This is a genomic window from Hyphomicrobium sp. D-2 (assembly GCF_029872155.1).
In the GTDB taxonomy this organism is placed as follows: Bacteria; Pseudomonadota; Alphaproteobacteria; order Rhizobiales; family Hyphomicrobiaceae; genus Hyphomicrobium_A.
In genome coordinates, this window is the sequence record NZ_JARXLA010000004.1 from 287247 (window position 1) to 344246 (window position 57000).

General features: G+C 60.4%; 52 protein-coding genes and 2 pseudogenes (2 of these 54 running past the window's edge). 33 read left to right on the forward strand and 21 right to left on the reverse strand.

The window, feature by feature from the left end; genetic code table 11:
- Nucleotides 1–85: the 5' portion of a sensor histidine kinase gene (locus tag QEZ49_RS09815; protein WP_280386433.1), read on the reverse strand. It extends 1976 nt beyond the left edge of the window; only the first 85 of its 2061 coding nucleotides appear in the window; its start codon is at nt 83–85; its stop codon lies beyond the left edge, outside the window.
- A 14-nt stretch (nt 86–99) separates the two neighbouring features.
- Nucleotides 100–810 carry a response regulator transcription factor gene (locus QEZ49_RS09820; RefSeq protein WP_280386560.1) on the reverse strand — a complete coding sequence of 237 codons (711 nt, stop codon included), beginning with the start codon at nt 808–810 and terminating at the stop codon, nt 100–102.
- 139 nt (nt 811–949) lie between these two features.
- On the opposite strand from QEZ49_RS09820, the gene QEZ49_RS09825 reads away from it, so the two are divergent.
- Nucleotides 950–1708: a DUF2470 domain-containing protein gene (locus tag QEZ49_RS09825; RefSeq protein ID WP_280386435.1), complete on the forward strand. Its 759-nt coding sequence runs from the start codon at nt 950–952 to the stop codon at nt 1706–1708.
- A gap of 102 nt (nt 1709–1810) precedes the next feature.
- Here the strand turns inward: QEZ49_RS09825 and pyrE are convergent, their stop codons facing one another.
- Nucleotides 1811–2386, reverse strand: coding sequence for an orotate phosphoribosyltransferase (gene pyrE / locus QEZ49_RS09830; RefSeq protein WP_280386437.1), 576 nt, complete (start codon nt 2384–2386; stop codon nt 1811–1813).
- Nucleotides 2387–2545: 159 nt separating this feature from the next.
- On the opposite strand from pyrE, the gene QEZ49_RS09835 reads away from it, so the two are divergent.
- The 7 genes from QEZ49_RS09835 (at nt 2546) to QEZ49_RS09865 (ending at nt 8863) form a co-directional block, all read left to right on the forward strand.
- Nucleotides 2546–4357: a glycosyltransferase family 39 protein gene (locus QEZ49_RS09835; protein ID WP_280386439.1), complete on the forward strand. Its 1812-nt coding sequence runs from the start codon at nt 2546–2548 to the stop codon at nt 4355–4357.
- Nucleotides 4358–4512: 155 nt separating this feature from the next.
- The gene (locus QEZ49_RS09840; RefSeq protein WP_280386442.1) at nt 4513–5229 is read left to right on the forward strand and encodes a TlpA disulfide reductase family protein; all 717 of its coding nucleotides are present in this window, start codon (nt 4513–4515) and stop codon (nt 5227–5229) included.
- A 198-nt stretch (nt 5230–5427) separates the two neighbouring features.
- Entirely contained in the window at nt 5428–6357 is a 930-nt protein-coding gene (locus tag QEZ49_RS09845; protein ID WP_083509473.1) for an HAD family hydrolase, read from the forward strand.
- A gap of 256 nt (nt 6358–6613) precedes the next feature.
- Nucleotides 6614–7153 carry a hypothetical protein gene (locus QEZ49_RS09850; protein WP_280386444.1) on the forward strand — a complete coding sequence of 180 codons (540 nt, stop codon included), beginning with the start codon at nt 6614–6616 and terminating at the stop codon, nt 7151–7153.
- A gap of 159 nt (nt 7154–7312) precedes the next feature.
- On the forward strand, nt 7313–8344 hold the full coding sequence (locus tag QEZ49_RS09855; RefSeq protein WP_280386446.1) for a tetratricopeptide repeat protein: 1032 nt from the start codon (nt 7313–7315) through the stop codon (nt 8342–8344).
- Between the two features lie 80 nt (nt 8345–8424).
- Nucleotides 8425–8637: a PspC domain-containing protein gene (locus QEZ49_RS09860; protein WP_280386448.1), complete on the forward strand. Its 213-nt coding sequence runs from the start codon at nt 8425–8427 to the stop codon at nt 8635–8637.
- 58 nt (nt 8638–8695) lie between these two features.
- A complete protein-coding gene (locus QEZ49_RS09865) occupies nt 8696–8863 on the forward strand; it encodes a hypothetical protein (RefSeq protein WP_280386449.1) in 168 nt (55 codons plus the stop codon).
- A gap of 62 nt (nt 8864–8925) precedes the next feature.
- On the opposite strand, the gene QEZ49_RS09870 is transcribed toward QEZ49_RS09865, so the two are convergent.
- Nucleotides 8926–9132, reverse strand: coding sequence for a TOBE domain-containing protein (locus QEZ49_RS09870; RefSeq protein WP_280386451.1), 207 nt, complete (start codon nt 9130–9132; stop codon nt 8926–8928).
- Between the two features lie 249 nt (nt 9133–9381).
- On the opposite strand from QEZ49_RS09870, the gene QEZ49_RS17265 reads away from it, so the two are divergent.
- Nucleotides 9382–9855, forward strand: a complete 474-nt coding sequence (locus tag QEZ49_RS17265; protein ID WP_348534808.1) for a winged helix-turn-helix domain-containing protein — start codon at nt 9382–9384, stop codon at nt 9853–9855.
- Nucleotides 9856–10052: 197 nt separating this feature from the next.
- Here the strand turns inward: QEZ49_RS17265 and QEZ49_RS09880 are convergent, their stop codons facing one another.
- Entirely contained in the window at nt 10053–13592 is a 3540-nt protein-coding gene (locus QEZ49_RS09880) for a mechanosensitive ion channel domain-containing protein (RefSeq protein WP_280386453.1), read from the reverse strand.
- Between the two features lie 274 nt (nt 13593–13866).
- Between QEZ49_RS09880 and murA the strand changes: the two genes are divergently transcribed.
- Nucleotides 13867–15159: a UDP-N-acetylglucosamine 1-carboxyvinyltransferase gene (gene murA, locus QEZ49_RS09885; RefSeq protein WP_280386455.1), complete on the forward strand. Its 1293-nt coding sequence runs from the start codon at nt 13867–13869 to the stop codon at nt 15157–15159.
- Nucleotides 15160–15226: 67 nt separating this feature from the next.
- On the opposite strand, the gene aat is transcribed toward murA, so the two are convergent.
- The 4 genes from aat to aroQ all read right to left on the reverse strand — a co-directional run bounded on the left by aat (nt 15227) and on the right by aroQ (nt 18440).
- A complete protein-coding gene (gene aat / locus QEZ49_RS09890; RefSeq protein ID WP_280386562.1) occupies nt 15227–15913 on the reverse strand; it encodes a leucyl/phenylalanyl-tRNA--protein transferase in 687 nt (228 codons plus the stop codon).
- Nucleotides 15914–16026: 113 nt separating this feature from the next.
- Nucleotides 16027–17370, reverse strand: a complete 1344-nt coding sequence (accC, locus tag QEZ49_RS09895) for an acetyl-CoA carboxylase biotin carboxylase subunit (protein WP_280386457.1) — start codon at nt 17368–17370, stop codon at nt 16027–16029.
- Between the two features lie 97 nt (nt 17371–17467).
- A complete protein-coding gene (gene accB / locus QEZ49_RS09900; protein WP_280386459.1) occupies nt 17468–17941 on the reverse strand; it encodes an acetyl-CoA carboxylase biotin carboxyl carrier protein in 474 nt (157 codons plus the stop codon).
- A gap of 46 nt (nt 17942–17987) precedes the next feature.
- Complete coding sequence (gene aroQ, locus QEZ49_RS09905) at nt 17988–18440, reverse strand: type II 3-dehydroquinate dehydratase (protein ID WP_280386461.1); 453 nt, start codon at nt 18438–18440, stop codon at nt 17988–17990.
- 507 nt (nt 18441–18947) lie between these two features.
- Between aroQ and QEZ49_RS09910 the strand changes: the two genes are divergently transcribed.
- Nucleotides 18948–20141, forward strand: coding sequence for an aminotransferase class V-fold PLP-dependent enzyme (locus QEZ49_RS09910; protein ID WP_280386463.1), 1194 nt, complete (start codon nt 18948–18950; stop codon nt 20139–20141).
- Between the two features lie 742 nt (nt 20142–20883).
- On the opposite strand, the gene QEZ49_RS09915 is transcribed toward QEZ49_RS09910, so the two are convergent.
- Both QEZ49_RS09915 and QEZ49_RS09920 read right to left on the reverse strand, forming a co-directional pair.
- Nucleotides 20884–21951 carry a twin-arginine translocation signal domain-containing protein gene (locus QEZ49_RS09915; RefSeq protein WP_280386465.1) on the reverse strand — a complete coding sequence of 356 codons (1068 nt, stop codon included), beginning with the start codon at nt 21949–21951 and terminating at the stop codon, nt 20884–20886.
- 117 nt (nt 21952–22068) lie between these two features.
- Complete coding sequence (locus QEZ49_RS09920; RefSeq protein WP_280386467.1) at nt 22069–22749, reverse strand: DUF1007 family protein; 681 nt, start codon at nt 22747–22749, stop codon at nt 22069–22071.
- Between the two features lie 154 nt (nt 22750–22903).
- Here QEZ49_RS09920 and QEZ49_RS09925 point away from each other — a divergent pair, with 154 nt between their 5' ends.
- Nucleotides 22904–24019: a zinc ABC transporter substrate-binding protein gene (locus QEZ49_RS09925; protein ID WP_280386469.1), complete on the forward strand. Its 1116-nt coding sequence runs from the start codon at nt 22904–22906 to the stop codon at nt 24017–24019.
- A gap of 291 nt (nt 24020–24310) precedes the next feature.
- On the opposite strand, the gene QEZ49_RS09930 is transcribed toward QEZ49_RS09925, so the two are convergent.
- Together QEZ49_RS09930 and QEZ49_RS09935 are read right to left on the reverse strand one after the other, a co-directional pair.
- Entirely contained in the window at nt 24311–25243 is a 933-nt protein-coding gene (locus tag QEZ49_RS09930; protein ID WP_280386471.1) for a L,D-transpeptidase, read from the reverse strand.
- Between the two features lie 640 nt (nt 25244–25883).
- Nucleotides 25884–26405, reverse strand: coding sequence for a cupin domain-containing protein (locus QEZ49_RS09935; protein ID WP_280386473.1), 522 nt, complete (start codon nt 26403–26405; stop codon nt 25884–25886).
- A gap of 140 nt (nt 26406–26545) precedes the next feature.
- Here QEZ49_RS09935 and ggt point away from each other — a divergent pair, with 140 nt between their 5' ends.
- From ggt to QEZ49_RS09985, 10 genes and pseudogenes are all read left to right on the forward strand, one after another.
- Nucleotides 26546–28345, forward strand: coding sequence for a gamma-glutamyltransferase (gene ggt, locus QEZ49_RS09940; protein WP_280386474.1), 1800 nt, complete (start codon nt 26546–26548; stop codon nt 28343–28345).
- Nucleotides 28346–28347: 2 nt separating this feature from the next.
- Nucleotides 28348–29352, forward strand: coding sequence for an FAD-dependent oxidoreductase (locus QEZ49_RS09945; protein ID WP_280386476.1), 1005 nt, complete (start codon nt 28348–28350; stop codon nt 29350–29352).
- Nucleotides 29353–29459: 107 nt separating this feature from the next.
- A complete protein-coding gene (gene thiS / locus QEZ49_RS09950) occupies nt 29460–29699 on the forward strand; it encodes a sulfur carrier protein ThiS (RefSeq protein WP_280386477.1) in 240 nt (79 codons plus the stop codon).
- Between the two features lie 33 nt (nt 29700–29732).
- Nucleotides 29733–30554, forward strand: a complete 822-nt coding sequence (locus QEZ49_RS09955) for a thiazole synthase (protein ID WP_280386564.1) — start codon at nt 29733–29735, stop codon at nt 30552–30554.
- A gap of 3 nt (nt 30555–30557) precedes the next feature.
- Nucleotides 30558–31199 carry a thiamine phosphate synthase gene (locus QEZ49_RS09960; RefSeq protein WP_280386479.1) on the forward strand — a complete coding sequence of 214 codons (642 nt, stop codon included), beginning with the start codon at nt 30558–30560 and terminating at the stop codon, nt 31197–31199.
- A 106-nt stretch (nt 31200–31305) separates the two neighbouring features.
- Nucleotides 31306–32310 (forward strand): CHAD domain-containing protein, encoded by a 1005-nt coding sequence (locus tag QEZ49_RS09965; protein WP_280386481.1) that lies wholly within the window; start codon nt 31306–31308, stop codon nt 32308–32310.
- A 219-nt stretch (nt 32311–32529) separates the two neighbouring features.
- Nucleotides 32530–33591: pseudogene (gene hemH / locus QEZ49_RS09970) on the forward strand (ferrochelatase).
- A gap of 277 nt (nt 33592–33868) precedes the next feature.
- On the forward strand, nt 33869–34861 hold the full coding sequence (locus tag QEZ49_RS09975) for an SPFH domain-containing protein (protein ID WP_280386483.1): 993 nt from the start codon (nt 33869–33871) through the stop codon (nt 34859–34861).
- A 104-nt stretch (nt 34862–34965) separates the two neighbouring features.
- Entirely contained in the window at nt 34966–35421 is a 456-nt protein-coding gene (locus QEZ49_RS09980) for an NfeD family protein (protein WP_280386485.1), read from the forward strand.
- A complete protein-coding gene (locus tag QEZ49_RS09985; protein WP_280386487.1) occupies nt 35408–35827 on the forward strand; it encodes an NfeD family protein in 420 nt (139 codons plus the stop codon). The genes QEZ49_RS09980 and QEZ49_RS09985 overlap by 14 nt, the downstream gene beginning before the upstream one ends.
- A 46-nt stretch (nt 35828–35873) precedes the next feature.
- On the opposite strand, the gene QEZ49_RS09990 is transcribed toward QEZ49_RS09985, so the two are convergent.
- Both QEZ49_RS09990 and QEZ49_RS09995 read right to left on the reverse strand, forming a co-directional pair.
- A complete protein-coding gene (locus QEZ49_RS09990; protein WP_280386489.1) occupies nt 35874–36473 on the reverse strand; it encodes an NAD(P)H-dependent oxidoreductase in 600 nt (199 codons plus the stop codon).
- 136 nt (nt 36474–36609) lie between these two features.
- Nucleotides 36610–37635, reverse strand: a complete 1026-nt coding sequence (locus QEZ49_RS09995) for a KpsF/GutQ family sugar-phosphate isomerase (RefSeq protein WP_280386491.1) — start codon at nt 37633–37635, stop codon at nt 36610–36612.
- 185 nt (nt 37636–37820) lie between these two features.
- On the opposite strand from QEZ49_RS09995, the gene QEZ49_RS10000 reads away from it, so the two are divergent.
- Nucleotides 37821–39611 (forward strand): outer membrane beta-barrel protein, encoded by a 1791-nt coding sequence (locus tag QEZ49_RS10000; protein WP_280386492.1) that lies wholly within the window; start codon nt 37821–37823, stop codon nt 39609–39611.
- 61 nt (nt 39612–39672) lie between these two features.
- On the opposite strand, the gene galU is transcribed toward QEZ49_RS10000, so the two are convergent.
- Nucleotides 39673–40554: a UTP--glucose-1-phosphate uridylyltransferase GalU gene (galU, locus tag QEZ49_RS10005; protein WP_280386494.1), complete on the reverse strand. Its 882-nt coding sequence runs from the start codon at nt 40552–40554 to the stop codon at nt 39673–39675.
- A gap of 223 nt (nt 40555–40777) precedes the next feature.
- On the opposite strand from galU, the pseudogene galE reads away from it, so the two are divergent.
- Nucleotides 40778–41669, forward strand: a pseudogene (galE, locus tag QEZ49_RS10010) (UDP-glucose 4-epimerase GalE); the annotation flags it as partial.
- Nucleotides 41670–41996: 327 nt separating this feature from the next.
- The gene (locus QEZ49_RS10015; RefSeq protein ID WP_280386496.1) at nt 41997–43265 is read left to right on the forward strand and encodes a lytic murein transglycosylase; all 1269 of its coding nucleotides are present in this window, start codon (nt 41997–41999) and stop codon (nt 43263–43265) included.
- Between the two features lie 972 nt (nt 43266–44237).
- On the opposite strand, the gene QEZ49_RS10020 is transcribed toward QEZ49_RS10015, so the two are convergent.
- Nucleotides 44238–45443 (reverse strand): glycosyltransferase family 4 protein, encoded by a 1206-nt coding sequence (locus tag QEZ49_RS10020; RefSeq protein ID WP_280386498.1) that lies wholly within the window; start codon nt 45441–45443, stop codon nt 44238–44240.
- Nucleotides 45444–45508: 65 nt separating this feature from the next.
- Here QEZ49_RS10020 and QEZ49_RS10025 point away from each other — a divergent pair, with 65 nt between their 5' ends.
- The 7 genes from QEZ49_RS10025 to QEZ49_RS10055 all read left to right on the forward strand — a co-directional run bounded on the left by QEZ49_RS10025 (nt 45509) and on the right by QEZ49_RS10055 (nt 51598).
- Nucleotides 45509–46294: an alpha/beta hydrolase gene (locus tag QEZ49_RS10025; RefSeq protein ID WP_280386500.1), complete on the forward strand. Its 786-nt coding sequence runs from the start codon at nt 45509–45511 to the stop codon at nt 46292–46294.
- A gap of 630 nt (nt 46295–46924) precedes the next feature.
- The gene (locus QEZ49_RS10030; protein ID WP_173953276.1) at nt 46925–47506 is read left to right on the forward strand and encodes an HPF/RaiA family ribosome-associated protein; all 582 of its coding nucleotides are present in this window, start codon (nt 46925–46927) and stop codon (nt 47504–47506) included.
- Nucleotides 47507–47579: 73 nt separating this feature from the next.
- A complete protein-coding gene (locus tag QEZ49_RS10035; RefSeq protein ID WP_280386502.1) occupies nt 47580–48968 on the forward strand; it encodes a YiiX/YebB-like N1pC/P60 family cysteine hydrolase in 1389 nt (462 codons plus the stop codon).
- Between the two features lie 102 nt (nt 48969–49070).
- The gene (locus tag QEZ49_RS10040; RefSeq protein WP_280386504.1) at nt 49071–49646 is read left to right on the forward strand and encodes a hypothetical protein; all 576 of its coding nucleotides are present in this window, start codon (nt 49071–49073) and stop codon (nt 49644–49646) included.
- A 396-nt stretch (nt 49647–50042) separates the two neighbouring features.
- Nucleotides 50043–50477: a DUF4279 domain-containing protein gene (locus tag QEZ49_RS10045; RefSeq protein WP_280386506.1), complete on the forward strand. Its 435-nt coding sequence runs from the start codon at nt 50043–50045 to the stop codon at nt 50475–50477.
- A gap of 471 nt (nt 50478–50948) precedes the next feature.
- A complete protein-coding gene (locus tag QEZ49_RS10050; RefSeq protein WP_280386507.1) occupies nt 50949–51116 on the forward strand; it encodes a hypothetical protein in 168 nt (55 codons plus the stop codon).
- A 41-nt stretch (nt 51117–51157) separates the two neighbouring features.
- A complete protein-coding gene (locus QEZ49_RS10055; RefSeq protein WP_280386509.1) occupies nt 51158–51598 on the forward strand; it encodes a hypothetical protein in 441 nt (146 codons plus the stop codon).
- 86 nt (nt 51599–51684) lie between these two features.
- On the opposite strand, the gene QEZ49_RS10060 is transcribed toward QEZ49_RS10055, so the two are convergent.
- The 4 genes from QEZ49_RS10060 to QEZ49_RS10075 all read right to left on the reverse strand — a co-directional run bounded on the left by QEZ49_RS10060 (nt 51685) and on the right by QEZ49_RS10075 (nt 56264).
- On the reverse strand, nt 51685–53298 hold the full coding sequence (locus tag QEZ49_RS10060) for a hypothetical protein (protein WP_280386511.1): 1614 nt from the start codon (nt 53296–53298) through the stop codon (nt 51685–51687).
- Between the two features lie 169 nt (nt 53299–53467).
- Complete coding sequence (locus tag QEZ49_RS10065) at nt 53468–54349, reverse strand: SDR family oxidoreductase (RefSeq protein ID WP_280386513.1); 882 nt, start codon at nt 54347–54349, stop codon at nt 53468–53470.
- Nucleotides 54346–55485, reverse strand: coding sequence for a tRNA epoxyqueuosine(34) reductase QueG (gene queG / locus QEZ49_RS10070; RefSeq protein ID WP_280386515.1), 1140 nt, complete (start codon nt 55483–55485; stop codon nt 54346–54348). The genes QEZ49_RS10065 and queG overlap by 4 nt, the downstream gene beginning before the upstream one ends.
- Before the next feature lie 23 nt (nt 55486–55508).
- Nucleotides 55509–56264, reverse strand: coding sequence for a glutathione S-transferase family protein (locus tag QEZ49_RS10075; protein WP_280386517.1), 756 nt, complete (start codon nt 56262–56264; stop codon nt 55509–55511).
- A 175-nt stretch (nt 56265–56439) separates the two neighbouring features.
- On the opposite strand from QEZ49_RS10075, the gene QEZ49_RS10080 reads away from it, so the two are divergent.
- Nucleotides 56440–57000, forward strand: the 5' portion of a protein-coding gene (locus tag QEZ49_RS10080; protein WP_280386519.1) for an undecaprenyl-diphosphate phosphatase. 264 nt of this gene lie beyond the right edge of the window; the window shows 561 of its 825 coding nt (coding positions 1–561); its start codon is at nt 56440–56442; its stop codon lies off the right edge, out of view.

The window sequence follows — 57000 nt, forward strand, 5'->3', positions numbered from 1 at the left end:
GGACGTCGCCCGCCAGCCCTTGCGGGTTGGCGAACTGATCCGGTGGCAGCGGCTGTTCCTCAGATCGCCCGGTTTCGAGCGTCATCTCACCTCCGCGCCTCAAGATTCCTTGAAGCGGTAGCCAACGCCATACAGGGTTTCAATGACATCGAAGTTGTCATCGACCTGTTTGAACTTTTTGCGCAGGCGCTTGATGTGGCTGTCGATCGTGCGATCGTCAACGTAGACCTGATCGTCATACGCGGCATCCATCAGCGCGTCACGTGTCTTGACGACGCCGGGGCGTGCGGCAAGTGCCTGCAGGATCAGAAATTCCGTCACGGTGAGTGTAACGGGCTTGTTGTCCCAGTGGCAGTTGTGACGCTCGGGATCAAGCTTCAGCTTGCCGCGTTCGAGAATACGTGCCGCTTCCGTTTCAGTTACAGCCGCTGGATCTTTCGGCTGGAAGCGACGGAGAACCGCTTTCACCCGTTCAACAACGAGACGCTGCGAGAAAGGCTTGGCAACGTAATCGTCGGCACCCATCTTCAAGCCGAACAATTCGTCGATCTCTTCGTCCTTGGAGGTGAGGAAGATGACCGGCATGTCGGAGCGTTGGCGAATGCGACGCAGAAGTTCCATGCCATCCATGCGCGGCATCTTGATATCGAAGATGCCGAGATCGGCTGGATCTTCGGTCAAGGCTTCCAGTGCAGACACGCCGTCGTTATACGTGCGTACCTTGTAGCCTTCGGCCTCAAGCGCCATACGTAGTGATGTGAGAATGTTCCGCTCGTCATCAACCAGCGCGATCGTGCTTTTTTCTTTCATCATGTCCCGACCCTGCGGCAGAGTACCACCCCGCCGCGCTTTATGGCTCCAAGGTGTATCAATTGTGGCAGAGCCAATTTCGTGATTTCTGCCTGAACGTTATCTGAATAGCTTGTCCACAGGAAGCGGGGGAGAGCCCATGTCTGTTGAAGAGCCTGCAAAACAGCCGTCTTTTTCCGATATTAAGGAAACCGATGTGCTGGCGCGAACAATAATCAGATCAGCGATGAAGGGTTCGCTCGCGACGCTGCTGACGCCGGGCGGCCATCCATATGCTTCGCTGCTGCTGACGGCAACAACCGCCGATGGAACGCCTATTTTCCTGATCTCCAAGCTCGCGCTGCATACCCGGAATCTGCTGGAAGATGCGCGCGCTAGCCTGTTGATCGACGCGACCGGAACTGAATCCGATCCCATGCAGGGCTCGCGAATCACGCTGGTCGGCGAGGCGCGCCCCGTAACGGACGAATCAATTGCTCGCCGTTTCCTGGCCCGTCATCCGAGCGCGGCCGGCTATGCGAGCTTCCCTGATTTCTCGTTTTATACGCTGCAGGTTGAAACCGCCCACTACATCGGCGGCTTCGGACGCATCTTCGATCTTCCTCGCGAACAATTGCTCGTAGACCTGTCCGGAGCAGAAGCTCTGGTGGAGGCTGAGCAGGGCATCGTGTCTCACATGAACGAAGATCACGCCGATGCCATCGGGCTATATGCCACGCAGCTTCTCGGCGCTCCCGCTGGCGAATGGCGCATGACCGGCGTTGATCCGGAAGGTTGCGATCTGGTGCTGGGCGCCCGTGCGCTGCGCCTGCGTTTTGCCTCGCGGGTCAGCAATGGCGATGAAGTTCGCAAGGAGTTGGTGCGTCTCGTAGGCGTCGCGCGCGACCAGGCTGCGTAATCAAATAGTAGCCAGAAATGTTTTAGAGCCGCATCGAATAGAGCGGCTCTAAAACATCTGCCCATCAGCCAAGCTGCGGACGTCTCCGCGCCTCGCCGTGGATTAGCCCCGGAAATCACCCAGCGTCAGGATCGGGGTCAGCGTCAGGCCGGCGGCTGCGAACGCTTCGCCAGCGCCTTCAAGCCGATCGACAATCGTCACCACGCCGACGACATCGGCTCCTTCATCGCGCACGTTTTGCGCCGCCTTCACCGCCGAACCGCCGGTGGTGGTTACGTCTTCCACGATCACCACGCGCTTGCCCCGCAGCGTTTCGCCAGCGGGCAGTCCTTCGATCAAGCTCTGGGTGCCATGATCCTTGGCCTGCTTGCGGACGAAGAACGCGCCGACGGGCTGATCCGTGGTGTGGCTGACGGCAGTTACCGCCGCAGCGATGGGGACGGCCCCCATCTCCAGGCCACCGACGAAGTCCGGCTTCAGTTCGGCGATCGTGTCCAGGATCAGCGTCGCGATCAGGTGTGCGCCTGCGGCGTCCATCATCGTTGGCTTCAAATTGAAGTAGTAGGTCGAGGTTTTGCCCGAGGCCAGTTTGATCTCGCGGCCCGACTGAAACGAACGACGCTTAATGATTTCAATGAGTTGCGCCTTGAGCGCCGCCCTGTTCGCATTTATTGCCATCGTGCCGCGCCTCCGCCGGAAATTCCACCGCTTGCGCAATCGCTTAAGTGCGGTATCAGTGTCAACCCCGCTCGGCGCGTCCTGGCGGATTTCCCAGCATTGTGGGCTGAAGCTTGAGCTTTAGCAGGCAGTCCACCGGTTCGGTTGCCTGACCCGCCCATGAGCACATCGGTTTCAATCCTTCAGCGCCTTGAGCGTCATACGGTCCGCCTGCTCGATTTTCTGGCGTTGCGGCCGGGGTTTGCGGCGCTGGTGCTCGGCGCGCTGGCGCTGTTTGTGTACCTGCCCGGCGTTATCATGCTTTCGCCCGTAGATCGCACCGAGGTGATCTACACGCTGACGTCCCAGAAGATGCTGGCGCAGGACACGGCCATCGATGCCAGCTTCGATGGCGAGCATTTTCAATTCCGCCCCATCGGGATTTACTGGTTCCAGGTCGCGGCAGGCAAACTGCTCGGCGAATGGAGCTGGGACGACGTCATCACCTACCGTCTGCCGTCGCTGCTCGGGGGTATACTCGCGGTCGTGGCGTTGTGGTGGCTGAGCCGACCGTTGGTGGGGCCGCGCCGGGCCATTATTGCCGCCGCGCTGTTTGCCGTTTCGCCGATTGTCGCGCTGCAGGCGACGTTAGCGATACCGGAAGGGCCGCTACTGCTGACCATTGTCATCACGCAGCTTTGCCTGATGCGGATCTACGCAAGCGAGCCGGATGAAAATCGGCATGAGTTGTGGCTGGCAATGGCGTTCTGGGTTGCGCAGGGTGTCAGCATCCTGCTCAACGCGCTGGCGGTGCCGATCCTGTCGCTGGTCACCGTTGTGCTGCTCTATGTGTTTGATCGCAGGCTTGCCTGGCTTTGGCGCCTGCGCCCGCTCATCGGCGTGCTTCTGATGTGCGCCATCGCAGCGCCGTGGCTGCTGATCCGCGCCCATTTCGACGGCGGCGTTCCCTTCGCTGGCATGCCCTGGGACAAGTTCATCCGCGCCCTTGGCGGTGCGCAGAACATGAAGTGGCACGCCGCGCCGCTCACGTTCACGCTCGCCATTTTGCTGGGCACACTGCCAGCCGCGATCTTCCTTTTTCCAGCACTTCGCAACCTTTGGCAGACGCGCAGTCTTGCCGTCGAGCGCTTCCTGTTCGCATGGATCGTCGGCTACTGGCTCTATCTGGAGCTGATTGCATCCAAGCCCGCGCTGTACACCGTGCAGGCGATTTTTCCGGCCATTGCTTTAGCGATTGCGCTTGTCATTGATCCAACGCGTACGCCCGCGCAGGCAAAAACCGGGCAAGGGCTGATCGTGCCGCCGCAGACTTTGCGCATGCCGTGGTGGCTGGTCGCCATCGGATTGTCTGGCATTTACGTCGGCGGATTGTGGCTTGCCGGTGCTGTCTTCGACTGGACGATTGCATTGGTCATTGCGGTCGTTGTCGCGATGCTGACGCTTTCCGCAGTCGCAATTCTGCGCAACTACGCCGCTGCCTGGTTTGCCGCCGCGGTTACTGGCTTTGCGCTATTCATCCCTTCCACCTTCGCGCTGGTGATGCCGCACATGGAAATCGGCTGGCCCGCGCAACGCATGGAAGAAGCGCTCGCCCCCTTGCGCCGCTGCGTCACCGGGCCGGTTGGGGTGATCGGTTTCCGCGAACCTTCGGCCACCTTCGCATTCGGCCGCACCGCCTATTCCAATATCCCGGCGGTGGCGGACTGGATCGCCGCCGGTGACAACGCAATTGCCCTGGTGGACGACCGCTGGCAGCCCGATCTCGATGAAGCGTTGGCCGCGCGCGGAGCCAGCAAACCGCAACGGCTAGGCTGCATCGAAACCTTCAACGTGATGCGCGGCTGTCCGTTGCATTTCTCCATTTATGCGGCCGGGCGTGAAAAGCTCGCCCCTGAATGCCAGCTTAGCGAGGAATACGCCTGCACCCGCCCGCTGCCAGTGCAGGCAGATCCGGATTCCCGCTGCCGTTGAACATCCGTTTACGGCTTCCGCGCGAGGCTGTCGCTTGAGTGCGTCAGTTGCGTACGGTATGCCGAGCCCCAATATGCACTGCACTTTAATACTACACCCGGCCGCCCATCTGACGGCCTATCCGCGCCCAACACCCAAATCGAGAAAGCCTGCCCATGGCCTCCCAGCAATTCAATCCCGAGCAGCCGCCTGAACTGGTCGTTTCGCAGTGGTTCAACACGGAGCCGCTTTCCCTGAAGGCGCTCAAGGGCAAAGTGGTGGTGCTGGTCGCGTTCCAGATGCAGTGCGCCGGTTCGCTGCGCCACGCGCTGCCGCAGGCCACGCGCATTGCGCGCGCCTTCACGCCGGAACAGGTGGCGGTCGTCGGCCTGCACATGGTGTTCGAGAACCACAAGGATATGGCGCCGGAGCATCTGGTGGAGTTCCTGAAGACGGAACACATCGACATCCCCGTTGCGGTCGATGCTCACTCCGCTGATGGTTTGCCGCAGACCATGGAAGCATACGGCATGCAGGGCACGCCTACGGTGCTGGTGTTCGACCGCCAGGGCCGTCTGCGCCGCCACTATCTGGGCGCGGTGGATGACGTGCGCCTCGGCGCTGAGATTATGGCGCTGTGCATCGAAGATCGCGACGCCCCGCGCGAGCAGGCCGTGGCGATTGAACAGAAACTGCATGCGGCGCTGGTCGATCCGAACGAGCATCACCACGACCATGACGGTGGCTGCTGTGGTGGCCATCACGACCATGATCACGGTCATAGCCACAGCCACGATCACGAGGGCGGCTGCTGCGGTGGACACGACCACTCGCACGATCATGGCCACAAACATGAGCACGCTCACGGCGAAGGCTGCGGCTGCAAGCACTAAGCAACAACGGAGCGGGGCAAGTTGGCGCTGATGCGCAAGGCAAAATCTGCGCTGCTGCCCCGTTTTTCCGCCGCCGTCTTTAATTCGCCGCCCGAATCACGCGATGGTCGCCGATGCAAGTCATCGGCGGCGCGCTGATGACTGAGCCCGTTCCGTACGGGTAATTTGGGCTGGCGCGCCAAGCCGGAGTAATCGGCAATGGCTGACGACGTGGCGGACATCGAAGACACAATGACATCCGAGGCCGATGTAAAGCCGCGTGAATCCGCGCGTGCGACGTTCGAGAAGAAAACCATCGCGCTCGTCTATGATTTCGACGGCACGCTGTCGCCGCGTCCGATGCAGGATTATGCGTTCCTGCCGCAGATCGGTATTGATCCAGAAGAGTTCTGGCGCGAATCGAACGAGATTGCGCGGCAGGAAGGTGCCGACGGCCTCATCTCCTACATGCGGCTGATGTATCGCAAGGCGAAGGAAAAAGGCATCCGCATCGACCGTGAAGATCTCGTCGCGCAGGGCAAGAAAGTTGAGCTGTTCCCCGGCGTTGAAGAATGGTTCGAAGAGATCAACAATTACATTAAGCTGAAGTCCGAGACGCATGGTGTTTCGTTGCGCCATTATATCGTGTCGGCCGGTCTTACCGAGATCATCGAAGGCACCAGCATCTACAAGCGTTTTCACAATGTTTTCGCGTCGGAATACTGGTTCGACGCTTACGATCTGCCGTACCCTAAGCGCGTCATCACCGACACCGGCAAAACGCAGTATCTGTTCCGCATCAACAAGGGCATCGAGGATCTCGGCCAGGGCATCAACGAGCACATGGACGAGAGCAAGCGGCCGATCCCGTTCTCGAACATGATCTACTTCGGCGACGGCGATACGGATGTGCCGTCGATGGCGGTGATGCGCAAGAACGGCGGCTATGCCATCGCCGTGCACCGGCCAGGCAAGGCGCGCAAGAAATGCGTTGATCTGTTCAAGGCCAAGCGCTGTGATTTCTTTGCGCCTGCCGATTACCGTCGCGGCTCAGATCTCTTCAAGCGCACATGCCTGCTGCTCGATCGCGTGCTGGCCGACATCCGCGTGCAGGAAGAAATGTGGCGCCTCAATCGCGATGTGAAGTGACGTCGGCACACTGAACGTCCGTCATTGTGGATATTGCTGTATCGGCCCATTTGCGGCGCGCCGTTTCAGCTAAGGTTGATGCAACGATTCTGCGCGCTTTCACGCAGCAATCCGGCGGCATAGTTCGGCCGCATGCGCCATCTCTGTCTGTCGAAGTCTCTCGTACGTGTTCGATGCGTCCAAGGCGCGATACCGAACGCACGAATGTGCTCTTGCATGTCGCACGCGGGCACGTCGCATTGGGGGGATGATGTCGATGATGAAACCGACCCTGCTTGTTTTAGCCGCCGCCATTGCCATCCCGGCATACAACGCGCCGGTTCACGCCACCGAATACTGGGACTGGAGCATGGGCAGCGGTGCGCCGACCGCCCGCCAGAAGGCTCAGGTGAAGCACGCGAAGCGCTATCGCAAGAAAGCGAAGGCGAAGACAACCAGCGTAGCGTCGTCGGCTGCGGCCAAAACAACAAACGACGCGACACGTGTGATGGCTTATGTGCGCCGTGAGGGCGAGAACGTTGCGCGCGCCGATGTGCAGTGCGCCGAAAAGGTGCGCGGTCTTGGGACGCAATGGATTGGCACCGAGGGCGCGCTTGATGCCGCCAAGAAAGATTGGATGGAGCGCGTGCGTTATGACTACGGCGAGTCCTATCTCGACATGACCAACGCGCACGATTTCGTTTCCCGCTGCGGCCGCGTTTCAATCGGCGAAACGATGGGGCAGGTGATGTATCGCTGCGAAATTCTGGCGCGGCCATGCAAGGGCGTGATGGCGGAAACAACCGCAAAGAAATAACGCTTTTCGGCAACTTGCGTATTCATGATCGGGCGGCAGCGGGCAAATCCGTTGCTGCCCGTTTGTTTTTTGAGTGTGTGAACAGTTGTCTCTTTGACGTGGCGCAAAGAGGAGACGCGCAACGGCGCTACTGTTCCAAGTCAGCCAAACGGGGATGCCATGACCGATTCTTTTCAAACCATCCGATCAGATCGCGTGCGGAAGCTGGCGCTGGGGGCCGTATCCGCAAGTGTCGCGTTGCTGATCGCGGGCGCCGCGCATGCTGCGGGAATGGCCGACTGCCGCAAGAGCGGATCGCCTGATGCCCGGATTGCAGCATGCAGCAAGATGATAGCGTCATCTGCCACATCGACGCCGGATCGCATCGAGGCTTTGCGCCGACGCGGTTCCGCGCACGACGCACGTGGTGCTTTCAGGCAGGCCGAAGCGGACTACACCGAAGCGCTGCGGTTGCAGCCGAACTCTGGCGCGGCGTTGATCGGCCGTGCCGAAGCGCGGCTTGCTATGGGCGAACATGCCGCCGCCATCTCCGATCTGACGGACGCCATGCGCTTTGAAGGCGCCACCGGCGGGCTCCACGTCGCGCGTGGCTATGCATGGCTTTTGCAGGGCAACGCTGACGAGGCGATTGCGGATTTCACCGCCGCCATCGGCAAGCAGAAAGACAATGCGTCGGCCTATAACAATCGCGGTCTGGCCCATCGCAAGAAGGGCGACAACGCCAGCGCGATCGCTGACTATTCGGCCGCGATCCGTCTCAATCCTTCGTTCGCGCAGGCGTATGCGAATCGCGGTTACGTTTATGAATCACAGGGTGACAAGCTTTCCGCTACGGCGGATCTGGAGCGCGCGCTGGCGCTCGATCCGGCATTGACCGGCGCGGCAAAGGGACTAAAGCGGCTCGGCGGCGCTGACGCTCAGGTTGCGGAACGCAGCAAGGCTCTCGTTGCCCACGGCAAGGAGCTAGCGCAGAAAAACTGCGCCTGGTGCCATGCGATTGGCCGCACGGGTGAAAGCCCCAACCCGCGCGCGCCGCGCTGGATCGATATGGCCGGCCGCCACCCCATTTTGGCGTTGCGGGAGCCGCTGTCGCGGGGAATTGCCCGGCCGCATGACGAAATGCCCAAATTTGAGCTTTCCGAGGCCGAGGTCGACACCATCATCGCCTACATCAACAGCCTGTCGCCATGATCGTTGGTGTACGCTAAATGGGTAGCTGCGGCGCCGCTTGGTGGTCGCCGCTGCCGCTCAACGATGGTGATGGAGTGTGAATGTCGATAGATGATCCGATGCGCCGACCGCTGACGCGCGTGCGGCAGGGCAAGATGATCGCCGGCGTGTGCGGTGGTCTGGCGAAATGGCTGGGTTGGGACCCAACGCTGGTTCGGCTTGGCTATCTGGTTCTGACCGTGCTCTCGGCTGCCTTTCCTGGCCTGCTGATCTACATTCTGTTGTGGGTTCTGATGCCTCAGGACAAGCAGTGATCGCGGCTTTGATGCGTGTAAGGGATGAGGATCTGGGCAGGCAATCGGGTGTGGTGTGATGGGCGACAACAACTCTGGCCGTGTAAATCGCAGTGCTGCGGATGTGCGCGCTGAGCGCTTGGCTGCGGAACTGCGCGCCAATCTGAAGCGTCGCAAGGATCAGGCACGGGCACGCTCAAAGGCTGCCGGTCAGCGCGCCTCGGATGCCAAGGCGGATGAAAATTAGACCACTGCCTTTGAGTGAGCGCGAATTTCCGATGCACCTATTCCAACTGGTGCAGCGTTGCTTCATTCAACTGCGATCATGACATCCGACGCTTTGATCACTGCGGCAGCTTGCATCCCAACCTTCAGTTTCAGATCGTCAACGGCTTCGTTGGTTATCGATGACGTGACGATGGTGCCCCCGACATCAATCCGAATATGTGCGGTGGTCTGCCCCTTGGTAACTTCAACCACAGTGCCTTTGAGAACGTTGCGCGCGCTGATCCGCATGATCTAAATCCCATTTTGAGAGTAGCCCGCCCCTTGGGGCGTTGATTGCCATCCAAGCCATGAAACCATGGACATGCTGGAAACGAAGACGCTTGAACCATATCCTGCCACGGGAAAGGCACTTAAGGTGGGATCTGCATTATGCCCAATTAAATATGGCATACGATATTTTTCACTACTACGAGATCAACTCAAATTAGATTGAGCGATACTGGCGAGGCGCCCTTACTGGCGAGCAAGGAGAGTTCTTTGGCTGAGCAGAAACCTGCGCGTAAAGGTGCAGTAAAGGCTGCTGCGAAGACTGCAGCCAAAGGGCGTCCAGCAGCAACGGCCGGTGGCGCCGACAAAGCGCCTTCGCACAAGCCGCGCCGTCGGAGGGAGCACGCGTTTCCTCGCGTGCAGATCCGCATTGGCGATGAGATGGTGTTGGGACCGGGTAAGGTTGAGCTGCTTGAAGCAATTGGCCGGACGGGCTCAATCTCGGCAGCGGGACGAGAACTTGGCATGTCCTATCGCCGCGCCTGGCTGCTGGTTGATGCGCTGAACCGCATGTTCCCGGACCTGTTAGTGAAAGCGTCGCCCGGTGGATCCCACGGTGGCGGGGCCAAGCTGACCGAGTATGGGATGGAAGTCGCCGCTGCTTACCGGCGCGTCGAGGAGCGGGCGCGCATTGCCATGCAGGAAGAAATGGCGCGCTTCAATGTGCGTGTCGATTCCGACTAGAGCGTTTGCGGAATCTGGAATGCGATGCCGTGCGAAGTTTCCGATGGCACGGCGGACCGGCCATCGGAAATCGGGTAGCGGAGCAGGCGATTTTTCAGGCCTGACGCAGCGGTGAAGTGATCCGCGCCGAAGTGCATGCTGTAACGTGCCAACATCAGGTCAGTCGGAGTTTGCCCTCATGACGTACGTTGGTACGCTCATGACATGGCGATTTCCTTTTCACGCAATGCGCGCTCAATCGAAACGTGCAGATCGTTGATAACGGCTGAGCGATGCGCCAGCTGCAAAACAAAAGCACGAACTTCGAATTCGAGGCCTTTTGAACCGAAGCCAATGAAGAACACGCTGGGTGCCGGTGAATCGAGCACCTGTGGCGTTGCCTTCACAGCATCGAGAATCAAAAGCTGCGCACGCAGTGTGTCAGTGCCATAGGCAATGCCGATCTTAAGCGTCACGCGTGTGATGCTGTCGGTCAATGTCCAGTTGATGACCTTTTCGGTAATTAGCGATTTGTTCGGAATGATAATTTCGCGGTTCTCACCATCGGTCATGGAGGTCGCGCGTATGTGGATGCGCGAAACCGTGCCGGTGAGATTGCCGATCGTCACCGTATCGCCGACGCGGACGGGGCGTTCAAACAGGATGATCAAACCGGAGATGAAATTGGCAACGATCTCCTGCAGACCAAAGCCGACGCCAACACCCAGTGCGGCCACGATCCACTGCACCTGACTCCAATCGAACCCGATACTGCGAAAAGCGAATATCAAGCCGACGATCGCGATCAGATACCGGCTGACGGCGCTGATTGCATATCGCGTACCGGCTTCGATCCGCAGGCGGTGCAAAGCCGTGATTTCCAGCAGTCCAGGCAGGTTGCGGGCAGCGATAAGGGTGATGATGCCGATTGCCAGCGCCACGAACACATTGGAAACGGTAACGGGCATGCTGCGCGGCGCACCATCCACCGTTATCACCTGCTGCCACAGAGGCACATCGAGCAGCGCGAGCGACGGCAATGCCTCTCGCCAGAAGAAATACAGCGTCGTGCCGAGTAGCAAAAATACGGTCAGGCGTACGAGCTGCCGCGTCTGATCGCTGATGGAAGCGATGTCAACTTCCGGCTCGGTCACGACCGGCGCGGGCTGCTGCTCGCCCGTTGCTTCCGTTTCCTGCAGTGCGGCTGCCTTAGCACGTGCCTGTTCGCGTCGTTCCAGAGCGCGGGCAATCTCAAGTTGGCGACGCGCCACCAACACTTGGCGCATGATCACGCAATAAATCAGATAGGCACCCGCGATGAGGGTAACGGAAAGCAGCAGTCCATCGCGGATCTGCGAGGCGCCGTCGTAATAACCCCACAGCGCTATGCCGGCCACTGCAAGCGGCACCAGTGAAATGAACGGATGCCAGATCATGCGCATCGCCCACAGCGGATGGCCTGTGCTGATCCGATCTGCAACAACGCCGCGCCGCGGATCAATTACGCGGGCGATGAATATCGCGACGGCAAATGCACCGGCCAGAAATGCGAAGCGGCCGAGCCCGTCGCGTACGCTTTGGGCGCTGCTGACGTTGATCATCCCGAGAATGAGCGCGATGGGGGTGATGGTGTATTTCAGCCAGATCACGTTCCGGCGCAGGACGGCGCGCGCACGTTCGCTCCAACCGAAGTGGGCTGAAAACAGGCCGTTCTCTGCGCTGATGAACTGGATCAGTCGCAGGAACAGCAGCAGATACGCGACGGCGAGAAGGCCTGCCCCGACCGCTGCGGAGAACTCGGATGCGGGCGGCGGTGGTGGAAGCGTCAGCAGCCATCCGGCGTATCCGATCAGCAGCGGCGTCTTCACGCTAAGCAGTGCTGTAATCGCCATCGCCTCAGGCGTGCGCATGTAATTATCGCTAGAATAGCGGCGTACAGCGTCGGCTATGGTGGCGAGGCGCCGCGTCATTTTTCGCGTGAACAGCACAAGGGCACTGAACACAAGCAGCACCAGCGCTGTCGGCAACGGCAATTGCGCCGCGCGCGAGAGCAGGGTACTGGCGGTTTCCTGCCATGCCTCGACGTTTAAGATCCAGCCGAAGCTAGTGCGCACCTGATCGAGCCAGCCTATGCCGATTGTGCCGGAAGTCGGCAACCAGAGCAGGCGACTGTTCAGCAGCGCCCGAAGCTGAGTTGTCTGATTGAGCAGATCGCGCTCGGCGGCGTTAGATTCCGCAAGCTGAGAAATGCGGGTCACCAGCGTATCATGAAGCTGGACGTACAGATCTCTGCGCGCACCGACGAGCTTTTCCAATGACTCGCGCACTTCTGCCGGCGGTGTCTCCCCGTGGCGCTGCGCATACAGTCCGAGGATGCGCTCCGCCATGTTTCCGGTGTCTGTCAGAGCCCGGCGGGCTTCCTCTGCCTGAAGTCGCTTGAGGCGACCGTCAACGATTGCTTGATTGCGATCGGCTATGCGCCGCTGCAAGCGCGACGTTTCCGGCAATTGGTTCCGCATCGTCCGCAACAGTTCGCTGAACTCTCCGCCGATGCTGCCGATCTCCAGCACCTGTTGCGCAGCGACCTTGCTGTCCCGCACGCGCGCCAGTTCTGCCTGTATGTCATTGAAACGCGATTTGCTCTGGTCCAGCAGGCGTACGGCCTCTGCTTCCCGCTGGCGAATAATTTCGGTGTCTTTGACATAGGCTTCGAGCACCGGATGCTTGGCGGCAAGCTTGCGTGCATCGCGGTCGGCCTCGGCTTGACGCAGCGCCGTATCGGCCGCCTGCAGCGCGTTGACGCGTGCTTCAATAATGGGGATCCGCTTCGTAAGCCTGTCGAGCTTTAACGCGGCCAAGTCGCGTCGGGCGGTCGCTGAGGCCTGGCGGGCAGGCAGACTTATCAGCTCCTGCTCGAATGTATTGAGCTTGGCCGCTCTTGCCCGACGTTCGGCCGCGATTGCAGCGCGGCGAGCGTCAGCAAGAATGGGATGTGCATCACTGGATGTTGTCTCGTCGCCACCTTCCAGAGCATCGAGAGCCTGTCTCTCTGCTGTCTGCTCCTCGCGTGCGGCGGTGGCGCGAGTCGACATCTCGCGCAGGCGGCCCTCAAGCTGATCGAGATCGGCTTTGATTGTTGCCGCTGAAGCGTTGGAAGCATCAAGAGCCTGCTGCGCCTCGGCCAGCGGAAGTTTGGTGATGCGATTCTCGAAGTCGGCGTCGGCCGCGTCCTTTTGTGCGGCTTCCAATTGCTGCTTAGCCTCAGCAATTCGTTCGGCCGACCTTTGCACCGAATCCTGAAAACGCTTCGATGCTGCCGCGCTGGCTGACGCCGCCTCAAGCTGGCCGAGCGCATTCCGCAACTGTGCGATTGCCTGATCACGAATATCGGGCGCCACATCGGAGCGTGCTTCGAGTTCCTGGATGCGAGCCTTCATGCGCTCGATGGCGCGATCGGACGCTTCCGTTGCCTCGTCGGTCGTCGCTGGAGCGGCTGCAGCTGCAGCAGAGCCCTGTGCGTTTTGATCCGCCGGCGGTTCAGCGGCAACCGGCGCGGTCGCGCCCGCTTTTGGCTCCGGAGCCGCAGCACTAGGCACGGCCGCATCGATGGCAGCTGGTACGCTGGTGTCCACCGCCACGGGCGGCGGCTGCGCCGTTGACTGCTGTGCTAGAGCCTGAGCCTGCAGGACTGCGGGCATTGCGATGAGGGCGAACAGGAACGCGATGCGTCCAGATTTCAGACGGGAGAATGTGAGCATGCTGGGACGTAGCCTGATCGCTTTGTGGCAATTATGGCGGCGCAAGTGCGGCGGCTTTCTGAAGCACCTGCGAACCATCCCTCGGCGCGCTGCACCGGAAAATTGCCTTAAAGAGGAAGGCGATTAACTTTAATGACAGCCAACCCGGCTAGTGTTCGGTGCTGCTTGTTTCAGGACAGACACGGGGTATTTCGGTCGCACTTGCTGCGAGCGTCCTGAAGCGCTTAATCACATCTTAATCGTTGCCGGTACGACCGGAGCAGAGGGATGACGCATGGATCGCATCAAGATCATCGGTGGCCAGAAGCTCATTGGCACAATTCCGATTTCAGGTGCCAAGAACGCGGCGCTGCCGCTGATGATCGCCAGCTTGCTCACGCCGGATCGGCTGACGCTTAAAAACGTTCCCAATCTTGCAGACGTCAATCTGCTGGCCCGTATTCTGCGCAACCATGGCGTCGATCTCGCTGTCGACGGTAAGCGTACCGGTCCGGCGCAGCACATCGGCGAGACGTTCCATCTTTCCGCGCGCGACATCGTCGATACGGTGGCGCCGTACGAGATGGTCAGCCGCATGCGCGCCAGCTTCTGGGTGCTCGGTCCGCTGCTTGCGCGTTGCGGTCAGGCCAAGGTTTCGCTGCCGGGCGGTTGCGCCATCGGCACGCGCCCGGTGGATCTGCATCTCACCGGCCTGAAGGAACTGGGCGCCGAAATCGAAATCGAAAACGGCTATGTCATCGCCAAGGCTAAGGGTGGTTCACTCCGCGGCGGCCGCGTCACCTTCCCGAAGGTTTCCGTTGGCGCCACGCACAACGTGCTGCTGGCCGCTGCGCTGGCACGCGGCGAGACGGTGATTGAAAACGCCGCGCGCGAACCGGAAATCGGTGACGTTGCGGAATGCCTCGTGAAGATGGGCGTCAAGATCGACGGCATCGGCACATCGACGCTCACGATCCAGGGCGCTAACCAGCTTGAAGGCGCAGTGCATTCGGTGCTGGCAGACCGCATCGAGACTGGCACGTTCGCAATGGCGGTTGCTGCAACCGGTGGTGACGTAACCCTTGAGGGCGCACGACCGGAACTGCTGAAAACGGCGCTCGATTCACTGGCTGAGGCCGGCGTCGAAATTACGCCCACCAACAGCGGTATCCGCGTGGTCCGTAACGGCCATGGCATCGATCCGGTATCGGTGGAAACGCAGCCGTTCCCCGGTTTCCCGACCGATTTGCAGGCGCAGTTCATGGCGCTGATGACGCGTGCCAAGGGCACAAGCGTGATCCGCGAAACGATCTTCGAAAACCGCTTCATGCACGTGCAGGAACTGGCGCGTCTTGGCGCCGACATTCAGCTGCACGGCGATAGCGCCACGATCAAGGGCGTGAAGGGGCTGACCGGTGCTCCGGTGATGGCAACGGATCTGCGCGCATCGGTGTCGCTGGTTATCGCAGCGCTTATGGCTGAAGGCGAGACGATGATCAACCGCGTCTATCATCTTGATCGCGGTTTCGAGCAGCTTGAACAGAAGCTGTCGCGCTGCGGCGCGCAGATTGAGCGCCTTACGGGCTGATCTGTCTCTCTCAGAGCAACTGCCCTGGCATCATCAAGCAACATGGATGCGCTGACGCTGGAAAGTGTCAGCGCATTTTCTTTGTGTTCGCATGATCCAGAATATCGAGCACCTGCTGCGGCTGCGCATCGAGCGGCAGCGCGAAGAAATCGGCATCGGTATCGAGCGCCTGTTCCAGCGCGCGATGAAACTCTTCGCGGTTAAGTTCAACGGTGCCGAACTGCCGCAAATGGTCGGTTACGAACTGCGTATCGAGCAGGCGAAAGCGCCCGTGTATCAGCCGCGCTGCCAGATGCAGCAGCGCGATCTTTGAAGCATCACGCTCGAACGAGAACATGCTTTCGCCGAAGAAGGCGCCGTTCAGCGCTACGCCATACAACCCGCCGACGAGACGGTCGCCATCCCAGGTTTCAACCGTATGGCAATGGCCAAGGTTGAATAGTTCGCGATAGAGCGTGCGGATGCGGTCGTTGATCCAGGTGGACCGGCGGCCCGGCCTTGAGCCCGCACAGCCGTCGATCACGCGATCGATGTCGGTATCGATCTTCACCTTCAGGTGCGTGGTGCGCAGCGTGCGCGCCAGGCGCTTCGGAACATGGATGCGATTTAACGGCAGGATGCCGCGATGCTGCGGCTCGATCCAGAACAGCGCCGGATCGTCGGCGCTCTCGGCCATCGGAAAAATCCCGCAGGTATATGCCTTCAGCAGCACCTGCGGTGTAATTTCGATGGCAATGTCGTCGCGCGAAGCCATGACGTCCGGAAGTTGAAGTCTCACGGCTCATATCTGCCGTACCTAATCAGGTATAGCAGCCAGACGTGAAAACAACCCTTGCCGACTTCGCCGCACCCGATGGGTGGAATTTATTACGGCGTTTGCGCGAGGTATTTTTCCAGCCAGTGGATGTCGTACATGCCGTTGGCGATGTCGGCCTGCTGGATGAGATCGTTGAACAGCGGGATGGTGGTCTCGATGCCATCGATCACGAATTCGGACAGCGCGCGCTTCAGGCGCATCAGACATTCATTGCGGGTCTTGCCATGCACGATCAGCTTGCCGATGAGGCTGTCGTAGTAGGGCGGAATGCGATAGCCCTGATAGACACCGGAATCGACGCGAACGCCGAGGCCGCCCGGCGGATGCCAGTAGGTGATCTGGCCCGGTGAGGGACGGAACGTGCGCGGGTTTTCCGCATTGATGCGGCACTCGATGGCGTGGCCCGAGAACGTTACATCCTGCTGGGTCAGCGACAGCTTGGCGCCGGAAGCAACGCGGATCTGCTCCAGCACCAGATCGATGCCGGTGATCGCCTCGGTAACCGGATGCTCCACCTGCAGGCGTGTGTTCATTTCGATGAAGTAGAACTCGCCGTCCTCGTACAGGAACTCCACCGTGCCGGCGCCGCGATACTTCAGCTTGCGCATGGCATCGGCAACCGTCTCGCCGATCTTGGCGCGGGAGGCGGCGTTGAGCGCCGGTGAGGGCGCCTCTTCCAGCACCTTCTGATGGCGGCGCTGTAACGAGCAATCGCGCTCGCCCAGATGGATGGCGTTGCCCTGTCCGTCGCCGAACACCTGCACTTCGATATGGCGCGGTTTGCCGAGATACTTCTCGACATAGACGGCATCGTTGCCGAAGGCTGCCTTGGCTTCGGCGCGGGCCGTTGAAAGCGCCAGGCCCAGGTCGGCTGCGGTGTGCGCAACCTTCATGCCGCGGCCACCGCCGCCTGCTGATGCCTTGATAAGCACGGGGAAGCCCATGCTCTTGGCAACCTTCATTGCCTCGGCTTCGGTGTTGACAGCGCCGTCGGAGCCCGGCACGACCGGAATGCCAAGACGTTTGGCGGTCTCCTTGGCCTCGATCTTGTCGCCCATGATCCGGATATGTTCGGACGTGGGGCCGATAAAGGTGATCTGATGCTCTTCGAGGATCTCGGCGAAGCGGGCGTTTTCCGACAGGAAGCCATAGCCGGGATGAACCGCGTCGGCGCCGGTGATTTCACAGGCAGCCAGCAGGCGCGGGATGTTCAGATAGCTCTCGGCGGCCGGAGGCGGTCCGATACAAACACTTTCGTCGGCGAGGCGGACATGCATGGCGTCGGCATCGGCGGTCGAATGTACGGCCACGGTGGCGATACCGAGCTCCTTGCAAGCGCGCTGGATGCGCAGTGCAATCTCACCTCGGTTTGCAATCAGGACTTTGTCGAACATACGATGTCAGGGCGGCGGGCAGGATCAATGCGATGGCAGGAAGAAGCTGTTTTTTCTCCGTCCACCGCTATGGCCAGCACCCGCAGCCAGCCTCCCTTTATTCGATGATGACGAGTGGTTCGCCGAACTCAACGGGCTGACCATTTTCGATCAGAACTGCGGTCACCTTGCCGGAGTGGGGGGCAGGAATCTGGTTCATGGTCTTCATCGCTTCGATGATGAAGAGCGTGTCGCCCTGGGTAACCTGCGAACCAACCTCAACGAATGATGCAGCGCCAGGCTCCGGCGAACGGTAGGCAGTGCCAACCATCGGCGATTTCACGACGCCGGGATGCTTGGCCGGATCGGCGGACACAGCCTTGGCCGGAGCAGCACTAGCCCCAGCGGAAGCGGCGACCGCTGCCGGAGCGGCGACCACTGACTGGACATTCAGGGTGCGAGCGACGCGGATTTTCAGCCCGCTTTTCTCGATCTCGATTTCACTCAGGCCAGTCTCATTCAACAGTTCGGCGAGCTGGCGGATTACCCGCTGCTCGTCACCTGCCGTATCGCCTTTATCCTTCGCCGTCATGCTTCGCTTTTCCTTCTTGTGCGGCTTGTCTTTCCGCTCAGTCCTTTTAGCCACGACGCGCCTGCGCCAGTAAATCGGCGAGGGCTTCCAAGGCTAACTCGTACCCCTTGGCGCCGAGCCCGCAAATGAGGCCCTTTGCTGCCAGCGTTACATAAGAATGCTGCCGGAATTGTTCGCGGCGGAACAGATTAGATAGATGCACCTCGATAACCGGCAATTCCGCCGCTTGCAGGGCATCCAGAATAGCAATCGACGTGTGTGAATAGGCGCCCGCGTTCAGGATGATGGCTGCAGCGTTGTCACGCGCCTCCTGTATCCAGGTAACGAGCTCACCTTCGCTGTTCGACTGTCGGAAATCGATTGAGAGCCCCAAAGCTGCAGCCCGCGCCTCTGCCCGCTTGCGCACATCCTCAAGGGTGTCCGTGCCATAGATGGCCGGCTCGCGCAGCCCGAGCATGTTAAGGTTTGGTCCGTTGAGGACAAAGATCGGTTTGGCCATAGTTTCCCTGGGGTCTGACCCGCTTGAGGCGGCCGGTTGAACATTATCCGGCCGGGGGCTGGGCCCCGTCTATCAGTTTTCCAACGGGTGCGGAAGAGATCCGGTTATCTTACCCCGGAGTTGAGCCACGCTATGCCCGATTGGTAACCGCTTGCCAAAAAAGCACGCTGGCGGTGCGCCTGGGCGGCTGCCCGGTAAGGTTTCTGGCTAGGCAACGAATGGATGGCCGCCAAGGATAATATCAGCGCAGGGACAGCAGTTGGCTCACCGGTTTCGGATGGGCTCTGACATGGCCGGGCAAGGTGCTACAGTTTGCCCACCCCCGGTCGGGGGTATTGGCAGGGCCCAAACCATGGGCATGGCTTGACGACGGTTTGCTTTCGTACCTATAGCTGGCACTTCGCCGACAAAAGAAAGCCCACGCGGGTGCCTCGTGCTCGGTTTTGGCCGAGGCTGGTGCCGTGGGTAAAGCTGCGAATTGTTCGCAGGGCTGCTAGGGGAACGACAATGGCCAATCACGCCGGCCGACATTTCCTGCAAATTCCGGGCCCTACGCCGGTGCCGGAGCGCGTCCACAATGCCATGTCACGGTCGATGATGGATCATCGCGGCCCGGCTTTCTGTGAATTTGGGCAGAAGCTGTTTGCCGACGTCAAGGGCATCTTCAAAACGCAGCAGCCGGTTATCATCTTTCCGTCCTCGGGCACGGGCTCCTGGGAAGCTGCGCTGACCAACACGCTTTCTCCTGGCGACCACATCATCGTCATGGAAACCGGGCAGTTCGCAGTCCTCTGGACGAAGATGGCTGAACGCATGGGCCTGAAGCCGGAAGTCATCGCCAATGATTGGCGCTCCGGTGCGGATGCGAATGCGCTTGAGGCCCGTCTGCGCGCCGACAGCACACAGCAGATCAAGGCTGTGTGCGTGGTGCAGAACGAGACGTCCACCGGTGCCCGCACCCACATCGACGAAATTCGCAAGGCGATGGATGCCGCCGGTCATTCGGCGCTGCTGATGGTCGACACCATCTCCTCGCTGGCCGCCATGGATTACCGCCATGACGAATGGGGCGTCGACATCACCATTTCGGGCTCGCAAAAGGGCCTGATGTTGCCGCCGGGCCTGTCCTTCACGGCAGTCAGCCAGAAGGCTTTGGCTGCTTCCAAGAAGGCGACACTGGCGCGAGCCTATTTCAGCTGGGATGACATGCTGGCCATCAACGGCTCCGGCACATTCCCCTATACGCCCCCGATCGGTCTGCTGTTTGGCCTCGCTGAGACGATCGCGATCCTGAACGAGGAAGGCCTCAGCAACGTTTTTGCCCGCCATGAGCGCCTAGCCGAAGCGACCCGTCGTGCCGTCAAGGCCTGGGGACTTGAGGTCTGGTGCCAGGATGCACGCGGCTATTCGCCGGTCGTCACGGCTGTCGAGATGCCTGAGGGGCACAACTCCGACGCGTTCCGCAAGATCGTGCTTGAGAACTTCAACATGTCGCTCGGAACCGGCCTCAACAAGCTGGCAGGCAAGGCATTCCGTATCGCTCACCTTGGTTACACCAACGAGCTGACGATCATGGGTGCTCTGGCCGGTGTTGAAATGGGTCTGGAGCTTGCTCGCGTGCCGCACAACAAGGGCGGCGTATTGGCAGCGATGGCCTATCTCGCTGAAGCTGCGAGCCCGGCAACGGCGCAGGCCGCCTGATACTGCCACCGCTGCGGCTGATTTCGGCGCCGGAGTACACACAGAACTGAAAACCCCGCCGTGAGTTGCGGGGTTTTTTATTGCCTTGCTGCGCTCTGCGAACCGGCGATTTTATTTGCTTATACGCGCGCGTCGCAGCGCCTCGCTGATCCGATCGCTGCAAAGATCGTCCTTGTGGAAAGCATCGGTGACGCCTTCGGTGAAAAGGCGGGCGCGATACGCTTGTGTCAGCCAGTTGCTGACCACAACGATCGGGCCTGTGAATCGCACATTCCGTAGCTGCGCGATCGCGGCCAGTGCCTGATGCGGCTCGCCATCGGCCGCAAGGTCGCCAATGAATACAAGCGAAGGCGGTTGCTCGGCGACCCGATCGATGGCGCGATCTAGCGTATTCGCGTGCTCAATAAGGGCGGCATATCCGAACAGAACGCGCAGCGTTGCGCAAATGCGGTCCGCTTCAGCGTCGCAACGTTCGATGACCAGAACGCCCGCTGCATTGGAATTGCTTATGTCGTTAGCTCCTTACTTTGCGGGATGTCCGCGATTGGGTGGGCGTACTGACGACATCAAACCAGAATGGGGAGAGTGCCGAACGGGAAACCGGCGTCCGCGCGAACGGGGTGCGGTTGTGCTTTCCAGATCATTCGGTGCTTGATCGCGTGCGTTACGGTAACGCTGAGCAAATCAGCTGTCCGTCGCCGCGAATTGAAAAACAGTGTTAAAAAATGGGTGGTTAGATAATTTAGCCAATAAAGCTTTCACTATGCCGAGCAGAACGGCGGAAAGCATTGAAGCTGTAGTTGATGCGCCTTGTGATGGCATCTGAGCCTGCAACGTGCGCAACGACAGCATCGGCGATCTGCCGGATGGTGTGGTCCAATTCCTGCGCAATTGGCCAGATGTATTCAACATCGGGGGCAGGGTGCAGCAGATGCCGATGGGCTTCTTCTTCCGCCAGCGACTGATTGAACTCGCTTGCCGCTGCGGCAGTCAGCACAGCCTGTTCGCTATCCTGGAGGCTTTCCCAGAACGGCAGGTTGATCGCCAGCGCTAGAGCGATGCCGTTGCGATTGATGCTGGTGCCGGCGAAATAGGGAGCACTGCGCGTTAATCCGATGGCATAGCTTGCGATGGCGCCACCGCACTCAGCCGCGAGCAATCCGCCGTTTGCGATTGCATCGGCGATTTGGGCTGGCGCCATGTTGACCGGCTCAAGCCCCAGACCACGCGCGACATCGCCACCCAGCCCGTTGATCTGCATTTTGTGTTCAGCGAGTGCACTCACCGTTTCGATGCGCTTGCTGGCCATGAGGTAACTGGTGGGACCGGTATGGGCGGACAGCAGCGGTTTGATATTTGCTTCCGCTCCCAGTTCGTCCCACAGCTCATGCCCGCCGCCTGCCGTGAGCCAGGTGTTGAGCAGGCGCGGCGGCAATCCGCATTCGCCTGGCAGGCCGGAGAAAAAGCTGAAGGCCCGATGTTGTCCAGAATGTGCGTTGAGGTCGCCGAAGAACAGATCCGCGTCGCCCTTTTGCACGGCTGCAAGGCCATCGTCCGCGCTGTACTGAAGCGACACTTCCAGATGCCCTTGCCCGAGCAGCGCAATCGAGCGGGCGAGCCGGTTGGCCCAATCGGCGGGGCCGGCAAATCCATCGGCCCAAGGTAACGCGAGGCGTAGTTGCCGGATGCCCCGATTGATAGCAGGCGTTGGCGTGCTGGTCTGATGATCGGCTGCGAAGGATTGCCCGACCGCCAATGTCGATGCGGCGGCGGCAGCACCCGTCGATTTCAGGAAGTCACGGCGGTCCATCGTAAGCACATCCCTGACGGCAGATGGCGGCATCAAAACCTATCGTGCTACGGTTGACAACGCCCTGTGCAGTGACGGCGTTATCAGCAGCGGCACCGCGTAAAGAGTGCGGGCCGGTTATGACTTTGCGCATTCAATTGCGACAGCACGTGAAGACCCGATGTTTACCGTGCCACCGTCGCCCATGACGCTGGAGAAAGCATCGTTCAGGTTTTGCAGGTCGTTGTCCGGTTCCGGCTGGGCCTCGCTGATGGCGGGCTTGCAGTTGGACGGTGCGCCAGCGCCCAGCTTGATCGGGTCCGCCTCAGCGAAATTGAAGGCGATGAAATAGCTGGAATCGAACACCGAGAATGAAAAGCCCTTGGCATCGGCGGGCACCGGCTTTTCAAGCGGCAGAGTGAAGAACAGCGTCAGGATGCCGTCGTCGGTGTGCTCGAGCCAATAGTCGGTCGGCGGTTTAAAGGTGAGATTGGCATCGCCGAGTTTTGCGCTGATGAAGTAGTCGAACTCCTTCAGGCCGTCGATGTTCACCTGCGCCAGTTCCTGCAACTCCTCGCGCGAGTATTTGCCGTCGCCATTTTTGTCGAGGCCCTCGATCGCGGTCTCTGTATACAGCTCGTCAAACGTCCAGGCCTGCTGGAGGCCAGCGATGGCGCCATTCTCGTAGAGCACCGTCTCTTTCATCGTCACCCAGACGTGCGGATGCGCGGCGGCGCGATCCCACGTTCCAAACATTGCGGTCGTGACGGCAAGCACTGTCGCGACAATGGCGGGCATGGCGGAAATGACGGCGCGCAAAGCTTGTTCTCCTGGAGACGGATCGGCGACGCTAGCCGATGCGCAATGATCGCGAATGTGAATGGTGCAGGAACGTGGCAGTTGCGTGGTCGCGTCCGGTACACTAGCTTTCACCCGGATATTATCACATCACGCCAACAGCAGGATTTATAGCATGACGGGGCGCGTTTGCGCGCTGGGGTCGATGCCCCATTATATAGGTGGCCGCCCTGCCGATGCGGAGTCCCTGCGCGGTGCGTTGGCGGCAATGCTACTGCGGGTTGCGGCGATCTGGCTTCTGGTGGCTGTGCCTTTCCTTGCGTCCTCGATCGCCGCCGCCAACGCAGCTGATGGCGCGCCCGATGCTGTGACGTCGGCGGAAGCGCCTCTTGATGTGGTTGTCACCATCAAGCCCATCCATTCGCTCGTTGCTCAGGTCATGGAGGGCGTAGGACAGCCGTCGCTGCTGGTTGAAGGTTCGGCCTCGCCGCACAGTTTTTCGCTCAAACCATCACAGGTTGCCGCAATCAATCGCGCGACCGTGTTTTTCCGTGTGTCGGAATGGCTGGAGCCGTTCACCGGCAAAGTGGTGCGCGCGCTACCAGCGTCGGTCGAGCTTGTAACCTTGATGGACACGCCGGGGCTGAAGCTGCTGCCCCGGCGCAAGACCGGAACGTTCGAGCCACACGATCACGCGGGTGAGCATTCCCATCATCACGACAGCGATCACGGGCATCACCACAGCCACGATGACGTTGGGTCGAGCGACAGCCACATCTGGCTTGATCCGCAGAACGCCAAGCATCTCGTGAGCTACATCGCGGATGTGCTGAGCAAGCACTATCCGGCCCATGCCGCGAAGTTTGCGGTGAATGCAGAAGCCGCGCATGGGCGCATCGATGCGCTTGCAGCTGAACTGGAGAGCGACCTGCGCGCGGTAAAGGATCGCCCGTTCATCGTGTTCCACGACGCCTATCAGTATTTCGATGTTCGTTTCGCGCTCAACGCGGTTGGCTCGATCACCGTCAGCCCGGATGTGCGCCCGAGCGCGAAGCGCCTGTCGGAGTTGCGTCGGCGTATCCGTTCGCTGAAGGCCGCATGTGTCTTTGCCGAGCCGATGTATCAGCCGCGGCTCGTCGAGGCAGTGATTGAGGGCACGGATGCGCGGTCCGGCACGCTGGATCCGGAGGGAATGCTGCTGAAACCGGGGCCTGACCTTTACGAAAAGCTGATGCGCAATCTCGCGGCGGATCTCAATCGATGCCTGGCAAACGCGGCTAGTGAAGGCTGAGGTTAAGTCGATTGGCAATCGTCATGAACGGGATGAGCCACGCGGGTGAGTGTTACCGGTGTTCGGGCATTTGCTTAGATCACCGGCCCTGGCAACGGAGCTAAACCAGCGTCGGGCAGCAGACCAGCCGACACGCAGGTTCACATTATCCGGGTCTAATTCCGCCTGATGAGGACAATAAAAAAGGCAGCGCTAGAGCGCTGCCTTTTTGTTTGTTTGGTTTGAGAGAGGACTCAGAGAGCAGCGCTCTTTTCTTCCTCAGCATGATCGGTGGAAGCACGCCGGGCAGCCTCAGCCGCCTTCTTCGCGGCCTCGGCAGCGCGCTTTGCAGCTTCGGCAGCGCGGGCTGCGGTGGCAGCGGCGCGTTCGGCGATTGCCAGCGTGTCTTCCGGCAGCGGCAGCAGGCAGCGGGAAACCGCTTCCAGGCTTGCGCTTCGGAAGCTTGACGGGCTTCGGCTGATCCAGCGGACGGCTGTCGATGTCGGCACCCATCGCTTCAGCTTGCGCCGCAGCAGAAGGAGCGAGGTTGCGTACGGGGCGCGCAGCCGGACGATATGCCGGTGGCGTACCTTCCGAGCGGGCCGTGCGCAGCGGTGCTACCGGCCGTGGATCAGGGGCTTCATCGCTGGAAGCGAACGTCTGGCCGTTGAAGCGCTCCCACGTCACGGTCACCTTGGTGCCAACCGGAATGCGCGGATAGAGATCCAGCACGTCCTCGTTGAGCATGCGGATGCAACCCTTCGACACAGCCTGCCCGATCGTCCAAGGCGCGTCGGTGCCATGGATGCGATAGAGGCTGGAGCCGAGGTAGAGCGCGCGCACACCCAGCGGGTTCTGCGGATGGCCACCGGGCACCCAGCTCGGCAGGCGCGGATTTTCGCGCAGCATTTCCGGCGTCGGGCGCCACGACGGATTTTCGCGCTTGCTGGTTACGCTGGTCGCGCCCTGCCAACGGCTCTGCTCGCGCGGCACCGCAATCGGGTAGCTCAGCGCTGTGCCCGTCTTGGTGATGAGATAAAGCCGTCGGTCACCGAAGCTGACGATGATCTGGCCAGACGTGTATTTGGGATTGAAGCTTACAGTCTGTTTGCTGCCGCCCCACTCTTTGCCGCCACCCCATAAAAATTCGAACAGGCTTTGAGCCTGTGCCGACGGAGCAGCGAGGGGAGCGAGCAGCGTTGACGCGGCTACAGCAACAGAACTCATCAGACGGCGGCAGAGCATTTCTGAGGGGCTCCTGAAATTGGGGGAGGGCTAAGCGGGATGCGCTTAAGGATGCGGCCAGTTGGTGAATGCTAGGTTTATCGCAGTCTCATTTTTTGCGGCAGGGCACACCGGCCACACTCACACTTTGAACACAATTTGGCGGGGCCTTCGGCCAGCTATTCCGTGGGCGGTGTGTTCTTTGGCGCACGCTTTTGCGCCTGATTCCATTGGCGAATTGCTCCGATGGCTGAAGCAGGAGGCGGGGCGCTTCGGTGCGTCGCACGATTCGAATCGGGTCAAGGGGTATCCTGTGGAGAAGCTTGGGACGGCGGCGCAGACATATTTTTCGCGGCGAGTGCGAATGGGTTTGTTCCCTTTTTGATCTTGACGCCAGCGGACACATTGGTTAGAACAAAAAAAGAACAGCGGTGTATCCGTTGTCCCTGAAGGTGCGAGAGCGTTTCATCGGAGCAGGCGGCCTATCCCCCACCCCGTTCGGCCGCTTCCGTTGGTCTCGCAAGCAGTGTCTGGCCCAGTGCGGGTTTGCGTAATCGGTTGCGTCAGTAGGGTCTGAGGTACTCGGTCACCGGCGCGGCGAGCCCCCTTCGCCGTTCCGGTGATCCGCACCGTCGGATGGGCTAAGGGCCATCCGCGCCACCTAGTGCCGGGAGGCCGGCGGCACGGATTTTAGGGGGTCGGTTTCGCTAGGAGACGGCGCCTTTTCGGTATTCGGCACGCCATCGGCGCCCATGAATACCGCAAGAATCCGAGCCGGAATGCCGCCGGAGTTGCGGCCGCTGTGGGGCCAATCCATCGCTTCCATGACGGCGTCGCCCTGACGGTACGTCCGGGTGCCCTGCGCGCCGTAGTCGACGGTAACCTCGCCCTCCAATATGTATCCGAACATGGGCACGTCGTGCTGGTGCCAGCCGGTTGTCTCACCGGGCTGCATGGTTACGATGACTGCGGTTACATGCGCGGGGCGCTGTTCTGGATAGGCGATGGCCTGACCAATCACCGTTTGCGCCGTATTGAGCAGGGTGGTTACGCTCTCGCCCGCGTGCGCAGGAGCGTTGGCCTCGCGGGCAATGCTCCTTTCGCCCAGGGTTGCCAGACCGACCAGCATCAGGCCAAGACACAGGCCCGGCAGATATCGGTAAGCTAATTGTCTACGTGCCATGCCCTGCTCTCTTTGAACGTCGCGCGAATGCGGATTGTGCTCTGCGGGATCATGGCCGAAGTTGATGAACAACTCCCCCTTCCTCGCATCCTTGTTAGGCCCATCGAATGCCAATGATTGCTCGCTCCGGAACTCAGACTTTGGTTGGCCGCGCAGGCGTTGCCCTGCGACGGTACGGTTTGAGTTGGGCGGCTGCCGTCTGGATCGGCGTCGGCATCGCCATGATGGCGATGCCCAGTGCGGCCGTGGCCCAGTTGCTCGATCCGCGCAGCCAGCCCGAGGCGGCATCGGGGTATGGCCGCCACAAACTGGCAGCTGCAACGCGCCACATGGTTTCGGCGGCCAACGCGCGCGCCGCCGAGGCAGGGCGCGAGATGCTGCGCCAGGGCGGCTCGGCTATCGACGCCGCCATTGCAACGCAGCTCGTGCTCAACATCGTCGAGCCGCAATCGAGCGGCATCGGCGGCGGGGCGTTCATTCTCTATTGGGACAAGGCGAAGGCGTCGCTGCAGGTTTATGACGGCCGCGAAACCGCCCCGGCATCGGCCGAACCGGATCGCTTCATGAAGGACGGCAAACCGATGCCGTTTGGTGAGGCAGTGCGCTCCGGCTTGAGCATCGGCGTGCCAGGAATTGTGCGTCTGCTGGAAGACACCCATCGCCAGCACGGCAAGCTGCCGTGGGCGAAGCTGTTCGAGCCCGCGATCCGCCTTGCCGAGGAAGGCTTTGAGGTTTCGCCGCGGCTTAATCTGCTGCTGCATCTCGAAGGCGCCGACAGCTTTGTGCCCGCAGCGCGGCGGTATTTTTTTACCGAGGATGGTGCACCGGTGCCGGTGGGACACCTGCTCAAGAATCCCGAATTTGCTAAAACACTGCGCGCGATCGCAGCGGATGGATCGGAAGCGTTTTACAGCGGTGAGATAGCGCAGGCGATTGTCGATGCGGTGGCTTCTGCGCCGATCGCTGCCGGCGGCATGACGCTGGAGGATCTGAGCAATTATCAGGTCAAGCAGCGCGCGCCGCTGTGCATCACCTATCGGACCTATGAGGTGTGCGGCGTTGGCGCGCCTTCGTCGGGCGGCATCGCGGTGGCGCAAACGCTGAAGCTGATTGAGCCGTTCAATCTGGGCAATTCGCCGGATGTGGCGCTAGGTGCGCCGGCTGTGCATCTGATTGCTGAAGCGCAGAAGCTCGCCTTTGCCGATCGCAATCGTTACATCGGCGATCCTGAATTCGTGCACGTTCCCGAGGGCATGCTGGACGAGGCGTATCTGGCGGAGCGCCGCAAGCTGATCGATCCGAAAAATGCCGCCGATCGTCCGCCCGCAGGCAAGCCACCGGGATCGGAGAGGCAGTCATTCGGCGTTGATGCAACGGTTGAGCGCGCAGGCACCAGCCACATCTCCATCATCGATGCGGACGGCAACGCGCTGTCGATGACCACCACGATCGAAGGCGCTTTCGGTTCGCATAACTGGGCAGCGGGTTTTCTGCTTAACAATGAGCTGACGGATTTTTCGTTGCGTCCGGTTGATGCCGATGGCCAGCCGGCTGCCAATGCGGTGGGGCCGGGTAAACGGCCGCGATCGTCCATGTCGCCCACTATCGTGTTCGACGCGCAGCGCAACGTTGAAGCCGTGCTGGGTTCGCCCGGTGGCAGCCGCATCATCCTGTATGTGCTGAAGACGCTGATCGCGATGATCGACTGGCGCATGGATGCACAGCAGGCGGCAGACCTGTTGAACTTCGGCAGCCAGGGGCATGCGCTTGAGCTGGAAGTGGGTTGGCGTGCGGTGCCATTGGCTCTGGCGTTGCGGCCGTTTGGGCATGCCATTTTGCCTTCGCTCATGACATCGGGTGTGCATATCGTTGGTCAGCGCAATGGCCAGCTTGAGGGTGCGGCCGATATCCGCCGTGAAGGCGCCGCACTCGGAGATTGAGCATGACGCGTTCCATTACGGTGCTCGGTGCCGGGGTTCTGGGTCTCTGGCAGGCGCTGACCCTCGCGCGGGCGGGCCATCGGGTGCGTCTGCTGGAAAGCAGCGCTGAGCCATTTGCAGCGGCTGCCAGTCTCTATGGCGGTGTGATGCTGGCGCCGGAGCGTGAGGCGGAAACAGCGCCGGCCATGCTGCGCGAACTGGGCCTTGAAGGCGTCGCGCTCTGGCGTGCGCTTTATCCGCAGTTGTGCTGTAACGGCAGCCTGGTGATGGCGAGCCCGCGCGATCAGGGTGAACTGGAACGTTTCGCACACCGCACACAAGGCCACGGCTTGTTGCGCGCCGACGAACTGGCTGAGCGCGAGCCCGATCTTGCCGGGCGTTTCAACGGCGCGCTGTTCTTTGCCGACGAAGCACACATGTCTGCGCCAGATGCGTTGCAGTTTTTGCTGGATGAAGCGCGTCAGGCGGGTGCCGAGATTGTATTCGGTGTTGGCGCTGGCGTTGACACTGACGGCCACGACGCCGCCGATGTGGTCATCGATTGTCGCGGTATGGCGGCACGCGATCACCTGCCCGATCTGCGCGGTGTACGCGGCGAGCGCGTGTTGATCCGCTCCAATGACGTCACGCTATCGCGGCCGGTGCAGTTCCTGCATCCGCGCATTCCGCTTTATGTCGTGCCGTGGGGCGACGGGCTGTACATGATTGGTGCCACCGTTATCGAAAGCGAAGAGTCCGGCGCGATGAGCGTGCGCTCTGCGCTGGAGCTTCTGGGCGGTGCCTATGCGGTGCATCCGGCGTTCGCCGAGGCTGAGATTCTGGCCTTTGGAGCAGGCGTGAGGCCCGCGTTTCCCGATAACGTGCCGCGCGCGATCGTGCGCGATGGGGGGCGGCGCATATTCGTAAATGGCGCCTATCGGCATGGCTTTCTGCTTGGCCCGGTTCTGGCGCGCACGGTGGCGGATTATCTGGCTGATGGCCGCACGGGTGCACTGTTGCGGGTTTGAGTGCGGCGCTGGATGCGGGCTGGATTTGCCGTCGATGCGGTATTAAACCGGCTCCGTTCCTATATATCCGCATATCGGGTTAGGCGAAGTTGCCCGGGAGACTGGCGATGGACGCAAGTATTGATGATCGAGGCGACACTGGCTGCGCGGTTGAGATCGTTGTGAACGGTGAGGCGACGGCGACCGCCGCGCCGACGTTGCTCGATCTGGTGGCGGAGCGCGGCCTGGCGGATGTGCGCATTGCCACTGCGCGCAACGGTGATTTCATTCCCGAACGCGCGCGCGCCGAAACACGTTTGCAGGCGGGAGACCGCATTGAAATTCTTTCCGCACGCCACGGCGGCTGAGGCCACGCAACCATGAACGCACCTTCAACCGGGATGGACATCAAGGCGGCGGCTGAACGCAGCGCGCTGACGCTGTATGGCGAGGCTTTGTCTTCGCGCATGCTGATCGGCACAGCGCAATATCCTTCGCCGCAAGTTCTGGCCGAAGCGGTTGAAGCGTCAGGCGCAGGCATCGTAACGGTTTCGCTGCGGCGGGAGCAGGCGCGTGGGCGCACCGGTGAGCGGTTTTTGCAGCTCATTGCCGATCTCGGTGTTCGCGTTCTGCCCAACACCGCAGGATGTCACACGGTAAAAGAGGCCGTCACCACTGCGCACATGGCGCGCGAGCTGTTCGATACGCCGTGGCTGAAGCTTGAGGTGATCGCCAACGACGACACGTTGCAGCCGGACGTGTTCGGTCTCGTTGATGCTGCGCGGACGCTGTGTGCCGATGGCTTCAACGTGCTGCCGTACACGACGGAAGATCTTTCGGTGGCGGATCGGTTGCTTGCCGCCGGTTGCCGCGTGCTGATGCCGTGGGGCGCGCCGATTGGCACCGGGCGCGGTCTTGCCAACCCCTATGCGCTGCGTAGCATGCGCGCCTATTTTCCCGATGTGCCGTTGATTATCGACGCCGGCATCGGTGCGCCGTCCCACGCCGCGCAGGCAATGGAAATGGGCTTTGATGGCGTGCTTCTGAACACCGCGATTGCAAAGGCTGCCGATCCTGTGCGCATGGCGCGCGCGTTCGCGCAGGCGATTGAAGCCGGTCGCACCGCCTATGAAGCTGGCCTCATGGGCGTGCGCGATATGGCTCAGCCATCGACCCCGGTGGTCGGTACGCCTTTTTTTGATCTACGCAAGGATGGTGCCTGAGCCGTGACTGATCCGAAAAATGCGCCATCAATTTCGCAGCCAGATGTTTTCTATCCCATCGTGCCGGATGCCGCCTGGGCGGCGCGTGTCATTTCGCTGGGTGTGCGTACGCTGCAACTGCGCATCAAGGATGCGGCGTCGGCGGATGTTCTGCAGCAGATCGAAGCCACGCTTGCGATTGCGCGGCGCTATGGATGCCAGCTGATCGTGAACGACTATTGGCGCGAGGCGATTGCTGCGGGTGCGGACTATGTGCACCTCGGGCAGGAAGACCTAACCGCCGCTGACGTTGCCGCGATCAAAGCTGCTGGCATTCGCATCGGCATTTCGACCCACTCCATTGAAGAGCTGGATATCGCACTCGCAGCCGGGCCTGACTACATTGCGCTTGGTCCGATCTACGAGACGAAGCTGAAGGCGATGAAATGGCAGCCGCAGGGGTTGGATCGCATCGGCGTATGGAAACAGCGAATCGGGGCGCTGCCGCTGGTTGCGATTGGTGGCATTACGCCGGAACGGGCCGATGGCGTCGTGGCTGCGGGCGCTGATAGCGTCGCTGTCATTACCGATTTTATGACAGCGCAACATCCTGAGAAACGCATCGAAACCTGGCTTGCGTGGGCGACGCGTCAACGGTTGGCTTAAGGTTCAGAGCTTACACTGCTTGCCTCTAAAGTGATCGCAGCATCAAATGCGCGCGACAACTGCATCGATATCCATTGCAGAACAGAGTGCAGACGAACGGTGATGCATGGCGTTTCGCTTCAAACCCACAGAACGCATTGAAGATGGCTTTCAGCGCATCGTCGCTGAGCAGATTGCACGCGCGCAGCAAATTCTGCGTACCGCAGACGAGCAATCCGTCGCCGTGCACGAGGCGCGCAAATCGATAAAGCGGCTGCGTGCGCTGCTGCGGCTGGTGCGGCCTTCGATTGGTGAAAAAACCTTCAAAAGTGAGAACGCTTTTCTTCGCGATATAGGCCTGTCGCTTTCCGGCGCGCGCGATTGTTTCGTGCTGGCGGAGACGTTGAAGACACTAGGCGCTGAAGCGCAGATCGAACCGCGCTCGCTTATCGCCGAAGTGTGCGAGTGCATCGCTGGCAATAGTGAAGCAAGCGATCCTCAGCAAACGCGATTGGCGATCAAGCGGGCCGATGCATTGCTCGATGATGCGAAGGCTCGCCTTGAAGCGCTGAAGTTCGCCGGTAGCCAGTTCGATGTCGTCGGTGCAGGTTTGGAGCAATCCTATCGCCGCGCCCGTCTCGCGTTTGCTGAAGCCTATCGCAGCGGCGATGATGAGGCGTTCCACGAATGGCGCAAGGGCGCGCAGACGCACTGGCGCCAGATGCTGCTGCTTGCGCCGGCATGGCCGGCTTATCTGGGCGCGCGGGCGGCTGAGGCGCGGGCTTTGTCGCAGTTGCTTGGCGATGATCACGATCTGGCCGTCGTGGTTGCCTTTCTGCAGTCCGATGCAACAACCGATGTGGATGAAAAAGGCCGCGTGTTGATTGTGGCCAAGGCTAGGGATGCACAGCAAGCTCTGCGCGTAGAAGCCCATGCACGGGGCCAACGGCTGTTTGCGGCGGGACCGAAACGTCTGCGTCGCGCAGTGGGTGAGTTCTGGAATGCGGCGGCGGCTCTCAAAGCGCTGGAAGATGACCGTACCGCCGAACCGTCATGTAATGGCGGTAACGGGGGCAAGGCCCGCAAGCGCGTTAGCAATGTTGGCCGCAAAGTCAGAAAATCGGCTGAATAGCCTTATGCAACTCAAGGGCTGAAAAGCCGATCAGGTGCCGGTTCGCCAGGGCGTATGGCTTGGCGCGGGACAGGCCCGGTGGCGGCTCGTTCCGGTGCTTTAAGCCCCTCACACAATTGTCGATTTGTGCCTTAGCGCTGAACCTGGATATTGGCTAGGGTACAGCCCGATATTAAATCGGTGCCATAGAGCCGATAGCTCAGCCAGGATTTCCCACCCGTGAACGAGATAAAGCCTGCCGCGACCTTCCAGCCCGATCCGCGGTTCCGCCCGGCCAACCATCCGAACGTCAAATGCGGACGCATCGGCGTTCTGCTGCTCAATCTCGGCACGCCGGACGGCACCGACTACTGGTCGATGCGGCGCTACCTTGAGGAGCTTTTGTCCGACGAGCGCGTCATTGAGGTGCCTCGCTGGAAGTGGTGGCCAATTCTCAATCTCATCATTCTCACCGTCCGCCCCGGCGCCAAGGGCAAGGACTACGACACCATCTGGAACAAAGAGCTGGACGAAGGCCCGCTGAAGACGATCACGCGCGGCCAGGCCCAGAAGTTGGCGGCCGCCGTAGGTAATCCGGAACGGATCGAAGTCGACTTCGCGATGCGATAGGCGAACCCGACGACTGAGAGCCGCATAAAGGCGCTGATGGAAAAGGGATGCGATCGCATCCTGCTGGTGCCGCTCTATCCCCAGTACGCCGCCGCGACGACGGCGACTGCCGCCGATCAGGCGTTCCGCGCCCTGATGAAGATGCGCTGGCAGCCCGCTGTTCGCGTCGCGCCGAGTTATCACGATGATCCGGTCTACATCGACGCCGTCGCCAACGCGATGCGCCAGGATCTGGCCAAACTCGATTTCGAGCCGGAAATGATCATCGCGACGTTTCACGGCATGCCGCAGGCATACCTGGAAGCGGGCGATCCCTACCATTGCCAGTGCCAGAAGACCTCGCGCCTCCTTCGCGCCAGCCTTGGATGGCCTGAGGAAAAGTGGCTGACCACATTCCAGTCGCGCTTTGGCAATGATCCCTGGCTGCAGCCCTACACTGACGAGACAGTGAAGCGCCTTGCTGCGGAAGGCGTCAAACGGCTGGCACTGGTCGCGCCGGGCTTCTCGGCGGACTGCCTCGAAACGCTTGAAGAGCTTGACGGCGAAAACCGCCATTACTTCGAGGGTGGCGGCGGTGAAAAATTCGCTTATCTGCCAGCGCTGAACGACAGCGACGAGGGCATCCGCGTCATTGAGGCGGTGGTCCGCCGCGAGTTACAAGGCTGGATCTGATCGCCTGATCGCTCAGCGGTGATCGGCACCTTATGGGATGCGGCGGCAACTACTCGCTGTAGCCCGCCGTACGTTGGTGCGCGCTTGCTTGTAAAAAACGGCACGCCCCGGCCCAGGCCCCACCGTTGGCCATATTACTGCGCCACCCTTCCGCCATACAGGCTTCGTCCGCAGTTCAGGTGTGTTCCATAACTGACTGTCGAGGCACCGTTTTTTAATATTGTGTTTGCCTCAGTACGGTAGCGTGCCGGGGCTGCATCTCACCCCCGGGGGCTCCATGGAACCATCATTTTTCGCCGCGAATACCGGCTTTGAAGTTTTCGGCGTGCTGCTCGTCATTCTGGCGGTCGTCATCCTGTGGTCGACGGTCAAGATCGTGCCCCAGGGCATGAACTACACGGTCGAGAATTTCGGCCGTTACACCCGTACGCTGACGCCCGGCCTGCATATTCTTATCCCGGTGATGGAGCGCATCGGCCACCGAATGAACATGAAGGAGCAGGTGCTCGATATTCCGAGCCAGGATGTCATCACGCGCGACAACGCCATGGTGCGCGTCAACGGCGTCACCTTCTTTCAGATCTTGAATGCGGCGCGCGCAGCTTACGAAGTGGACGCGCTGGAGCCTTCGATCGTCAACCTGACGATGACGAATATCCGTACTGTTATGGGCTCGATGGATCTCGACGAACTGCTGTCCAATCGTGATCAGATCAACGCGCGGCTGTTGCAGGTGCTCGATCAGGCAACGGAAGCCTGGGGCATCAAGGTCACCCGCATCGAGATCAAGGACATCGATCCGCCGCGCGATCTGGTTGACGCGATGGCCCGTCAGATGAAGGCTGAACGCGAAAAACGTGCACAGATCCTTGATGCAGAAGGCTCACGTGCAGCGGAAATTCTGCGTGCTGAGGGCGAGAAGCAGGCCGTGATGCTTGAGGCCGAAGGCCGTAAAGAAGCTGCGTTCCGCGATGCCGAAGCCCGCGAGCGTTCCGCGGAAGCGGAAGCCAGGGCGACGCAGATGGTTTCCGACGCCATCGCCAATGGCAACGTGCAGGCCATCAACTACTTCGTCGCCAACAACTACGTGAAGGCCCTTGAATCGCTTGCCAAAGCGCCGAACCAGAAAGTGATTTTGATGCCGCTGGAAGCATCCTCGGTTATCGGATCGCTAGCCGGTCTGGCCCAGATCACCGGCGAGGCGTTCGGTAGTGGCTCGGGAGCGCCTGCGCCATCGACACCGCCGCGAGGCAGCGTGCCGCGCGCCTGAGGATCAGGCTCGAACGATGCAGCGCATGCAGGATCGCAACACAACCATGATGATGGTGTGTGGCGGTCCTGCTAAGCTCAGCCAATAGCGGTGGGAGAGTCCTGATGGGGTTGACCGAGTTTTTCTCAAGCCTTGGCGCGTGGAACTGGTTCATCCTTGCGGTGGCGCTGTTCGTGCTGGAAGCAATTGTACCTGGCGTGCACTTCGTATGGTTCGGCGCTGCAGCGGCTGTTGTGGGGCTTTTCGGCCTGACATTCGACATCGCGTGGGAGTGGCAACTTATTGCCTTCGCCGTGCTGTCCTGCGCTTCAGTGTTCGTTGCCCGTCGCTACGCCGCGCCGGATATGTCGGCCAGCGATGAGCCGGATCTTAACTCCCGTGCCGGACAGTATCTGGGCCGTGTGGTGACCGTCGAAGAGGCCATCACCGGGGGGCGCGGAAAAGTGCGCGTCGGTGACACCGTCTGGAACGCGCAGGGTTCCGATGCGCCACAGGGCGCGATGGTCAGAGTTACGGGAGCAGTCGGAACAGTGCTCGTGGTCGAACATGCGGTCAATTAAACGGGACGCACGTCAGCCGGGCATGTTCGTATGGCTGCTGGCTCTTGTTAGCCTAGTGCTGCCCGTTGCCGGAGTCGCGTTGACGCTCTACGGGCTTTACCTCGTGCTGGAGAAAGGTGCGGAGGGCTGGTTGTGGGCGCTGGCCGGTGTGGGGCTGCTGATCGTCGACACAATCATTGACCGCAAATGGGCATTCTGGAATCGCCGTGAACCGGCTCTCAACCGTCGCGCCGATCTTTTGATCGGACAGGTCGTGACGGTGTCGGCAGCTATTCCCGCTGATGGGCGCGGGCGGGTTGAAGCCGGCGATGGCGAATGGGCTGCCGATGGCGTTGAGGCCGAAGTCGGCGAACAGCTCCGGGTCAGTGGATCGAAAAATTCGGTGCTTACAGTCGAGCGCTTGTAATCAGCTCTCCGCGCAACAAACGCTGCACGAACGCTCTACCTTCCGCCTACGCAACGCCTTTGCCACCGATTGTGAGATGCTTGCGAATAGCCTCGAGCTGGTCGGTGATCGCGGCTTTGTCCGGCGTGTCGAGCGCGTAAAAATCAAAGCGGATGTTTGATTGCAGGTTCGGCAGCAGCGTTGGCAGCGACGTGGCAAAGAACGTGCGCGTGGCATCACCGCAGGCGTCCGTCTCCTCTTCGTTGCGGCCGTGGGTGACGATGACAATCATTTCGCGGATGTGCGTCAGCAGCGGCGAGATCTGATCGCCCGCGATGCGATACGCGATGCCCGGCCTCCACACCCGCTCGAAATATCCCTTCAGCAGCGCCGGCATGTCGTACATCCACACCGGCAGAATGAAGATGACGCGCTCGGCTTGGCTCAGATGCTCGGCCAGATCGGTGAGATCGGTAGGGATCTCATCGCGGAAGAAGTTTGCGTATTCAGCTGGTGAGATGACTGGATTGAAGTACGTCTGATTGAGATCGTCGCTCAGTACATCGCGCCCCTGAGCCTGCAGCGTCTGCGTCACCATTCGCGCCACTTGCCCGCACAGGCTTTGTTCCGAAGGGTGACAGGTGACGAGGAGATCGGCGGACGGCATCAGGCGTATTTTCCGACAGTATCTTGAGGGCATACGCAGGCCGCCGCTTCCGGAGCGCAATTAGTCTCTGGCAACGGGATGGCGCGGACGACAGCCAAGCGCTTTTAAAGCTGCAGGCAGCAGGATAACCGGCTGCTTATGCAACGCCAGCCCGCAGCAGGTCGTGGACGTGAATGATGCCCACCGGCTTGCCGCGTTCCACCACGAACAGCGCCGTGATGCGCGAAGCGTTGATCTGTTCCAGTGCGGCCGAGGCAAGCATGCCCGGCTTCACCGTTTTCGGTGACCGGGTCATGATGTCGACCGTACGGCGCAGAATGAGATTTTCGCCCATGTGACGCCGCAAGTCGCCGTCGGTGACGATGCCGACCAGCTTGCCCTTCGCGTCGACGATGCCAAGGCAGCCGAGGCTCTTCTGCGTCATGGTGACGAGCGCATCGCTCATCTGATCGGTGTCGCGCGCGATCGGCATGCGGTCGCCCGTGTGCATCACATCAGCGACGTACTTCAGGCTTGCGCCCAGCGAGCCACCCGGATGGAACGCCTTGAATTCCTGCGGCGTGAAACCGCGCGCTTCCAGCAGGGCGATGGCTAGGCAATCGCCGAGCGCAAGCTGCATGGTCGTGGATGTTGTTGGCGCCAATCCGTGCGGACAGGCTTCCTTGGCGCGCGGCAGTTCCAGAACGACGTCGGAATGCTTACCGAGCGCCGACTCGCTGCGCGACGTAATTGCAACCAGCGGCACGTTATATCGGCGCGAGTAGGTGATCAGCGGTTTGAGTTCGACCGTTTCGCCTGACCATGAAAGCGCGAGCAATACGTCGTCGGTGGTCACCATGCCGAGGTCGCCATGGGAGGCTTCGGTCGGGTGCACAAAGAAAGCGGGCCGGCCTGTTGAAGCGAACGTGGCGGCGATCTTCTGGCCGACATGCCCGCTCTTGCCGATGCCGGTGACGACCACACGGCCCTTGGCCGCACGCATCACCCGCACCGCTTCAGCGAACGCGCGCGCCATCTCACCCGTCAGAGCTTCGCGCAGGAGATTGAGGCCGTCGCACTCCAGATCCAGGGTGCGCAATGCGGACGCAACGGGAAGCCTGCCGAGTTTCTTGTCGCCCTCAACGCTTTTCAAATTACGCAAAGGCCCGTCGGTCGCTGTCATCGCCCTATGCCCCCGATGGCTAAGTGTTAACAACTTCTTACAATTTTCAGGCCGTGTCCAGCTCATGCAACACGTCTTGCACGATCTTTGGAGCCGTCCCGGCCGTCAATCTAAACAGACCGTTAACCGACGCTCTTTAGCGTTCCAATGGTCTTGTACAGCGTTCACGTGGTGGAATTTGTCACATGGGAGCGTCTGTGTCCGGCATCCGCATGATCGTGGGGCTTCTGTTCGGCTGCGCCGTTATTGTCGGCGCGGCGCGAATTTTCGCGCCTGCTCCGGCGGTGGCCCAGATCCTTGATCCGCCACAGCGCGCTGCTGAGCCGCGACGGCCTCTGCTGCGCCCCACGCTTCCAGATGATTCGGTCTTCGAGCAGGAAGATCAAAACGCGTTCGATGATGGCCGCTTCGGCATCGATCAGCCCGCGCCCCGCCGACCGCTGCTGCGTCCGGGCACGGATGATGAGGGCGAGGGCATCGAACTGGGCACCGGCGTAGATAGCGGACAAGAGCAAACCGCACAGCAAGGTGCTGAGGGCAATGCGTTGCCGGGCATGCTGCCGGCTGATGCGAACGCCGAGGATGGCCGCGGGCGCCTGACCATCGCGGGTGACGGCGATCCCGTCTCATTGGCAGAACCGCAGGCGCCAATGGATGGTGTCATCGATCTGTCCGAGCCGGAAGCGCCGATGGAAGGCGAAGAGGATATAACGGCTGCGGATATGCGGTCGCCGGACGATGTGCGGGCGTTCGCGATGGAACCGGCGGGGTACGATCCGCTATTGCTGCAGGCCGATGAGATCAATCTCATCATGGGGCGCAGCAACTTTCAGGGCTTTGTGCTGGATCCATTCCCGCAGCTCGGCACACGCATTGGCAGCTTCACGCTCTATTCGAATGTGGATGCCTATTACGATTACAACAGCAACCTGTTCGCTTCACCGGTTGCGCTGGGTGACAGCTCGCTTGTGTTGCGTCCGGCTGGGCGGCTGGTATCAAACTGGGCACGCCATGCGGTGGAACTGCGCGGTAGCGCCGATTTCAGCTTCCATGATCGCTACCCATCGGAGAACGATAAAGCATATCTGGTAGAGGGGCTTGGCCGTCTCGACATAACCAGCCGCACCAACCTGCAAGGTTTGATCGCGCATCAGGAAGCGCAGGAAAGTCGCTCCGCCATCAACGCGATCTCGGTGGGATCGCGGCCGAACATCAATGTCGATCGCTATCGCGCCGCATTCAATCACCGTTTCAATCGGCTGTCGGTGCAGGCGCGGGGTTCGATCATCGATACCTCGTATAGCGATGATGTCATTTTCGGCTTTTTGCAAAGCAACGCCGATCGCAATTACACGCTGTATGAGCAGGCATTCCGCCCGCAATGGGAGTTCTCTCCCTATCTGTTCCTGTTCTCAGACATCGCGATCAATCAGCGCGACTACAACGTCGCCACTTACTCCGATGGCATCAATCGTTCATCGCAGGGCGAGCGTTACCGCGTCGGCGTATCATTTGGAAACGTGAGCGAAATCCTGCGCGGCAGTATCAGCCTGGGCTACGGCCGTCAGCAGATCAACAACCATGAACTGCCTGTGGTCGATGGACTGCTGATCGATGCCGACCTTGCATGGCAGGTGACGCCGCTGACGACGCTGCAATTCGTGGCGACAAGTGAAGTTGCGGAAACGACGACCGCTGGTTCGCCTGGCGTTATGGAACGCACTTATGGTCTGGAAGCGCGGCACTCTTTCACGCAAAACCTTGTCGGCATTGCAGGCGTGGGCTTCATGACGCGTGATTTCATTGGTGTTGGACAAACGGAAGAGCAGTTCAGCGGAGCGGTGGGCGCCGACTATTATCTCAACCGTTGGGCGGTTCTGTTCGCACGCTATGAATACACAGACTTCCAGTCTTCATGGCCAGCAGGCAGTTACACGGCCAACGAAATACAGGCTGGTGTACGTCTGCGACACTGATTGAGCGCCGCAGACGTTGTGTGGTGGCGCAGGCGATGGCGCACGTAGTGGCGCAGCAGCGTCAAGCCAGCTTCGCCAACCCGGCTTTGAGCGCATTGGCAAGCTCAGGGCGCTCAAGTCCGTAGGCGATATTCGCCAGCAGGAAGCCTAGCTTGGTGCCAGTGTCATAGATTGTGCCGTCGAAGCGTACGGCATGGAACGGTTTACCGGCTTGCAACATGGCCAGCATGGCATCGGTGAGCTGGATTTCTCCGCCAGCGCCGCGCTCCTGCGTTGCCAGAATATCGAACACTTCGGGCTGCAGAATGTAGCGTCCGGTGATGTGCAGGTTGGACGGGGCGGTTCCCTGCTTTGGCTTCTCAACCATCTTGGCGATGCGCGAAACTTTCTCGCTGGCATCGTCAACGCCGACGATACCGTACTGATGCGTTTCGCTTTCAGGCACCGGCGATACAGCGATGAGATTGCCGCCGTGATTGTTATAAGCGTCCATCATTTCGGCCAGACAGCCATCGCCGCCGTGGTGCAGCATATCCGGCAGCAGCAGCGCAAACGGTTCGTCGCCGATGACTTCGCGCGCGCACCAAACAGCGTGGCCCAATCCTAACGGCGCCTGTTGGCGCGTGAAGCTGGTGCAACCCGGCCCAGGCAGATCGCTGGCGAGTTCTTCCAGCTCTTTGATTTTGCCACGCTGATTGAGCGTCGCTTCGAGTTCGGGTGCGTGGTCGAAGTGGTCTTCGATGGTTGCTTTGTTGCGTCCGGTGACGAATACGAAATGCTCAATGCCGGCCGCGCGCGCTTCATCCACGACGTGCTGAATGACGGGGCGGTCGACGACGGTCAGCATTTCCTTCGGAATGGTCTTGGTCGCAGGCAGAAAGCGCGTGCCTAGCCCCGCAACCGGAAACACGGCCTTGCGGATGCGTTTGGACGTCACGGACATTGGAAACTCCCGGAAGCAAGTCGCTTGCGTTTAAGGGGTTCTTGGGGTGTTGCGGAGTAGTCGGGCGAAGCTGAGCATGAACTGGCTCAGTTCTTGAAAGAGATGCGATATATCCTTGGGGACGATCTGCGGTGCGCGGTCGCTTGAATCAAGGCATAGTTAACGCCCCGTATTGGTGCGGATTTCGGCGATCGACGACAGCGTCGGGAAGGTGTGAACCAAGATGACCATCCTCGTTACCGGCGGTGCCGGATATATCGGCAGCCATATGGTTCTTGAGCTGCTGGACAGCGGCGAAAATGTGGTCGTCCTCGATAATCTTTCGACCGGCTTCCGGTGGGCTGTGCCGGAGCTTGCCACCCTTGTTGTGGGCGACATCGGCGATCAGGAACTGGTCCGCAGCATCGTGCGCAAGCATGGCGTGAAGGCGATCATTCACTTTGCCGGTTCGATCGTTGTGCCAGAGTCGGTCGTGGATCCGCTGGGCTATTATCATAACAACACGGTCAAGTCGCGCGCCCTGATGGAAGTGGCGGTTGAGCTCGGCATCGAACACTTCATCTTCTCCTCGACGGCGGCGGTGTACGGCAACCCGCAGGAAATTCCTGTGCGGGAGGACGCGCCGCTGGCTCCGGTTTCGCCCTACGGGTCGTCCAAGCTGATGACCGAAATCATGCTGGCGGATACGGCGAGAGCCCATAATTTCCGGTATGTTGCTTTGCGTTATTTCAACGTGGCGGGGGCCGATCCGAAGGGACGCACCGGCCAGTCCACACCTAACGCAACACACCTGATTAAGGTTGCCTCGGAAGTGGCGCTGGGCAGGCGGCCATACATCGAAGTGTTTGGCACCGATTACGAAACTGCGGACGGCACCTGCGTGCGCGACTACATCCACGTCACCGATCTGGTGCGCGCGCATATGGCTGCGCTGCGGCATCTGCGCGATGGCGGTGCCTCGGAAATCTTCAATTGCGGCTACTCGAAGGGCTTCTCGGTTCTTGAAGTGGTCGACGCTGTAAAGCGTGTGGTCTGGTTCGGACTTTGAGGTGCGTCTGTCGCCGCGCCGGGCCGGTGATCCGGCAGCGATTGTAGCGGCATCGGACAAGATCCGCGTGCGGCTGGTGATGGCGCCCTGAATACGACGATCTCTGATAACGATCACACGCAATGCGCTGGCTTGGGAAACCCATCTGAAGCAGTTCAAGAACGCAAGTTAAGCGGCCCGCGCGACAGCAAAGTTAGCGTCTGTTAATGGCGGTTAACGCCCGTTTATCTTGAGGGTCTGAAAAATGCGCCTATTTATGGCGCATATGGTTTCGTCACGGCTTATCCCCGTTCCAATGATCGGGCCGCAATCGGTCAGGTCGATGTTTGGAACCGGCCCGTTCCGCAACTGCCTCGCCGCTCCAGTTCAAACTCACCAGAAGGATCGATCGACGATGAGCATCCTCCGAAATGGCATGCGCGAAGTCATCTCGCACGCCGTTGCAATGGCCGCTGTCGCCATGCTGCTGACCGCTGGGGTATCCGCTCCGGCAGCGGCTGAGACCTGGGATGAGTTTGTCAACGGACTTTGGCCTGAAGCTGAGGCGCAGGGTGTCTCGCGCAAGACGTTCGACGATGCCTTCCGTGGATTGAAACCAGACCTGTCGCTGCCCGATCTCATCATTCCGGGCAAGAAGCGGGACGACAGTGCTGGCCAGGCCGAGTTCACCAAGTCGGCGTTTGAATATCTGAACCTGAAGTATCTTTCCTCGCTCTCGGAGAAGGGGCGCAAGTTCCTCAAGGACCACGAGAAGGAAATCATCGAGATCGAACGCCGGACAGGCGTTGATCGCTACATCATGGTGGCGATCTGGGGCCGCGAAACGGCATATGGCCGCCACAAGCTTCCGCACGATGCCATCCGTGTGCTGGCAACGCAGGCTTACACGGGGCGCCGCAAGGATCAGTTCCGCGCTGAAATTCTCGCTGCACTGAAGATGCTGCAAGAAGGCGTGCCGCGCGCCAAGATGCGCGCTTCGTGGGCCGGCGCCGTTGGCCAGACGCAGTTCATGCCGACGGAATATTTCCAGCATCTTGAAGACGGCGATGGCGACGGCAAGGTCGACATTTTCGATTCTGTTCCCGACGCGCTTGCATCGGCTGCGCGCCAGCTTGCCAACAAGGGTTGGGTGCGCGGTTTGCGTTGGGGCTATGAGATCGATCTGCCGGCAAACGGCGACTGCTCGCTTGAAGGCCCGCCCGGCGAGCGCACCATCGGCGAATGGCGCAAGCTGGGTTTGAAGCGGCACGGCAAGACACCGTTCAAGCCCGCTGAAGACAGCATCAGCGCCTATCTGATGATGCCATCGGGCTCGTTCGGTCCGGGCTTCCTGGCGACGGAAAACTTCAGGGTCATCCGCCTCTACAATACGTCCGATCTTTACGCGCTGTTCGTTGGCGATCTTGCAGATCGGATTGCAGGCGGTGGCGGCTTCCATGTGCCTGCCGCCAAGGTTGCGCAGCCGCGCACGGCGCAGGTCAGCGAGATCCAGGCGCGGCTTGCCGAGCTTGGCTATGGCATCGACATCGTGGACGGCAAGATCGGTTCCAACACGCGGCGGCAGGTTGGCACGTATCAGAAGGCGAGCGGTCTGAAGATCACCTGCTGGCCGACCGAGGATGTACTGAAGAGCCTGCGCGCCAATCCAGCCAGCAACCCGTAATACGTTTTTCGCACCGGCGTTCCGCTTCGCGGAGCTGGCCGCCGGTGCATGATGACATCGCATCAGCAGCGGCCCGTGCGCAGGAACATTGCAGATCCTGCGCGCTTCACCGTTGCGGCGATCCCGCCCCCTCGCCGGCAAGGCGATACGGGACGCGACTGCTCACGCTAGATAACCGCGGGGCATGTCGCTGCTGGTCGCCTAACTAAACTTCCTCCCGGCGTAGGCCGGGATCTACGCAAATCTTTGCCATGATGCGGCTGGAAAGAGGCTCTTCCGGCGCCGCGCATGCTATTTCAGCTGATCGAGCGTTGAAGCTGGCGTGGATTTCGACTGTTGTCGGGATGACGGGGGAAAGCGTCGAACGACTGCACTTCAAGCGTGAGATTATCTGAGGCTACCCAAGCGATGCGGGGATGACGCCATGGGGTTTGAGCTTTTTTCTTTACGTACGGACCCCAGGCAATATGGCTTGCGTGGTTTCTGTGCGTCATATTGATTTGCGTACGGATCAACCTTCGGTACGGAAATAAATTTCATTGGAAAAAGCTTGCAGGCCTTTTTCTATTTTCGGTCGCATTCATTTGGCTGCTCTCGACACTTCTGCATGAGTATGCGCACTGGCGCGTCACTGTTTATGACGAGTATGGCTCTCAGTACCTTTCAAATGACGGTAGCACCGAGCCTCGCCTGTACGACAGATTTTTGAAGATCGCGATCAACGATACTGGCAATGCATTGCAGCCGATAGGGGCAATTCTAAACTCGTTGGTATTCATTGCGATTGGGCAGCTAATCGCGTTCCCGGTTGTATCAATTCGCAATCGCATTATCGCGCGGCGTCGAGTGCCACCTGCTTAATGGGACGGGTCGCGGCGTAGCCGATTAGCCCGGCGCTGCCGAAGTGCAATCACGCGTTCGGCGGCCGGCTCCCCGGAGGGGAGTCACCGAGCGCCAAAAAGAAAGAACCGATCAGCGCGGTGCTGCGGTGGTGCTTGCTGCCATCTGAGTTTTGAGCAGGCTATCGTAGACTTCCAGCGTCTGCTGTTTCATCTGCTCCAGTGAGTACGACGAGAGCACGTGCTGGCGCGCGCGTGCGCCCATCTGCGTGCGTTCTTGCGCCGACATCGAAAGCGCTTCGCCGATGGCCTTGGCCAGCGCGGCTTCGTCGCCCGGCGGAACCAGCCATCCGGTGGCGCGATCGGCGGGGCAGCCGGGACGTCCGCGCACGGTTTCGGGCGGGGCGCCGATTTCGGTTGCGATCACCGGAGTCGCCATCACCTGCGCCTCAGTGGCGGTGCGTCCGAATGCTTCGGGCTCGATGGACGCCACAACGGAGACATGGGACGCGCACAGCGCGGCGGGCATGTCGCCCTCGTGGCCGACGAGACGCACGCGATCCTTAAGGCCCGCGTCATTGATCTGCTGCTGCAAGGCATCCCGATAGGCGCTGCGGTTCTGTGCATCGCCCGCCAGAATGAACACGACATCATCGATCGTATTGCCACGGGCAAGCAGCTCCGCCGCGCCGATGACGACCTTCTGTCCCTTCCATGCGGTGAGACGTGCTGCATGCAACACGACGCGCTGGCCCGGTTCGACACCCCAGCGGCGGCGTACAGCGGCGACTCGTTCGGGCTCGACGGCTTCAGGGTTGAAGTGCGCGCCATCGACGCCGCGATAGATCACCCGCAGTTTGGCGCCGGGGGTGCCATAGCGCATGCGGATGAGGTCGCTGGTGTAATGGGAATTAGCGATGACGATGTCGCCGCGCGCCATGACGCTGTTGTAGAGGCTCTTTAAGGATGACTTTTCAGAATAGGCGCCATGGTAGGTGGTGACGTACGGAACGCCCGTGCGGCGGGCGGCCAGCAAGGCGCTCCAGGCGGGGGCGCGGCTACGTGCGTGGATGAGATCGACGCCATCCTGGCGCACAATGCCGGCGATGAGATGGGCGTTCCAGATGATGTGCAGAGGGTTCTTGGTGGCCGCGGCAAAAAACCGTACATCGGCGCCGGTATCGCGCAGCCGTTGCACCATGCGGCCGCCTTCGGTCAGAACGATGCACCGCCCGCCTGCGGACTGGACGGCATCGGCAATCTCTATGGTAGAGAGTTCCGCGCCGCCGGTATCAAGCTCCGGTATGATCTGAAGTACGGTCGGGCGCTTCTCGGCCACAAGCTAGTCCTCCGCCATCGAAAGGGTTGTTTAGATTGAGTGAGAGCCAACCGCAATTCCTCCAATTGGGTCGAGGTGAAACTGTTTCGGAGCGGCGCATCGCCTATCGGGCTGATCCGCCGGCTGCGGGCGATGGCGAGGGCATCAGCCTGTTCTGGCTGTCGGGCTACAAGTCTGACATGGGCAGCACGAAGGCGACCGAACTGGCGGCCTTTGCGGCGGCCAACGGCTATGGCTGCACGCGCTTTGATTATTCGGGCCATGGCATTTCCAGCGGCGAATTTGAGAATGGCACGATCGGGTCTTGGCTGGAAGAAGCGCTGAAGGTGTTCCGCACCGTTACCAGCGGGCGCCAGATCGTGGTCGGTTCCAGCATGGGCGGCTACATCGCGCTGCTGATGCTGCGGCGGCTGCTGGCGATTGCGCCGGAGCAGGCTGCGCGCATCGCGGGCGTTGTGCTGATCGCGCCGGCCTGGGACATGACCGAAGAGCTGATGTGGAAACAGTTCGATCAGAAGGCGCGCCGCGATCTGGAAGAGACAGGCGTGTTTTTGCTGCCGTCGGAGTACGGCGAGCCCTATGCGATATCCCGCGCACTGATTGAAGAGGGGCGCAGTCATCTGATGGGGCGCCGGCCGTTCGATCCGGGGCGTCCGGTTGTCATTCTGCAGGGGCGCTTTGATACGTCGGTTCCGATCAGCCATTCGCGCGCACTGGTGAGTGTGCTGGAAGGCGGCTGGGCGGAGTTTGTAGAGATTCCAGACGGCGATCATCGGTTGTCGCGGCCGCAGGATATATCGCTTCTTTTTACCAAAATCGACGAGATGATCGCGCGGGCAAACTTCAAGTAGCGGGACAGAAAAAAGAGGGATCGACAGAAGCTTCGGTCCGTGGAAAGCTGGTGTTCGAGTGATGGAATGCGAGCACCGCCATGACGAATGCGGGCCTTGGCGCCCTCAGAGTCGCTTGTGAATTTTCTCTCATCCCGCAGTGATTGCCACTGTCGGAGCCGAAGTCGAGTTCGGCCTGATCGTCAAAAGCACGCGGTGGAACCCGGCAGATTTTGCAGCGGGCCACCGCGGCGCCCACCACGCTTCCAAATACAATTCGCGCCATAACCCGCGATCGGTGAACCAGCGCGCTCAGCTTGCGTTGCAGCGCACGGGAAGTCGCGCGTGCGCTTATCGTCAGTCGTTGCAGATGTCGTCGCCGCAAGCACGCGCGGTGACGTTGTCGTCGTATTCGGTCAATCCCAAACACTAGGAGGACAATTGCATCGCAATGCGATGCTGCGCATTGCGTGAACCAAAAAATCGAACTGTGTTTGCAGCAGAGGAGTTCAACGTGCGCACGACAATTAAAATTGCCGCCAATGTTGGAGGATTTGCGCGACATCAATGATCACACCGTCGCCTTAGAGCGACCATGGATTTGCGCTGAATTTTACGATTGTCACGATCACAGAAAACAGGAGAGCGCCTATGGAGAGAGCCCTGCAAATCGTCTTCAAGAACGTGGAGAGCTCAGCTTCCCTGGAGAATATGATCCGCATGCGAGCGGACCGTTTGAAGAAGTTCCACCCCAACATCATTGGCGCGCGCGTGGTGGTGAGCGTGCCGCACCGCGCATCGGAAGCCGGCAAGCTTCCGCTTGGCATTGCGGTTGAGGTGGAGGTGCCAGGCCATAACACGGTTGTGGCCAAGGGCGAGCAGGAGCGCGCCGACGCCAAGGGCGAAAATACGGCGGTGGTGAACCGCGTGTTCGAGGCGATCGAGCGGCAGCTCGGCCAGATCATGGCGACGCGCAAGGGGGCCGTGAAGCAGCACGCTTCGGCTGGAGATACCGGCATTGTGGTGCGGATGTTCCCGGATGAGGACTATGGCTTCATCGAGGTTAAAGGCTCGCCGGACCTATATTTTTCCCGCGATGCCTGCGGTAACGGGGCGTTCGAGGACATAAAGGTCGGGGCGATGGTGCACGTGCTGCGCTCGCCGGCGGAAGGGCCGATGGGTCCGCAGGCCAGTTCGGTGAAGCTGCTGGACGCCGCCCGCAGTCCTTCATGATGTTGCGAACAAGCATCCGTCGTCTTTCTCCGCCATGCTACAGGAGGTGAAGGAATAAAAGGGGGAGGGACGGATGCTGCAGACAACGCCCGGCGGCAGGCTGGCGGAGGATTTGGCGCGGATCGAGGAGATCGCCGCGCGTCCGGCAGGCACCGCGCGGGAACTGGCAGCGAACCTGAACGAGCTCTATGCGGCGACGTATGAGCTTTGTCTCGACCGCTACGAGCTCGACACGCTGCTGCATTCGGCGCCAGAAATAGCGCAGGCCATCTTTGCGATGCGCCTGCGTCTGCGCAGCCAGATTGCCGATTGGCACGCGCGCGGATTTCTGACGCGGCCGGGCGAGCGCGCATTGCGCAACGCGCTTCGCATTGCCCGTTACGTCACCGACATGATGGGCGAGATCAACATCCGCTACGCCCAGCTCGGCCCGAACGAGAAAACGCTGCGCGGCTTCAGCGGCCGCAGCTTTAACACGTTCGTCAATCCGAAGTTTGAGACCGGCGAAGACATCGATTTCCGCACCGGCGATCTGCTGCTCATGCGCGGCATGGCGCACAACAGCGCCGCGATTGCACGCATCGGTGATGTCGACAGCCAGTTCAGCCATCTGGCGATGATCTACACTGACGCCAACGGCAAACACTGGGTGGTGGAAGCGCTGATTGAATCGGGATCGGTGATCAATCCGCTGTCCGAAACGCTGCACCACGGGCTTGGCCGCTGCATTGTGTTCCGCCATCGCGATCCGGAACTGGCGGCGCGTGCGGCGGCGATGATCTATCACACCATCGCCAAGTCACATCAGAAGCGCAACGGCCACATCTGGTACGACTTCTCGATGGAGCTAGAGGGCAACAAGGAGCTATTCTGTTCCAAGCTGGTGCGTGAGGCGTTCCGGCTGGGCAGTGAGAACAGGGTTACACTGCCGACATTCATGACACGCTTCGACATGCGCAACCGCGACTTCGTGGATCGCATCGGTGTGACCGCGCGCGAAACGTTCGCGCCCGCCGACATCGAAATGGAGCCGGATTTCGACGTGGTGGCGGAGTGGCAGGACTATCGCGTCACCTCGCGCCTGCGGTTGCAGGATCTGCTGATGGATCAGCTGTTCCACTGGATGGAAACGCACGACTATCGGTTCGAGGAGGATTTTCCGGTCCGCCTGATCGGCTGGATGGGGCAGATGTCGGGCCAGCTTTCAACGCGCGCCAAGCAACTGATCGCAGATGTGGTGCCGACCGTGCCGCCGAACATGACGCGCTCGGCGATCAAGGCAGTGGCGATGCTGCATCGGACGGCCGAGCCGCTGCTGGATGAATTGCAGGCGCTGGAGCGTCGTCGCATCGACCGCACCGGCCGTCCGCTGCATCCGCGCGAGGTTTATGATTTCCTGGAAACCAAGCGGCAGAATTCGAACGGTGCGATCGGCTATCTGGCAACGGCGCAGTCAAAGTAGGGCTGCGATTGAGGCTGCGTGCGGCGTTTGAAACCGCTCGGAACTGGTCTCGGACGCGAGTGCCCTGCAGAATAGCCACCGCTCGGACTACGGCATGAGGAAATGACTGACAGTGAAATTCAAGGCCGATTGGAAGTAGCAGCACGACTCCGGTTGGAAGGAGATGTGCAAGCTGCCGTCGCAGAATACGAGAATCTCGTCCGGCGCGGCTGCGCATTTGCCACGGTCCAGCTAGGCTTCATGCTGCAGCAGGGCGATGTTGTTGCTAAAGATGAAGCTCGTGCGGAGGAGTTGCTGTGTCGGGCGGCTGAAAGCGGCGATTGGCTCGGGAAATACTTCTATGCGAATTTTCTCGAATCCGTACAGCGCAGCGAAGAAGCTTTTGGCCTGATGAACAGCACTGCCGCGGTAGGCCACTTGCCCGCAATAAATAGATTGGGTCTCTACTATCTAAAGGGCACCGGCTGCGAAGCAGACGAATTGGCAGGCATTCACTATCGAACCTATGCTGCAGACTATGGCCACTTGTTCGCAAAGAAATGGCGAGCCGCAAGGAGAATGAAGGGATTTGAGGGATTGGGGCGGGTGTTGCCCGGGGTCGTTGAGTTTTTAAGCTCCACGGTGATGATATTTTGGCTCACAGTGCGCGCGCCCAATGACCCAAGAGTTGTCGCGTGAACGATATGCTAAGCGAAGAACTTGTCACCTATCTTCACAAATGCGGGCTCTCCGATCGCAAGATCCGGAATGCTACACCCGATACTAGAATGTTTCATGATCTTGGCATTTATGGCGACGTGGCTGAATCCTGCTTGGAGATTTTGCAATTGGAATATGACGTCGACCTGTCGACGTTCTGTTTTGGCAAATATTTCCCGCCAGAATTTTCGGGCAAAAACGTCTTGACTCAATTTATACGATCGCTTCTGCCGTTTAACATTTTCAGAGATAATTGCTACAATTCTATGACATTGAGAGACATCGAAAGCTCAATTCAAAGCAAGGTGTTGGGCTAGGTATTCGTGGTGTCACGGATCAATCGATGCGGTGCAGGTTACGGATGGAGACTGTGTCATGGTGCCGGTTACGCAGGAAGGCCAGAAGCGAATGGCGAGCATGCATGTCACCCTTTACCTGTACGGTCTGGAACTAGATCCTGACGTCATCAAAGCGGCGACGGGATTGCTGCCAGCACGCGCTGGAAAACGTGGTGATATATTGAATTCGCCAACAAGTGATTCAATAGGGGTTCGAAAAATGGGATATTGTACATTCTCATCGGATTGCGCCTCGAACGATTTTACTGCGCATTTCTCTTCTTTGCGGGAGAAAATATCAAATTTTCCAAAGCCAGTGCTTGCGTTGCCCGGCGTCGAAAGTGCCATGCTCGACATCTATGTCGATCAAATATGGGACTCGACTGCTATAGATTTTTCGGTTGAAGAAATTAAATGCCTTGCCGAGATGGGGGTATCAGTTAATTGCACTGCATGCGTAGAAAATGATTAGAGCCGCAAGCGACTCGGGCTGGTCGCCCGGGGTCAGCTGAGTTTTTAACGCCACTCTGATGTTTTTTTTGGCTCATGGTGTGGGCACCTAAAGATTCAAGAATTATCGCCTGATCTGGCGTTGCGTTTTCGAGTTTGAGCGCTCTGCCAGATCGGCGACTATGAATGTAAGTGTAAAATTACGGATTGGGGTCAGCGATCTCTCCATATTTTTAATAGGGGTCAGATGGACAGCTTTGGGTACGGTGCAGCATTCGCGGTAGGGTCCATAGTGGCTATGCTCGTGTGCGGCGTAGCGCGGGCATCCCGGCTGTGGTGGATTGTGCCATACTTATTGCTGGTACCCGCTGGAATGCTCTTTTACGACGCTAAAGGGTGGAGTGGATTGGGCGGAGTTTCGATATTTGCTGTGGTGCTCGTCGCTATGCAATTTCAACGTCACCTGAGAATCTAGCCCATCAAGGCGGTCGGGATGCTGCATCGGACGGCCGAGCCGCTGCTGGATGAATTGCAGGCGCTGGAGCGTCGCCGCATCGACCGTTCTGGACGGCCGCTGCATCCGCGCGAAGTGTATGATTTCCTGGAAACCAAGCGGCAGAACTCTAACGGTGCGATCGGCTATCTCGCGACGCGGCAGTAGTGCTGTGGGAGGCGAAAGCGCGGCGGAAATGGGGAGCTAGATTGAAGTCAACGATGGCGGATGATTTGGGTCAGCTCTTAAAGAAGCTCCGCGAAATGGATGGCCCCATCGGCAGACTCATGGAGATAGGTCGCTCACTAAGCGATGTCGATCTCGCGAAAGAACAAAAGGCAGCTGTCGGGGAGCTGCTGCAGCGCCAGTTCGAAGTTATGGAACTCATTCTTGGGCAGCGGGAAAATCTGCCTACGGAAAAGGACACTCCAATAACCGTAGGTGATGTCGTCGTGCTCAGCGAAGTTCCGCCTGAATTGATTTCTGGGCTGCCAGATGAGGACGTGGCGGCGATTGCGGCCCAGATTGGTTCAAAAATGAAGGTGTCGGGGTTTGACGAGCTCGGAAACGTCGAACTCGAATTTGCGTCCTCCGCAGACACTTTTCATACTATTTTCGTTACGGCGAAAAGCTTGAGGAAGGTCGATTAAGTCAGCGGCGCAGTTTTCCTCCTACGCCATTGTTTTTTTCTTGCATCGCAGACGGCCAAGCTCGTCGCATAAGGAGTGTGTAGCTATTAACGTGTGCGCACCGTAGTGTCCCAGCTGCCGTAGGTGGCGCTGATGGCGGGGAGGCCGGCGTCGAGCGCATTCTCAAGGGCGCGCGATCCGGCGGCTTCGGCGACCTGCTCCGGCACGATCCATGCGCGGTAGCGCGACGCAACGATCGGCGTGGCGCAGGACAGCTGTCCGTTACGTGCCTGGCATGAGGTGTCGGGCTTCACAGAGCGGATCTCGCGACGGTCGTGGCGCAGCATGCCCATGTCCACCGGCTGGATGGTTGTGTTGGCGGAAGGCAGCAGCACGCCGCGGAACACGCATGTCGTGTCGTTGCGGCAGACGCTGGCGTTGCGGCCCAGCGTGTTGCCGGGGCCGAGCGTCTTGTTACGGTTCATCGCCGTGGCGGGCATGGTTGAGCCGTTGCTGACGTAGCAGCTATCGGCGACGCACAGGACGGGATTGGCCGTCATCTTCTCGCCCATGAAGCCATGGCGGCGCGCGTCCATCTCGATCAGCACTGTGACGCGCTGCGGATAGGTGTTCGCAGCGGCGGGGCGTGCGCGCGCAGCGGTGTTTGCTTTGGCACCAGGTTTAGCCGCGGGCACGGAGGCTTTGACCGCAGGCGCATCGATGAAGGGTGAAGCGGGCGGCAATGCATCGGGGATGGGGCCGCCCAGGCTGCTGCGTGCGCCCATGTCCGGCAACGGACGCGTGCCGGGCTGCGCAAGTGGACGAGCGCTGGCTTCGCGAACGGCGCGAGCTTCCTGCGCATCGCGGGCTTCCTGTGCTTCTCGGGCAAGACGGAATTTTTCAGCGATGCGGCGCGCTTCATCCTCGCGTGCAGCTTCCAGCGCTGCGCGTTGCTTGGCGGCGGCGGCATCGGCGGCGCGCTGTTGCTGGGCAAGACGTTCTTCCTGCGCGCGGCGCTCCGCTTCGGCGGCCTGCGCCTTGCGCTTCAGCTCGGCAACGCGCGCTTCCTCATCGCGGCGCTGCTTCTCGGCAGCTTCAGCCTGACGACGGATTTCGGCGATGCGTGCTTCTTCCGCGCGCTTTTTCTGCTCGGCGGCCTTTGCAGCGGCAGCGAGGCGCTTTTCATCGGCAATGCGCTGCTGTTCAACTTCGCGGATCAGCCGTTCGGCTTCGGCGCGGCGGGCGATTTCAGCCTTGCGATCCATTTCAGCGCGTTGACGGCGTGCTTCTTCGGCGATGCGCTGGGCGTTGTCGCGCGCAAGTTTACGCTCGGCCTCGATGCGCTTCTTTTCCGCGCGTTCCTGTTCGGCGAGTTGGCGCTGCTTTTTCTCAGCTTCAGCCTTGCGCAGCATTTCGGCTTCGTCGGCGGCTCGCTGGGCTGCAACACGTGCTTGCTCGGCAGCTGCGGCCTTTTCGCGCCGTGCACGGGCCTGTGCAGCATCGCGCTCGGCGGCAGCCTTCTGTTGGGCGGCGAGGCGTTCGGCTGCGCGCTTTTCCTGCGCGGCAATTTTTGCGCTGTCATCGGCTGCGCGTGCAAACTTCTCGGCCAGCGAGTGTGCGGGATCGTCGGCGGCGGCGAGGTGTGGGAGCGCAATGACGGTTGCTGCGAACGCGATGGCGCATGCTGCGCCGTTGCCGAAGCTTTTCGCCGTTGATCGCATGATGCCCCTCGCCCTGAACAACCGTTCGGAAGCCGCGCTTCCTGTCGCTGCAATTGCGACGCTGTGCTTGCAATAAAGCGAAGCGCGGTTGAACGGCGGCTGAACGACGGCGTTCATGCGGCGTGTGGGAGCGATTGCGTAGTGGATTGCTATCCGAATGGCTGCGCGATCAGACCGAAGCGCCGCTGACGATTGCGCGCAAGCCTTCGCGATAGTTGGGATATTTCAGTTCAACGCCGAGTGCTTCGCGGATGCGCTGATTGCTGACGCGGCGGTTGTCGGCATAGAAGCTGATTGCCATCGGGCTGAGATCGGCTTCCTCGAACGGCACTTCGGGTGGCGGCGGCATCTGCAACAGTTCGGCGGCGTAGGTGATGACATCCTGCGGCGGTGAAGGCTCGCCATCGGCGACGTTATAGATGTCGTGCGCGCCGCGCTCCATCGCAGCACAGACAACCGCGGCGATGTCATCGACATGGATGCGGTTGAACACCTGCCCCGGCTTGATGATGCGATGCGCTGTGCCCTCGCGCATCCGTTCGATGGCGCTGCGTCCGGGGCCGTAGATGCCGGCGAGGCGGAAGACCTGCGCGGTGGCGCCGATGCGTTTGCCGAACGCCAGCCATTCAGCTTCGGACGCAATGCGGCGCTGGCCGCGTGCGGAGGTGGCGCGCGGTGGCGTTGTCTCGTCGATCCATTCGCCGTCGCTGTTGCCATAGACGCCGAGGGTGGAGAGATAGCCGATCCATTTGAGGTTGGGCGCGTGCTCCAGGTCAGAGCGGTGCTGGACCAGCAGCGGATCGCCATCGGGGCCGGGCGGCGCGGAAAGCAGGATATGCGTTGCATCGCGCAGCGCAGCTCCGAGCGCTGCGTTGGGCTGGGTGCCGTCGAACAGGAATGCATCGTAGCCCGATGCAGCTATGGCATCGACACCAGCGGGCGTGCGTGCCGTGCCGGAGATGCGCCAGCCATCGACGGCGAGCCGCTGTGCGATCCGGCCGGCGCTGTAGCCAAGCCCAAGGCAAACAAGATGGCCATTCGCTCGGCTCATTGGGCGTGTTCCTCCATGTGCCGCCATTCGGCGCGCACGTCGCTGTCGTGTTCGCGCGCAAGATGGCGATGGCGCAGTGTTTCGCCGACATCATCCCGCGTCAGCTCGCGCAGTGCCCATACGGCCATTGCGCGCACCAAAGGCGATGCGTCGCCCAGCAGCGGTTCAATGCGGGCAATGAGATTGCGATCGCCCGAGTTGCCGGCGGCGATGAGCACGTTGCGGATGAAGCGGTCGCGGCCCGTGCGTTTGATGGGCGTGCCCGCGAAACGCAGACGGAAGGTGGCGTCGTCGAGCAGCAGCAACTCACCAAGCGGCGGATTGTCGGTCTCGGCGCGGGCGGCGAAACGGGCTTCGCGCGCGGACTGGGCGAACTTGTTCCACGGACACACGGCGAGGCAATCGTCGCAACCGAAAATGCGGTTGGCCATCGGGCGGCGGAACTCGGCCGGGATGTGGCCTTTGTGCTCGATTGAAAGGTAGGCGAGGCAGCGGCGCGCATCGAGCTGATAGGGTGCGGGAAACGCCGACGTGGGGCAGGCGGTAACACAACGTCTGCAACTGCCGCAGTGGTCGGGCTCGGGATCGTCAGGCGGCAGAGGCGCGCTGGTGAAGATAGAGCCGAGGAACAACCACGAGCCATGCTGACGCGACACCAGCATTGTGTTCTTGCCCTGCCAGCCAAGCCCTGCGGCGGCGGCGAGCGGCTTTTCCATCACCGGCGCGGTGTCGACGAACACTTTCACATCGGCGCCGGCCTGCGCCGCAAATGCGCCTGCAAGTTGCTTCAGCTTGCCCTTGAGGATGTCGTGATAATCCTTGCCGCGCGCATAGACCGAGATGATGCCGCGCTCGGGCTCATCCAGCAGATCCATCGGATTTTCATCCGGCGCGTAACTCATGCCGAGCATGATGATCGATTGCACATCGGGCCAGAGCTGCAGCGGGTTGGCGCGGCGATCGGCGTGGGATTCCAACCAGCCCATGTCGCCGTGGTGGCCCTTACGCAGGTACTCAGCCAGACGCTCCGGCGCGGCGGCGATAGCATCGGGGGTGGTGACGCGCACAGCATCGAAGCCCAGCTCGCGCGCGTGCGCGAACAGCTTGTCTTTCAGTTGTTGGGCGCTGTCGGTCACGGCACACCGTTACTGCGTGAGCGCTAGAAATCGAGATCGGCGTAGTGGGCGGCAGGCAGTGCGCCCGGAAGCCGGTCGGCCAGCAGGCCGCGGAACGATCGCCGCGACTTGAGGCGTGCGTACCAGATCTTCGCGCTCGGATAGTTTTCCCATGGCACCTCACCGAGGTAATCGACAACAGAGAGCTGCGCGGCTGCTGCGAGATCGGCGAATGAAAGCTCTTCTCCGCCCAACCATCGGCGTTGGTCCGCCAGATGGTTGATGTAGCTCATATGGTAGCGCAGATTGGTAGCAATCGCGCGCAGAACGTCAACATCCGGCGTCGCGGTGCGATCGTGCTGCATGCGCGTATAGACACGCTCGTACAGCAGTTCCTGGGTTATCTCGCGGTTAAACTTGCCGTTGAACCAATCCACCAGCCGGCGGATTTCGGCCCGTTCAGCGGGCGTGCCGGGAAATAGCTTGCAATTTATCGGTGTCGTATCGTCCGGATCTTGGTCATTTCCGGCGTCTTCCGGATCGATACTAGCGGCGCTGTCAGCGTCGTCGAGCGGCGGCGTATCGCCCAGATATTCGGCGATGGCGTAGATGCCGCAAATGGGCGCTGCATCGTCGATCTGGAGCACCGGCAACTCACCTGCAGGATTGAGGGCCAGAAATTCGGGCCGCCATTCCCATGTGCGCTCCTCGACAAGCGTCGGCTCGATGGCGAACTCCGCCAGCGCAAGGCGCGCGGCACGCGAGAACGGACAGAGGCGAAAGTGCGTCAGTGTGTGCATCGGAGGGGCTGGCCGTTTTTGCTTTTGTATTGCTGTGATTTGCGCCACTGAAGGGCAGCGATGACATAAGACAATCTGCCCGTGTGGCACGGAAGTGGCACCGGGGCCCACCAAATGCTGCTAATCGTTCACGCCGCACAGAAAAAACGAGATCCAGCAGGATAATGAGGAACCGATGCCAATCTGGGAAGTGATCCTGCTTGGTCTGATCGAGGGATTGACCGAATTTCTACCTGTCTCCTCGACCGGGCATCTGCTGTTGACAGAGCATTTTCTCGACATCTGCAATCCGGGCAAGAGCTTTGAAGTTCTGATTCAGCTTGGCGCCATCCTTGCCATTCTCAGTGTCTATTCGGTGAAGCTGACGCGCGTGGCGCTGGCCATGCCGCACGATGCTCGCGCCCGCCGTTTCGTCGCCAGCGTGCTGCTGGCGTTTCTGCCCGCCGCGTTCATCGGCGCGCTGGCGCATGATTTCATCAAGACGGTGCTGTTCGAAACGCCGATGCTGATCGCTTCGATGCTGGTGATCGGCGGTGTCGTGCTGCTGATCGTCGACCGCATGAAGCTGAGCGTTCGCTACACTGACGCGATGGATTTTCCGCCGTCTCTGGCCTTCAAGATCGGCGTTATGCAGTGTTTCGCGATGATTCCGGGTGTGTCCCGTTCCGGAGCGACCATCGTCGGTGCGATGCTGCTGGGAACGGATAAGCGCTCAGCAGCCGAGTTCTCATTCTTC

Bases quoted from the DNA above. Each gene is read 5' to 3' on its own strand.
- accB (WP_280386459.1), bottom strand. From the start codon at position 17,941: ATGACGGCGAAGGATAAAGGCGATACGGCAGGTGACGAGCAGCGGGTA.
- accC (WP_280386457.1), bottom strand. From the start codon at position 17,370: ATGTTCGACAAAGTCCTGATTGCAAACCGAGGTGAGATTGCACTGCGC.
- QEZ49_RS09845 (WP_083509473.1), top strand. From the start codon at position 5,428: ATGGCTGACGACGTGGCGGACATCGAAGACACAATGACATCCGAGGCC.
- QEZ49_RS10035 (WP_280386502.1), top strand. From the start codon at position 47,580: ATGCTGCAGACAACGCCCGGCGGCAGGCTGGCGGAGGATTTGGCGCGG.
- QEZ49_RS09955 (WP_280386564.1), top strand. From the start codon at position 29,733: ATGGACATCAAGGCGGCGGCTGAACGCAGCGCGCTGACGCTGTATGGC.
- QEZ49_RS09990 (WP_280386489.1), bottom strand. From the start codon at position 36,473: ATGCCGTCCGCCGATCTCCTCGTCACCTGTCACCCTTCGGAACAAAGC.
- galU (WP_280386494.1), bottom strand. From the start codon at position 40,554: ATGTCCGTGACGTCCAAACGCATCCGCAAGGCCGTGTTTCCGGTTGCG.
- QEZ49_RS10045 (WP_280386506.1), top strand. From the start codon at position 50,043: ATGGTGCCGGTTACGCAGGAAGGCCAGAAGCGAATGGCGAGCATGCAT.
- QEZ49_RS09835 (WP_280386439.1), top strand. From the start codon at position 2,546: ATGAGCACATCGGTTTCAATCCTTCAGCGCCTTGAGCGTCATACGGTC.
- QEZ49_RS09985 (WP_280386487.1), top strand. From the start codon at position 35,408: ATGCGGTCAATTAAACGGGACGCACGTCAGCCGGGCATGTTCGTATGG.
- QEZ49_RS09965 (WP_280386481.1), top strand. From the start codon at position 31,306: ATGGCGTTTCGCTTCAAACCCACAGAACGCATTGAAGATGGCTTTCAG.
- QEZ49_RS09995 (WP_280386491.1), bottom strand. From the start codon at position 37,635: ATGACAGCGACCGACGGGCCTTTGCGTAATTTGAAAAGCGTTGAGGGC.
- aroQ (WP_280386461.1), bottom strand. From the start codon at position 18,440: ATGGCCAAACCGATCTTTGTCCTCAACGGACCAAACCTTAACATGCTC.
- QEZ49_RS09945 (WP_280386476.1), top strand. From the start codon at position 28,348: ATGACGCGTTCCATTACGGTGCTCGGTGCCGGGGTTCTGGGTCTCTGG.
- QEZ49_RS09860 (WP_280386448.1), top strand. From the start codon at position 8,425: ATGTCGATAGATGATCCGATGCGCCGACCGCTGACGCGCGTGCGGCAG.
- QEZ49_RS09855 (WP_280386446.1), top strand. From the start codon at position 7,313: ATGACCGATTCTTTTCAAACCATCCGATCAGATCGCGTGCGGAAGCTG.
- QEZ49_RS09840 (WP_280386442.1), top strand. From the start codon at position 4,513: ATGGCCTCCCAGCAATTCAATCCCGAGCAGCCGCCTGAACTGGTCGTT.
- QEZ49_RS09850 (WP_280386444.1), top strand. From the start codon at position 6,614: ATGATGAAACCGACCCTGCTTGTTTTAGCCGCCGCCATTGCCATCCCG.
- QEZ49_RS09820 (WP_280386560.1), bottom strand. From the start codon at position 810: ATGAAAGAAAAAAGCACGATCGCGCTGGTTGATGACGAGCGGAACATT.
- pyrE (WP_280386437.1), bottom strand. From the start codon at position 2,386: ATGGCAATAAATGCGAACAGGGCGGCGCTCAAGGCGCAACTCATTGAA.
- QEZ49_RS10030 (WP_173953276.1), top strand. From the start codon at position 46,925: ATGGAGAGAGCCCTGCAAATCGTCTTCAAGAACGTGGAGAGCTCAGCT.
- QEZ49_RS10015 (WP_280386496.1), top strand. From the start codon at position 41,997: ATGAGCATCCTCCGAAATGGCATGCGCGAAGTCATCTCGCACGCCGTT.
- QEZ49_RS09915 (WP_280386465.1), bottom strand. From the start codon at position 21,951: ATGGACCGCCGTGACTTCCTGAAATCGACGGGTGCTGCCGCCGCCGCA.
- QEZ49_RS09865 (WP_280386449.1), top strand. From the start codon at position 8,696: ATGGGCGACAACAACTCTGGCCGTGTAAATCGCAGTGCTGCGGATGTG.
- QEZ49_RS10075 (WP_280386517.1), bottom strand. From the start codon at position 56,264: ATGCACACACTGACGCACTTTCGCCTCTGTCCGTTCTCGCGTGCCGCG.
- QEZ49_RS09910 (WP_280386463.1), top strand. From the start codon at position 18,948: ATGGCCAATCACGCCGGCCGACATTTCCTGCAAATTCCGGGCCCTACG.
- QEZ49_RS10050 (WP_280386507.1), top strand. From the start codon at position 50,949: ATGCTGCATCGGACGGCCGAGCCGCTGCTGGATGAATTGCAGGCGCTG.
- aat (WP_280386562.1), bottom strand. From the start codon at position 15,913: ATGGCTTCGCGCGACGACATTGCCATCGAAATTACACCGCAGGTGCTG.
- QEZ49_RS09935 (WP_280386473.1), bottom strand. From the start codon at position 26,405: ATGGCACGTAGACAATTAGCTTACCGATATCTGCCGGGCCTGTGTCTT.
- QEZ49_RS09930 (WP_280386471.1), bottom strand. From the start codon at position 25,243: ATGCTCTGCCGCCGTCTGATGAGTTCTGTTGCTGTAGCCGCGTCAACG.
- QEZ49_RS10065 (WP_280386513.1), bottom strand. From the start codon at position 54,349: ATGAGCCGAGCGAATGGCCATCTTGTTTGCCTTGGGCTTGGCTACAGC.
- QEZ49_RS09975 (WP_280386483.1), top strand. From the start codon at position 33,869: ATGGAACCATCATTTTTCGCCGCGAATACCGGCTTTGAAGTTTTCGGC.
- QEZ49_RS09980 (WP_280386485.1), top strand. From the start codon at position 34,966: ATGGGGTTGACCGAGTTTTTCTCAAGCCTTGGCGCGTGGAACTGGTTC.
- QEZ49_RS09825 (WP_280386435.1), top strand. From the start codon at position 950: ATGTCTGTTGAAGAGCCTGCAAAACAGCCGTCTTTTTCCGATATTAAG.
- murA (WP_280386455.1), top strand. From the start codon at position 13,867: ATGGATCGCATCAAGATCATCGGTGGCCAGAAGCTCATTGGCACAATT.
- thiS (WP_280386477.1), top strand. From the start codon at position 29,460: ATGGACGCAAGTATTGATGATCGAGGCGACACTGGCTGCGCGGTTGAG.
- QEZ49_RS10000 (WP_280386492.1), top strand. From the start codon at position 37,821: ATGGGAGCGTCTGTGTCCGGCATCCGCATGATCGTGGGGCTTCTGTTC.
- QEZ49_RS09870 (WP_280386451.1), bottom strand. From the start codon at position 9,132: ATGCGGATCAGCGCGCGCAACGTTCTCAAAGGCACTGTGGTTGAAGTT.
- QEZ49_RS09925 (WP_280386469.1), top strand. From the start codon at position 22,904: ATGACGGGGCGCGTTTGCGCGCTGGGGTCGATGCCCCATTATATAGGT.
- QEZ49_RS10040 (WP_280386504.1), top strand. From the start codon at position 49,071: ATGACTGACAGTGAAATTCAAGGCCGATTGGAAGTAGCAGCACGACTC.
- QEZ49_RS10060 (WP_280386511.1), bottom strand. From the start codon at position 53,298: ATGCGATCAACGGCGAAAAGCTTCGGCAACGGCGCAGCATGCGCCATC.
- QEZ49_RS09880 (WP_280386453.1), bottom strand. From the start codon at position 13,592: ATGCTCACATTCTCCCGTCTGAAATCTGGACGCATCGCGTTCCTGTTC.